Annotated in this window: 59 protein-coding genes and 1 pseudogene; 23 read left to right on the top strand and 37 right to left on the bottom strand. The window is 62.1% G+C overall.

Going from position 1 to position 47,137, the window contains the following annotated elements:
* The first annotated feature begins 221 nt into the window (after nucleotides 1-221).
* From NTZ26_02265 to NTZ26_02255, 3 genes are all read left to right on the top strand, one after another.
* A complete protein-coding gene (locus NTZ26_02265) occupies nucleotides 222-935 on the top strand; it encodes a lysophospholipid acyltransferase family protein (GenBank protein MCX6559317.1) in 714 nt (237 codons plus the stop codon).
* Nucleotides 932-1,495, top strand: coding sequence for an SIS domain-containing protein (locus tag NTZ26_02260; GenBank protein MCX6559316.1), 564 nt, complete (start codon nucleotides 932-934; stop codon nucleotides 1,493-1,495). The genes NTZ26_02265 and NTZ26_02260 overlap by 4 nt, the downstream gene beginning before the upstream one ends.
* A 265-nt stretch (nucleotides 1,496-1,760) precedes the next feature.
* Nucleotides 1,761-2,288, top strand: a complete 528-nt coding sequence (locus tag NTZ26_02255; protein MCX6559315.1) for a prepilin-type N-terminal cleavage/methylation domain-containing protein — start codon at nucleotides 1,761-1,763, stop codon at nucleotides 2,286-2,288.
* 1,157 nt (nucleotides 2,289-3,445) lie between these two features.
* On the opposite strand, the pseudogene NTZ26_02250 reads toward NTZ26_02255, so the two are convergent.
* From NTZ26_02250 to lpxK, 7 genes and pseudogenes are all read right to left on the bottom strand, one after another.
* Nucleotides 3,446-4,612, bottom strand: a pseudogene (locus NTZ26_02250) (pyridoxal phosphate-dependent aminotransferase).
* Nucleotides 4,613-4,636: 24 nt separating this feature from the next.
* On the bottom strand, nucleotides 4,637-6,040 hold the full coding sequence (locus NTZ26_02245; protein ID MCX6559314.1) for an SPFH domain-containing protein: 1,404 nt from the start codon (nucleotides 6,038-6,040) through the stop codon (nucleotides 4,637-4,639).
* Nucleotides 6,041-6,179: 139 nt separating this feature from the next.
* Nucleotides 6,180-6,530: an SPASM domain-containing protein gene (locus tag NTZ26_02240; protein ID MCX6559313.1), complete on the bottom strand. Its 351-nt coding sequence runs from the start codon at nucleotides 6,528-6,530 to the stop codon at nucleotides 6,180-6,182.
* Entirely contained in the window at nucleotides 6,527-8,191 is a 1,665-nt protein-coding gene (locus NTZ26_02235; protein MCX6559312.1) for a radical SAM protein, read from the bottom strand. Before NTZ26_02235 ends, NTZ26_02240 begins: the two co-directional genes overlap by 4 nt.
* A gap of 24 nt (nucleotides 8,192-8,215) precedes the next feature.
* Entirely contained in the window at nucleotides 8,216-8,965 is a 750-nt protein-coding gene (gene rph / locus NTZ26_02230; GenBank protein ID MCX6559311.1) for a ribonuclease PH, read from the bottom strand.
* Nucleotides 8,962-9,864 carry a lysophospholipid acyltransferase family protein gene (locus NTZ26_02225; GenBank protein MCX6559310.1) on the bottom strand — a complete coding sequence of 301 codons (903 nt, stop codon included), beginning with the start codon at nucleotides 9,862-9,864 and terminating at the stop codon, nucleotides 8,962-8,964. Before NTZ26_02225 ends, rph begins: the two co-directional genes overlap by 4 nt.
* Nucleotides 9,861-10,859: a tetraacyldisaccharide 4'-kinase gene (lpxK, locus tag NTZ26_02220; protein ID MCX6559309.1), complete on the bottom strand. Its 999-nt coding sequence runs from the start codon at nucleotides 10,857-10,859 to the stop codon at nucleotides 9,861-9,863. The genes NTZ26_02225 and lpxK overlap by 4 nt, the downstream gene beginning before the upstream one ends.
* 122 nt (nucleotides 10,860-10,981) lie before the next feature.
* Between lpxK and NTZ26_02215 the strand changes: the two genes are divergently transcribed.
* The gene (locus NTZ26_02215) at nucleotides 10,982-11,848 is read left to right on the top strand and encodes a hypothetical protein (GenBank protein MCX6559308.1); all 867 of its coding nucleotides are present in this window, start codon (nucleotides 10,982-10,984) and stop codon (nucleotides 11,846-11,848) included.
* Here NTZ26_02215 and NTZ26_02210 read toward each other — a convergent pair.
* From NTZ26_02210 to NTZ26_02200, 3 genes are all read right to left on the bottom strand, one after another.
* Nucleotides 11,845-12,450 carry a hypothetical protein gene (locus tag NTZ26_02210; protein MCX6559307.1) on the bottom strand — a complete coding sequence of 202 codons (606 nt, stop codon included), beginning with the start codon at nucleotides 12,448-12,450 and terminating at the stop codon, nucleotides 11,845-11,847. The two genes, NTZ26_02215 and NTZ26_02210, sit on opposite strands and share 4 nt — an antisense overlap.
* A 193-nt stretch (nucleotides 12,451-12,643) precedes the next feature.
* The gene (locus NTZ26_02205; protein MCX6559306.1) at nucleotides 12,644-15,022 is read right to left on the bottom strand and encodes a DNA internalization-related competence protein ComEC/Rec2; all 2,379 of its coding nucleotides are present in this window, start codon (nucleotides 15,020-15,022) and stop codon (nucleotides 12,644-12,646) included.
* A 19-nt stretch (nucleotides 15,023-15,041) separates the two neighbouring features.
* A complete protein-coding gene (locus tag NTZ26_02200) occupies nucleotides 15,042-16,268 on the bottom strand; it encodes a M20 family metallopeptidase (GenBank protein ID MCX6559305.1) in 1,227 nt (408 codons plus the stop codon).
* A gap of 215 nt (nucleotides 16,269-16,483) precedes the next feature.
* Here NTZ26_02200 and NTZ26_02195 point away from each other — a divergent pair, with 215 nt between their 5' ends.
* Nucleotides 16,484-16,963 carry a methylated-DNA--[protein]-cysteine S-methyltransferase gene (locus NTZ26_02195; GenBank protein ID MCX6559304.1) on the top strand — a complete coding sequence of 160 codons (480 nt, stop codon included), beginning with the start codon at nucleotides 16,484-16,486 and terminating at the stop codon, nucleotides 16,961-16,963.
* A gap of 521 nt (nucleotides 16,964-17,484) precedes the next feature.
* Here the strand turns inward: NTZ26_02195 and eno are convergent.
* From eno to NTZ26_02150, 9 genes are all read right to left on the bottom strand, one after another.
* Complete coding sequence (eno, locus tag NTZ26_02190) at nucleotides 17,485-18,780, bottom strand: phosphopyruvate hydratase (GenBank protein ID MCX6559303.1); 1,296 nt, start codon at nucleotides 18,778-18,780, stop codon at nucleotides 17,485-17,487.
* 48 nt (nucleotides 18,781-18,828) lie between these two features.
* Nucleotides 18,829-19,155 (bottom strand): YtxH domain-containing protein, encoded by a 327-nt coding sequence (locus NTZ26_02185; protein ID MCX6559302.1) that lies wholly within the window; start codon nucleotides 19,153-19,155, stop codon nucleotides 18,829-18,831.
* On the bottom strand, nucleotides 19,145-19,516 hold the full coding sequence (locus NTZ26_02180; GenBank protein MCX6559301.1) for a hypothetical protein: 372 nt from the start codon (nucleotides 19,514-19,516) through the stop codon (nucleotides 19,145-19,147). The genes NTZ26_02185 and NTZ26_02180 overlap by 11 nt, the downstream gene beginning before the upstream one ends.
* Before the next feature lie 58 nt (nucleotides 19,517-19,574).
* The gene (locus NTZ26_02175; GenBank protein ID MCX6559300.1) at nucleotides 19,575-20,009 is read right to left on the bottom strand and encodes a PIN domain-containing protein; all 435 of its coding nucleotides are present in this window, start codon (nucleotides 20,007-20,009) and stop codon (nucleotides 19,575-19,577) included.
* Nucleotides 20,009-20,224 carry a ribbon-helix-helix domain-containing protein gene (locus NTZ26_02170; GenBank protein MCX6559299.1) on the bottom strand — a complete coding sequence of 72 codons (216 nt, stop codon included), beginning with the start codon at nucleotides 20,222-20,224 and terminating at the stop codon, nucleotides 20,009-20,011. The genes NTZ26_02175 and NTZ26_02170 overlap by 1 nt, the downstream gene beginning before the upstream one ends.
* A 65-nt stretch (nucleotides 20,225-20,289) precedes the next feature.
* Nucleotides 20,290-20,583 (bottom strand): hypothetical protein, encoded by a 294-nt coding sequence (locus NTZ26_02165; protein ID MCX6559298.1) that lies wholly within the window; start codon nucleotides 20,581-20,583, stop codon nucleotides 20,290-20,292.
* 116 nt (nucleotides 20,584-20,699) lie between these two features.
* Complete coding sequence (locus NTZ26_02160; protein ID MCX6559297.1) at nucleotides 20,700-20,915, bottom strand: hypothetical protein; 216 nt, start codon at nucleotides 20,913-20,915, stop codon at nucleotides 20,700-20,702.
* 5 nt (nucleotides 20,916-20,920) lie between these two features.
* Complete coding sequence (locus NTZ26_02155) at nucleotides 20,921-21,772, bottom strand: permease (protein ID MCX6559296.1); 852 nt, start codon at nucleotides 21,770-21,772, stop codon at nucleotides 20,921-20,923.
* Nucleotides 21,773-21,826: 54 nt separating this feature from the next.
* Nucleotides 21,827-22,255, bottom strand: coding sequence for a MarR family transcriptional regulator (locus NTZ26_02150; protein ID MCX6559295.1), 429 nt, complete (start codon nucleotides 22,253-22,255; stop codon nucleotides 21,827-21,829).
* Between the two features lie 322 nt (nucleotides 22,256-22,577).
* Here NTZ26_02150 and NTZ26_02145 point away from each other — a divergent pair, with 322 nt between their 5' ends.
* From NTZ26_02145 to NTZ26_02115, 7 genes are all read left to right on the top strand, one after another.
* A complete protein-coding gene (locus NTZ26_02145; protein MCX6559294.1) occupies nucleotides 22,578-22,874 on the top strand; it encodes a metalloregulator ArsR/SmtB family transcription factor in 297 nt (98 codons plus the stop codon).
* A gap of 397 nt (nucleotides 22,875-23,271) precedes the next feature.
* Entirely contained in the window at nucleotides 23,272-23,661 is a 390-nt protein-coding gene (locus NTZ26_02140; GenBank protein ID MCX6559293.1) for a DUF169 domain-containing protein, read from the top strand.
* On the top strand, nucleotides 23,654-24,448 hold the full coding sequence (locus tag NTZ26_02135) for a hypothetical protein (GenBank protein MCX6559292.1): 795 nt from the start codon (nucleotides 23,654-23,656) through the stop codon (nucleotides 24,446-24,448). The genes NTZ26_02140 and NTZ26_02135 overlap by 8 nt, the downstream gene beginning before the upstream one ends.
* Nucleotides 24,449-24,482: 34 nt before the next feature.
* The gene (locus tag NTZ26_02130) at nucleotides 24,483-25,097 is read left to right on the top strand and encodes an FmdE family protein (GenBank protein MCX6559291.1); all 615 of its coding nucleotides are present in this window, start codon (nucleotides 24,483-24,485) and stop codon (nucleotides 25,095-25,097) included.
* A 63-nt stretch (nucleotides 25,098-25,160) separates the two neighbouring features.
* Complete coding sequence (locus NTZ26_02125; GenBank protein MCX6559290.1) at nucleotides 25,161-25,781, top strand: FmdE family protein; 621 nt, start codon at nucleotides 25,161-25,163, stop codon at nucleotides 25,779-25,781.
* A 52-nt stretch (nucleotides 25,782-25,833) separates the two neighbouring features.
* A complete protein-coding gene (locus NTZ26_02120; protein ID MCX6559289.1) occupies nucleotides 25,834-26,598 on the top strand; it encodes a sulfite exporter TauE/SafE family protein in 765 nt (254 codons plus the stop codon).
* A gap of 190 nt (nucleotides 26,599-26,788) precedes the next feature.
* A complete protein-coding gene (locus NTZ26_02115) occupies nucleotides 26,789-28,012 on the top strand; it encodes an alginate export family protein (GenBank protein MCX6559288.1) in 1,224 nt (407 codons plus the stop codon).
* 32 nt (nucleotides 28,013-28,044) lie between these two features.
* Here NTZ26_02115 and NTZ26_02110 read toward each other — a convergent pair whose 3' ends face one another.
* The 15 genes from NTZ26_02110 to NTZ26_02040 all read right to left on the bottom strand — a co-directional run bounded on the left by NTZ26_02110 (nucleotide 28,045) and on the right by NTZ26_02040 (nucleotide 38,009).
* Nucleotides 28,045-28,977 (bottom strand): cation diffusion facilitator family transporter, encoded by a 933-nt coding sequence (locus NTZ26_02110; GenBank protein ID MCX6559287.1) that lies wholly within the window; start codon nucleotides 28,975-28,977, stop codon nucleotides 28,045-28,047.
* 77 nt (nucleotides 28,978-29,054) lie between these two features.
* Nucleotides 29,055-29,684 (bottom strand): ferredoxin family protein, encoded by a 630-nt coding sequence (locus NTZ26_02105; protein ID MCX6559286.1) that lies wholly within the window; start codon nucleotides 29,682-29,684, stop codon nucleotides 29,055-29,057.
* A gap of 1 nt (nucleotide 29,685) precedes the next feature.
* Nucleotides 29,686-30,021, bottom strand: coding sequence for a carboxymuconolactone decarboxylase family protein (locus tag NTZ26_02100; GenBank protein MCX6559285.1), 336 nt, complete (start codon nucleotides 30,019-30,021; stop codon nucleotides 29,686-29,688).
* Nucleotides 30,008-30,772 carry a DUF169 domain-containing protein gene (locus NTZ26_02095; GenBank protein ID MCX6559284.1) on the bottom strand — a complete coding sequence of 255 codons (765 nt, stop codon included), beginning with the start codon at nucleotides 30,770-30,772 and terminating at the stop codon, nucleotides 30,008-30,010. Before NTZ26_02095 ends, NTZ26_02100 begins: the two co-directional genes overlap by 14 nt.
* Nucleotides 30,765-31,214, bottom strand: a complete 450-nt coding sequence (locus NTZ26_02090) for an OsmC family protein (GenBank protein ID MCX6559283.1) — start codon at nucleotides 31,212-31,214, stop codon at nucleotides 30,765-30,767. Before NTZ26_02090 ends, NTZ26_02095 begins: the two co-directional genes overlap by 8 nt.
* Nucleotides 31,211-31,924 (bottom strand): putative zinc-binding protein, encoded by a 714-nt coding sequence (locus NTZ26_02085; GenBank protein MCX6559282.1) that lies wholly within the window; start codon nucleotides 31,922-31,924, stop codon nucleotides 31,211-31,213. The genes NTZ26_02090 and NTZ26_02085 overlap by 4 nt, the downstream gene beginning before the upstream one ends.
* A complete protein-coding gene (locus tag NTZ26_02080; protein MCX6559281.1) occupies nucleotides 31,917-32,348 on the bottom strand; it encodes a hypothetical protein in 432 nt (143 codons plus the stop codon). The genes NTZ26_02085 and NTZ26_02080 overlap by 8 nt, the downstream gene beginning before the upstream one ends.
* Entirely contained in the window at nucleotides 32,345-32,803 is a 459-nt protein-coding gene (locus NTZ26_02075) for a glycine cleavage system protein H (protein ID MCX6559280.1), read from the bottom strand. The genes NTZ26_02080 and NTZ26_02075 overlap by 4 nt, the downstream gene beginning before the upstream one ends.
* An 81-nt stretch (nucleotides 32,804-32,884) precedes the next feature.
* Nucleotides 32,885-34,192: an SPASM domain-containing protein gene (locus NTZ26_02070; protein MCX6559279.1), complete on the bottom strand. Its 1,308-nt coding sequence runs from the start codon at nucleotides 34,190-34,192 to the stop codon at nucleotides 32,885-32,887.
* 48 nt (nucleotides 34,193-34,240) lie between these two features.
* Nucleotides 34,241-35,059 carry a class I SAM-dependent methyltransferase gene (locus tag NTZ26_02065; GenBank protein ID MCX6559278.1) on the bottom strand — a complete coding sequence of 273 codons (819 nt, stop codon included), beginning with the start codon at nucleotides 35,057-35,059 and terminating at the stop codon, nucleotides 34,241-34,243.
* The gene (gene arsB / locus NTZ26_02060; GenBank protein MCX6559277.1) at nucleotides 35,056-36,126 is read right to left on the bottom strand and encodes an ACR3 family arsenite efflux transporter; all 1,071 of its coding nucleotides are present in this window, start codon (nucleotides 36,124-36,126) and stop codon (nucleotides 35,056-35,058) included. Before arsB ends, NTZ26_02065 begins: the two co-directional genes overlap by 4 nt.
* A gap of 37 nt (nucleotides 36,127-36,163) precedes the next feature.
* A complete protein-coding gene (locus NTZ26_02055) occupies nucleotides 36,164-36,853 on the bottom strand; it encodes a sulfite exporter TauE/SafE family protein (GenBank protein ID MCX6559276.1) in 690 nt (229 codons plus the stop codon).
* Nucleotides 36,854-36,868: 15 nt separating this feature from the next.
* The gene (locus NTZ26_02050; protein MCX6559275.1) at nucleotides 36,869-37,357 is read right to left on the bottom strand and encodes a thioredoxin family protein; all 489 of its coding nucleotides are present in this window, start codon (nucleotides 37,355-37,357) and stop codon (nucleotides 36,869-36,871) included.
* Nucleotides 37,357-37,599 (bottom strand): thioredoxin family protein, encoded by a 243-nt coding sequence (locus NTZ26_02045; GenBank protein ID MCX6559274.1) that lies wholly within the window; start codon nucleotides 37,597-37,599, stop codon nucleotides 37,357-37,359. Before NTZ26_02045 ends, NTZ26_02050 begins: the two co-directional genes overlap by 1 nt.
* 14 nt (nucleotides 37,600-37,613) lie before the next feature.
* A complete protein-coding gene (locus NTZ26_02040; protein MCX6559273.1) occupies nucleotides 37,614-38,009 on the bottom strand; it encodes a metalloregulator ArsR/SmtB family transcription factor in 396 nt (131 codons plus the stop codon).
* A gap of 65 nt (nucleotides 38,010-38,074) precedes the next feature.
* On the opposite strand from NTZ26_02040, the gene NTZ26_02035 reads away from it, so the two are divergent.
* From NTZ26_02035 to NTZ26_01985, 11 genes are all read left to right on the top strand, one after another.
* Complete coding sequence (locus tag NTZ26_02035) at nucleotides 38,075-39,100, top strand: permease (protein MCX6559272.1); 1,026 nt, start codon at nucleotides 38,075-38,077, stop codon at nucleotides 39,098-39,100.
* 51 nt (nucleotides 39,101-39,151) lie between these two features.
* On the top strand, nucleotides 39,152-40,357 hold the full coding sequence (locus NTZ26_02030; protein MCX6559271.1) for a YeeE/YedE family protein: 1,206 nt from the start codon (nucleotides 39,152-39,154) through the stop codon (nucleotides 40,355-40,357).
* Nucleotides 40,354-40,686 carry a hypothetical protein gene (locus NTZ26_02025; GenBank protein ID MCX6559270.1) on the top strand — a complete coding sequence of 111 codons (333 nt, stop codon included), beginning with the start codon at nucleotides 40,354-40,356 and terminating at the stop codon, nucleotides 40,684-40,686. The genes NTZ26_02030 and NTZ26_02025 overlap by 4 nt, the downstream gene beginning before the upstream one ends.
* A complete protein-coding gene (locus NTZ26_02020) occupies nucleotides 40,683-41,153 on the top strand; it encodes a permease (protein ID MCX6559269.1) in 471 nt (156 codons plus the stop codon). The genes NTZ26_02025 and NTZ26_02020 overlap by 4 nt, the downstream gene beginning before the upstream one ends.
* A complete protein-coding gene (locus NTZ26_02015) occupies nucleotides 41,150-41,764 on the top strand; it encodes a permease (protein ID MCX6559268.1) in 615 nt (204 codons plus the stop codon). Before NTZ26_02020 ends, NTZ26_02015 begins: the two co-directional genes overlap by 4 nt.
* Nucleotides 41,761-42,198 carry an arsenate reductase ArsC gene (locus NTZ26_02010; GenBank protein ID MCX6559267.1) on the top strand — a complete coding sequence of 146 codons (438 nt, stop codon included), beginning with the start codon at nucleotides 41,761-41,763 and terminating at the stop codon, nucleotides 42,196-42,198. Before NTZ26_02015 ends, NTZ26_02010 begins: the two co-directional genes overlap by 4 nt.
* A gap of 14 nt (nucleotides 42,199-42,212) precedes the next feature.
* The gene (locus NTZ26_02005; protein MCX6559266.1) at nucleotides 42,213-42,482 is read left to right on the top strand and encodes a 4Fe-4S binding protein; all 270 of its coding nucleotides are present in this window, start codon (nucleotides 42,213-42,215) and stop codon (nucleotides 42,480-42,482) included.
* 226 nt (nucleotides 42,483-42,708) lie between these two features.
* A complete protein-coding gene (locus NTZ26_02000) occupies nucleotides 42,709-43,296 on the top strand; it encodes a sigma-70 family RNA polymerase sigma factor (protein MCX6559265.1) in 588 nt (195 codons plus the stop codon).
* Between the two features lie 33 nt (nucleotides 43,297-43,329).
* The gene (locus tag NTZ26_01995) at nucleotides 43,330-43,827 is read left to right on the top strand and encodes a hypothetical protein (GenBank protein ID MCX6559264.1); all 498 of its coding nucleotides are present in this window, start codon (nucleotides 43,330-43,332) and stop codon (nucleotides 43,825-43,827) included.
* Nucleotides 43,824-44,336, top strand: a complete 513-nt coding sequence (locus NTZ26_01990) for a periplasmic heavy metal sensor (GenBank protein ID MCX6559263.1) — start codon at nucleotides 43,824-43,826, stop codon at nucleotides 44,334-44,336. Before NTZ26_01995 ends, NTZ26_01990 begins: the two co-directional genes overlap by 4 nt.
* A gap of 23 nt (nucleotides 44,337-44,359) precedes the next feature.
* Nucleotides 44,360-44,914 carry a hypothetical protein gene (locus NTZ26_01985; protein ID MCX6559262.1) on the top strand — a complete coding sequence of 185 codons (555 nt, stop codon included), beginning with the start codon at nucleotides 44,360-44,362 and terminating at the stop codon, nucleotides 44,912-44,914.
* 60 nt (nucleotides 44,915-44,974) lie between these two features.
* Here the strand turns inward: NTZ26_01985 and NTZ26_01980 are convergent, their stop codons facing one another.
* From NTZ26_01980 to NTZ26_01970, 3 genes are all read right to left on the bottom strand, one after another.
* Nucleotides 44,975-45,562 carry a hypothetical protein gene (locus NTZ26_01980; GenBank protein MCX6559261.1) on the bottom strand — a complete coding sequence of 196 codons (588 nt, stop codon included), beginning with the start codon at nucleotides 45,560-45,562 and terminating at the stop codon, nucleotides 44,975-44,977.
* A 44-nt stretch (nucleotides 45,563-45,606) separates the two neighbouring features.
* Nucleotides 45,607-46,500 carry a helical backbone metal receptor gene (locus tag NTZ26_01975; GenBank protein ID MCX6559260.1) on the bottom strand — a complete coding sequence of 298 codons (894 nt, stop codon included), beginning with the start codon at nucleotides 46,498-46,500 and terminating at the stop codon, nucleotides 45,607-45,609.
* A 315-nt stretch (nucleotides 46,501-46,815) separates the two neighbouring features.
* On the bottom strand, nucleotides 46,816-47,137 hold a 322-nt coding region (locus NTZ26_01970), incomplete at its 5' end, for a hypothetical protein (GenBank protein ID MCX6559259.1).

The following is a 47,137-nucleotide window of genomic DNA, read 5'->3' as shown; positions in this document are numbered from 1 at the left end:
TGGAGAGCTTCACCTACACGACGACCACCCCCGAAGCGGGCCTGTACACGATCTCGTCCACGGCCGACTTCGACAAGGACTTGATCTGTTTGAACGGCTCGTTCATCCGTGGTCCCCGGGCCGGCGTTTCCGGAACCTGATTCAGCCTGAGCTGAACAACACCGATCTACCGAGGGCCGGCTCGAAAGAGCCGGTCCTTTTTTTATTGTATAATGGGGCCGATGATCGCCAGGACGTTCGTCGTCGGCCTGCTCTTCTTCCTTTATGTCCTGTCGCTGATTCCTCTGATCATCATTTGCGCGCTGATCCGGGCCCGGGAGCCCCTGCTCGCTTTCAGCCGCTTCCTAATGCGTCTTAACCGCGCGGTTCTTGGCCTGAAGGTCATCGTCGAAGGCCTGCCGGAAGTCGACGCCTCGCACCCCGTCGTCTATATGGCCGATCATCAAAGCTTCCTGGACGGCCCTCTGCTCTTCCTGCTCGTTCCGAGCTCCCCCAGGATCATCATCAAGGCTTCGGTGTTCCGCATCCCGATCTTCGGCCTGGGGATGCGCTATGTCGGGTTTGTCCCCGTTGATCGCCGGGGGGCGCGCGGCGGTCGGGCCGGCATCGAAAAGGCCGCCGCCCTTATGCGGGACCGGAAATACTCGTTTCTGATATTTCCGGAAGGGACGCGAAGCCGCGATAGCCGGATCCAGCCATTCCGCCGGGGGGGGTTCTTTCTGGCCATAGCCGCGGGCGCCCCGATCGTCCCCGTGACCGTCGAGGGAACTTTCCGGCTGATGCCCCGGGGCCGCTGGGTGCCCCGGCGGGGGACGATCCGAGTGGCCTTCCATCCCGCGGTGGAGACGGCGGGGACTACGCAGGACTTGATGGCCGGGCTGATGAATCAAGTCCGGGGCACGATTGTCTCGGGCTTTAAAGGAGATGTGCCATGACCGAAGCTTCGATCGGCAGCGAGCTGGGGCGCCTGACGGATGAGTTCTATGCGACTCGGGCCGAAGCCTACCAGGCTGCGGTCGCGGCCTGTGTTGCGGCGCTTCGCGGCGGCGGCAAGATCCTAGTCATGGGCAACGGCGGCAGTGCGGCCGAAGCCCAGCATTTCACGGCCGAGCTGATCAATAAGTTTTCGCGTCCCCGGCCCGGTTTGCGCGCCGTCACCCTGTCCGCCGACACCTCTGTTCTGACCTCGATCGCCAACGATATGTCCTACGATGCCGTTTTTAGCCGGCAAGTGGAGGCTTTGGGCGATCCGGGCGATGTGGCGCTGGCCTTGACGACCAGCGGCAATTCGCCCAATATCCTGCGAGCCCTGCGGGCGGCCCGAGAGAAGGGCATGAAATCAATCGCTTTGACCGGAATGGGCGGAGGCCAGATCTCGGGCCTGCCCGATATCCTCCTGGATGTCGCTTCCAGGGAGACGCCCAGGGTCCAGGAAATCCACCTCGTGATTATTCATACGCTAGTGGCCGATATTGAAGCCGGCTTAGGATTTTGATTGGATCATCAATACACGGCGACAAACCGCAACCCCACCGCAATGAGGGTGCTCCGGGGCGGCAGCCGAACGCAAGACGCGACCCCTAATTGCTTGGCGAAAAGTGGCAAGTTATGGACAAATTGCGGCTTTTTTAACGAATCTGGATTCGCTCGTAAAAAATAGCTTATTAAATACAACAAGATACGCCCCGCCTTGAATGGCACGCGGCTTGCATCCTATTTGCCGGGAATTCAGCCGCGAAAAACGCGGCAAGGAGCGAGCCATGCCCAATCGGAAGAGCGGCTTCACCCTGATCGAGCTTCTGGTCGTCGTGGCGATTATCGGCATTCTGGCTGCGCTGCTGGTTCCCAACGCCATGTCCGCCCTGCAGAGGGCGAAGATACGCGGCACCCAGAAGGACATCAGCACCATCGCCACGACCCTGATCAACTACATCGGCGACAAGTCCGTCCCGCCGGTCAACAGCGGCGACATCAGCACCACGCTGAAGAGCGCCCTGTCGCCGATGTACATCAAGGTCCTCCCGCTGAACGATCAGTGGGGCAACGGCTTCAAAGTCTACTGCGGAACGGCGGTAGATGGGAATTACGGCCTGACAGGCTCGGGGCCGGATGACTTTCTAATCGCATCCTATGGCCGCAGCGGCACGCTGGAGGGCTTCACCTATGTCGCGGCGACGCCGGAGGCCGGGCTGTACACGATCTCATCGTCGGCGGACTTCTTCAAGGATCTGATCTCGTTGAACGGCCAGTTCATCCGAGGTCCCCGGGCCGGCACCTCGGGGACCTAGAGTTCTTTGAGAGCTTCGACCCCTGCGGCTCCGCTATTAAACAACCAGGCCCGAGCGCTCTGCAGAAGCCTCTGAAAAGCCGCCCGTTGCAGCTCCAGGCGTTCTGCCCCGGCGACCAGGAGATGGGGGTTGAAAAACGGCGCCGGCTTGGCGGTCAGGCCTGCTTTCATCCCCGGGCATTCGCCCGCGGCGAGAATGTGCAGGGCCTCCTCGGGCGACAGCTCGACGACCGCCGGAGAAACGCTGTCGTTGCGCAGGATGATGATCTTTTTCAGAGTTGTTCGCCTAACGACGGCTTGGGCGCCGGCGATCCAATTGGGATCGATCAGGCCGTGCGCGTCCTTGGCGGCCTTGTAGCAGAACGGGGCGCCCCGGTCCAGCCGGCAGTCCTCGCCCCGCAAGCAGACGGCGTCTTTGCAATCGTCCTTGTGAAGGACGACGTTCTCGCACTTGCTGCCGTCGAATAAAGGCGCCAGGCGGCCGAAAACCTCGACCGCGGAGGTGGGCAGAAAGGCCTTGCGCTCCACTGCGTCCGCCAGGGCGGCTTTGCCCGCGTAACGGACGAAGAAAATCTCGCCGGCATGGAACCGGTAGCGCGGATCGCGCAGCAGCCCGAAGAAAAGATCGGTTTTTTTCGTTCCCGGAGGGCCGATCAGGGCCAAACCTTCTCCCGCCGCGTCGACCGACATCCCTCGGACCGGGTGGACGCCGAACGATCGCTCGCCGACGTCGGCCGCCAACCCCAGGGCCAGGCTCCGCAGGGGGCCGTAGGCGTCGCAGTTGACCAGGACGCCGGTCTTGGTCTCGGTGTTGTAAAGGGCCCGCGGCTCGCGCCCTGGGATGCCGTCCACGGCGTAGATGATCCCGTGCGGCTCCAGGCCGGCCTCGAGCTGGGCCGGATACCAGTTATCGACCCAGAAGTCGTTCAGGTGGGCGACGTTGGTCCGAAGCTGGACGACGACCCCGTTAATGACCGCGTTCCATTCGAAGGCGTTTTCCAGGCCGAGGCGCGATTCGGCCTCGGCCACCAGGCCGTCGCGGACGGCGACCGTCAGCCCGGCGTCGACGGGAACCGGCCTGCGGACCCGGGCCGCGTAGTTGGATAGAGCGATGCGCTTGGCCTGGCGGGCCGGCTGCAGCCGGGCCAGGGCTCGCCCGATGCGGTCCAACCCCTTCTCCAAGTTCTCCATGGAGGTGGCGTAAGACAGCCGGATGTAGTCGTCGGCGCCGAAGGAATCCCCCGGGACGACGGCGACGCCGGCTTCGCGCAGCAGGTAATAGGCCATCCCGTTGGAATTCCGGATCGGCGTGCCGTTGAATTCCTTGTCGTAATGGGTCTTGACGTTTGGGAAGAGGTAGAAGGCCCCCTGCGGCTTAAAGCAGGAGACGCCGGGCATGGCCTGCATTTTCATCAGGGCGTAGTTGCGGCGGCGGCCGAACTCTTGAACCATCTTGGCTACTTCGAACTGCGGCCCGGCGACGGCCTCCTGGGTGGCCCGCTGGGACATCGAGGCCGCGTTGGATGTAGTGTGGCTCTGGATCTTGGCCATGCCGGCGATGATGTCGGCCGGGCCCAGGGTGTATCCGATGCGCCAGCCGGTCATAGAATACGACTTGGAGGGGCCGTTGACGATAACCGTCTTCTTCTTGATGTCTTCGCCCAGGGCGGCGAAGCTGGTGAACGGAAAATCGTCGTAGACGAGCGAGGCATAGATCTCATCGGCCACAACATAGAGATCCTCGCCGCGGACGACGTCGGCCAGCGCCTGGAGCTGGGCTTTGGTGTAAGCCGCTCCCGTCGGGTTGGAGGGCGAGTTCAGGATGACGGCCTTGGTGGCGGGCGTGATGTGGGCCTTGAGAGCTTCGGCGGTCAGGACGAAGCCCTCCTCCTCCCGGGTCTCCACATAGACGGACTTGCCCTTGGCCAGCTTGACCTGGTGGGGGTAGGTGACCCAGTAGGGAACCGGGATGATGACTTCGTCGCCGGGGTCGAGCAAGGCCAGCATCAAATGGTACAGCGAGCTCTTGGCGCCCGAGGAGACGATGATTTCGTTGGGCGCGTAGGTCAGCCCGAAGTCCTCCTTGAAGCGGGCCAGGACGGCCTTCTTCAAGGCCGGCGTGCCGTCGTTCTCGGTGTACTTGGTGAAGTTGTCCTGGATGGCCTTGATCCCGGCCGCCTTGATGTTGGCCGGGGTCGGAAAGTCCGGCTCCCCGATGCTCAGGTCGACGACATCGATGCCCTCGGCCTTGAGCGCCTTGGCCTTGGCCGCGATGCGCAGCGTCGGGGAGGCGCCGATTTGCTTGACTCGTTCGGAAACCATGATCGCGTTGCCCTTTCCGAACCGGGCTTACTTGACGGGCTTGCCTTCGGAGGTAAGCTTGTCCTTCAGGAATTTCTTGATGTCCGCGCCGGTCAGCGATTGGAGCACGTCCGGCACCTGGGCCAGAATCTCGGCCATCTGGGCCGTTATCTTGGTCGTGCCCAGGGATTTGTCGCCGCCGACGACGACGATCTTGTCCACCTTGGACAGCGGCTCCGACATCCCCCGGACGACCTCGGGCAGGACCTTCATATACATTTCCAGGATGGCGGCGTCGCCGTACTTGTCCATCGACTGGGCCTTCTTGAGCATGGCCTCGGCCTCGGCAGTACCCTTCTCCTTGATCCGGGAAGCCTCGGCCAAGCCCTCCATCTTGACGGCCTCGGCCTTGCCGTGGGCTTCGGCTTGGATCCGGTATTCTTCCGCTTCGGCTTCGGACTTGATCTGGTATTTGCGGGCGTCGGACGGCTTGATGACGTTGGCCTCCAGCTCCTTCTCCCGCCGCAGGATTTCCAGCTCCTCGATCTTAATGGCCTGCTCCTTCTCCACCTGGCGGACCTTGGCTTCCTCGCGCTTGATATCCTGATTGAGGCGATGGCGCTCCAACTCGTAGGCGAAGTCGGCCTGGGCCTTCTTCTGGTTGACCAGGGTCAGCGAGTCGGATTTCTTGGTCTCATTCTCCCACTGGGCCTTGGCGATCTGGGCATCGGCCTGGAGCCGGGCGACTTCGGCTTCCTTGCGGGCCTGGGAAGACTTGATGACGGCTTCTTTCTCGCCCTCGGCCTCGGAAATGGCGGCGTCGCGCTTGGCGGCCATGATCAGCGGTTTGCTGAGGGAGTTGATGTAGCCTTGGGGGTCGGAGAACTCCTTGAGGGCGAAGGCCAGCAGGACCAGCCCCATCTTGGAGAGATCGGCCTTGGCCGCGGCCACGACCTTCTCGTTGAACTCGGCCCGGCCGCGGTAGATCTCTTCCACGGTCATCGTGCCGATGACCTCGCGCATCCGGCCTTCCAGGACGTTGACGGCGACTTCGCGGATGCCGTCCTTGCCGATGCCCAGGAACTGCTCCGCGGCGACCATGATGGCGCTCTCGCTCGAATCGATCTTGACCTGGGCCGTGGCGTCGGCCAGGATCGGCACGCCGCCGTGGGTCAGGACCTCCGGCGTCCGGATCGACAGGGACACGACCTCCATGGGAAGAGTGTCGACGGTTTCCAGGAAGGGCATGACGAAAGTTCCGCCGCCCAGCCGGTAGCGGTATCCGACCTTGACCTTGGCGCCGTCGGGGCCGGTCACCGTCTTCTTGCGCCCGGAGATGATCAGGGCTTCGTTGGGCCCGACCTTCTTGTATTGCTTGGCGACGAGAAGGGCGAACAGGGCCAGTATGACGAGGATGATACCGGCAGTGATCAGGATGCTGGGAAGAGTCATGAGGGCCTCCTTGGCGGATGATCGGTCATCGGGGGCTCCGCGGACCTAGGGCGTTGAAAAGCCAATTATTATTGTCCAGGCGGGCCAAGTCAAGCCAGACGCGATTCCGGGAAAAGCGGTTGGGCATACCGGCCCGGCGCTAGCGGCCGGTTTTTCGGGGAAAAAGGCGCCGGAGAGACGCGCCGAGCCCGCGGGCGGGTGAGGAGGCCGGCGGAGCGCTCTCCGTAGCCTGCGCCCCTTGTGCCAGGACCCGCTGGACGATGGGGCAGCCCGGGTTTTCCAGGCAGTACGGAGCCAGCTTGCCTTGGCTCAGATAGCGCCTGATCTCCTGGATTTCGGGCGAGTTCCAGACCTCGGCGTAATCCTCCATCTCGCCGATGACGGCGCCCCCGTAACAGCAGGGCAGGATGCCGCGCCTCAGAATATAGAAATTCTCCCAAGGCTCGCGGCAGAGAGGGAGTCCGGGAGGGGCCGCGTTTTCCGCGCTCATGAGGCGGCCTCCTTACCGGATGGAGAGGGGGCCGGCTTGCCGAAGTCGAACTGGCTGGCCAGGGGGACGCCATACTGCTGAGCGAACCGCTGGGCGTCCCGGAAGAGCGCTTCGAGCTCCTTGCGGCCGAGCGGCTCCCGGGCGAAGTCGAAGCGATACCCGCCCCGATCGATCGGCGCCTTCGGCTTGGCCGGGTGAAGCAGCGGCCGCAGGACGAGCTTGTCGGCCTCGATCCGCCGGGCCAGGCGGAAATACTCCTCGAGGTCGCCGGCGTTGACCCGCATCGGGATGAAAACCAGATAAATGCGCGGGAGACGGCCGGCCTTTTGCCGCTCTTCGTTCAGCCGGACAAGCGAGGGGACGATGTCGTCCCAGCGGTCGTTGCGGATCTTGGCGTAGGTCTCCCGCGTCGCTGCGTCCAGCGAGATATAGAGATTGACCGGCTTGCCGACCAGGGCCTTGATCGTCCGGTCGGTGAAGGCCTGCCCGTTGGACGACAGCTCGATGATCTTCTTCCGCTCGGCGCAGGCGTTCAGGATTTCGGCCAGCCGGGGATGGAGCAAGGGCTCGCCGAAAGAACAGTTGACCAGGTATCGGGCCGACCGGAAGAAGGGGCCGTAGCCTTTCAGTGTCGCGTCGTCGACGATCGCGTCGACGCGGTCGCCCTCCATCTCCTTCATCCCGTCCCAGAGGCAGTAGACGCAGGGCGGACTGATGTTGCAGCGACCGAAGAGATCGACGCCCAGGCTCAGGGGGTACGAGCTCAACACGGTCTTCCCGGCCTTCATCTCTTCATAGTTCTTGCGGGCGTTCTCCCGGAAAAAGGCGGAATCGGCGTGCCAGGCGTCGTCGTCGTGGAATTCCAGGGGGCCGATTCGAACGCCCAGCTCGCGTCCGTCTCCGGCATGGCGCTGAACCGGGTGAAGCCTGTCGACACTCAGCTCGATGACGGGAGGGATATCGGATTCGCCCCGATCCTGCTGCCGCAGCAAGGCCAGATCGTAGCTGCCATAGCCCCAGCCTTGGATGACCGGCCATTCCGCCGCGGGACTGCCCCGGTATGACAAAGTCAGCTTCTGATCGATGTCGGGAAAGTCCAGAAACACGGGGATGGTCAGATAGTGGTGCGCTCGAACCTGTTTCCAAGGCAGCAGGATTTCGCCGCGGCGGCCCATCCAGCGGAACGTCGAATAGCCCTCCGTCTCCCAGCCGTGCCATCCGGCGCCGTAGACCGGATCGTCCTGCGTCCCGGCCGCGATCACGGCGGCGGCCTGGACCATGATGCCCAGGATCCTCCCGTCGCCGGGCACGGAATGGGTCCGGTCCAGCCGGAGGGTGAAGGGGATCTCCCCGCCGGCCGGAAACGAGAAAGGGAAGAACAGCGTCGTGAATTGCGTCGGGACGACGGCTTGCCCGAGGGATCGGCCGTCGAGAAAGACTTCCAGCCTAGGCGCCTGCTGATCGGCGAATAGATGCTTGACGGCCAGGGTCAGGCAGCGGGTGTCGGGCGAGCCGGGGCCGGCGACGAAAATCTCCGCTTCGCGGCTCATCCAGCGGAAAGGGATGATGTCCTGATTTTCCCAGCCATAGAAACCGCGGCCGTATCGAACCGTCGGCGTCGCGACGGGCTTGTCGTCCGGCCGATCGTCGGGAAGAGTCAACGGCGTCCCGCTCCGAATGACGCCTTAACGCTCGCCGTAGGCCATAAAGAGAAGGCTCTTGTGCTTGAGGGCGTCCTTCTGGGCCTGGATGATCTCCCGGATGCCCTTGTCGGCCAGCTTGAGGAGCTCGCCGAGCTGGTGGCGCGAGAAGGGGCTGCGCTCGGCCGTGGCCTGGACTTCCAAGAGCTGGCCGCGGTCGGTTTGGACTACGTTCATGTCGACCTCGGCCGTGGAGTCTTCAGGGTAATCGAGGTCGAGCAGCGGCGTCTCCTTGACCAGGCCCACGCTGACGGCTCCGACGAGGCTGCGCAGGGGCATCTGATCCAGGTCCCTCTCATCCATCAGCTTTTTGAGGGCCAAGGCCAGGGCGACGCAGGCGGCGTTGATCGAGGCCACCCGCGTGCCGCCGTCCGCCTGCAGGACGTCGCAGTCCAGGATGATCTGCCGCTCGCCCAAAGCCCGCAGGTCGGTCACGGCCCGCAGGGCCCGTCCGATCAGGCGCTGGATCTCCTGGCTGCGGCCGGAGGGGCAGCCCTGGACGCGCTCGCGAACCGTTCGCTTTTCGGTGGCCCGGGGCAGCATGGCGTACTCCGCCGTCACCCAGCCCGAGCCAGTCCCCTTGATGAACGGCGGCACCTTCTCCTCGATCGTGGCGGTGGCTAGGACCCGGGTCCTGCCGCACTCGATGAGGGCCGAGCCGTCGGCGAAATCGAGGTAGTCGAGCTGGAAGCGGATCGGGCGGGTCTCGTCGTTCGGGCGGTCGTTGGCTCTCATGCGTCCTTCGTTTCATCCGCGGGCCTGGTGTTCCAGCGCTTGTGGATCCAGAGCCAGAAACCGGGCTCGCGGCGGATTTCCTGCTCGATCATCTTAGTGTAGATTTGGGTTGTTTTCAACACGTCCGCGTCCCGGCGGTCCGAGCGCGGAACGGTGAGCGGCGGCAGGATGCGCAGGAGATAGCGGCGGCCGCGCGGGACGCAGAAGAAGGGCACCATCGGGGCCCCGGTCTTGAGATGGAACGCGGCCAGGCCGGGTGTCGTGGCCGCAGTCTTGCCGAAGAAATCGACGAACACGGCTTGGCTGCGCAGGACGTTCTGGTCGACGACAAGGGCCACGATCCCGCCTTTGGCCAGGGCCTTCAGGATGGGGCGCCCGGCCCCCATCTTGTCGATGACCGCGGCCCCCATCCGGCGGCGCAGGCGGAGGAGGTCGCGGTCGATCAGGCGGTTGTCGAGAGTCCGGGCGATGGCGTGAAATGCCCCGAACTCGGACAATCGGGACGGCGACGCCTCCCAGTTGCCGAAATGGGCCGTGAAGACCAGCACGCCCCGGCCCGTAGCCAGGGCCGTTCGCAGGTGGTCGCCGCCTTCGACGTCGACCAGACGGCGGATCCGGTCCGCGGAATAGCCGGTGAACTTGATCGTGTCCAGGGCCGTGCGTCCCGCGTTGGCGAAGGCGGTGCGGGCGATCGCTTCCCGTTCGGCCGGGCTCTTCTCGCTCCCGAAGGCGACCGCCAGGTTGGCGAGGGCGATCTCCCGATGCCGTTTATCAAGCCGGTAGGCCAGGCGTCCCAGGCCGCGGCCGAGAGCCAGGGTGAAGGGGCGGGGCAGGAGCCGGACGAGGAGAGCGAAGGACTTGTAGGCGGCGAATCCGGCCGCATCCCCGGCCCGGCTCATCGGGCCGCACTCCGGGCCTGGCCGAGCCTCGCCCGGACGGCGTCGTAAAAGGCCGTCGGCAGGTCCAAGCCGATTTTTAGGTAGAAGGCCGGAAGGCTTGTCGCTGCCTCAAGCCGGCCCCGCAGCTTGGCCGCGTCCTTCTCCGTCGTGATCAGCCGTCGACAACCCGCGGCCCCGGCTTCGGAGGCGATCCGGGCCAGGGCCCGGTCGGGATAGGCGTAATGGTCGGGGAAGCTGATCCGGGCCGCCGGGGGCAGGCCCAGGGCTTCGAGAAGATCGAAAAATCTCTCCGGCCGGGCGATCCCGCTGAAAGCGAGAAACCGCTCTCCGGCGGCCGAGGACGGGACGGCCGGCGTTCCACCGCCCAGCGGCACCAACCCCTTGGCCGAGGTCGCGCAGGGGAAAAGCAGGGGTGTCGCCGCTCCCCGGACGGTCCGCAGGCGGGGAGGCGCCCCGGCATGGAGCACGATATCGGCCCGGCGGAGCGCGGAGGACCCTTCCCGGAGAATTCGGCCCCGGCTTGCATCCTGCAGGACGATGTCGAAGTCGCGGGCCAGCCGTAGATGCTGGAACCCGTCGTCGAGAACGGCGACGTTAAAGCCGGCCGCCGCCGCCCGGCGGCAGGAGGCCAAGCGGTCGCGGCCCACATAGACCCCGGCCCGCGGCGTATTCAGGGCGGCCATGAAGGGCTCGTCCCCGGCTTCCTCGAGACCGGCCAGGAGCGATTTCCCGTCGGAAACGACCCCGCCTATCTTCTCCCATCCGCCTTTGTAGCCGCGGCTGACCAGCGCGGGGCGGAAGCCTTCTTCGAGTAAAAAGCGCAGCAGATCCAGGACCAGAGGGGTTTTCCCCGATCCGCCCAGGGCGATGTTGCCGACGCTGATGACGGGGAGCGGGGCCGCGGCGGCCCGCCGGATGCCTCCGGCGTAGAGCGAGCGCTTAGCCCGACAGACCAGGCGGGAGCCCATGGAATAGAGGAAAAGAAGCGCTCTCATCAGGCTTCATGATATAACACGAGCAGGCGTTTTTTAACAGGTTTTCCTCCGGCCGGGGCCCGCTTTACTCCCTCCCCGGGTTCCCATATAATTCGGCTTGTTCCAGCCCAGGAGGTACGAAAATGAAGCGTCATCTGCGCCTATTCGTCGCGGTCGGCCTCGTCGCCCTGGCCGCGTTCGCCTGCCAGAAGAAGACTCAAGTCCAGGGGGTCGGGCTCGGCGTCTCCTTCGGCGAGGCGAAGCTCTCCGACAACCTGATCACCGACGTGGTCTACACCTGGAAGACTTCGGGCGATTTCAAGCCCCTGGATAGGGATTACAGCGTCTTCGTCCATTTCTGGCACAACGCCAATCTCATCGTCCAGGACGATTACGTCCCCGACGTGCCCACTTCGAAATGGGAGAAGGGCAAGGAATACATCATCCGTCGGCGGGTCTTCCTGCCCAAGTTCATCGACGAGTTCGATCCCTCCTTCAAAGGCGAGGAGACCCTCCGCCTGTCGGTCGGGTTCTATAACCCCTTCGATCGGACCGGGAACGCCCAGCGCGAAGTCCTGTCCAAGAAGCTCAAGGTCACCCCGCCGCCCCTCGGGACGCCGGAAGTCATCTATGAGAGCGGCTGGTACGACCTGGAATCCGATCAGAACTCCCCCCTGAAGCAATGGCGCTGGACGGCCAAGGAAGCGGCTTGCGTCGTCGACAACCCCAAGCGGGACGCTTTGCTGGTGATCCGAGGCGGGACCAACAAGGAGATCGTCAAGGACCAGAAGATCTCCTTCCGGATCAACGGCCTGCCGTTCGACGAGTTCATCCCCCAGGAAGCGATCTTCGAGAAGACCTATACCATCAAGAAGGAGATGGTCGGGGACAAGGACGAGTTCATCCTGACGATCGCCGTCGATAAGCCGTTCGTTCCGGCCAAGGTTATCCCCAATTCCAAGGACGGCCGCGAATTGGGAGTTATGGTTGGGCTGATCTATTATCGCTAGGGCTTCTTGATCCAGATCGGAGCCTGTTTGGCCGAGGCGGCCTGGTTGAGGAACTGTTCCAGCGCCGCCTTGGCCTTGGTCGCCTCGGCCTGGGCGTCCTGCAGCTTCTGATAGGTTTCCGCGATCGCCTTCTGGATCTGGTCTTTGCTGGCCATGCTGTTGAAGGTGAAAAACTGCTGATTGAGCGCCCTCATCTTGAGGTCCAGCAGCTCGGCCCGCTCCTGGGCCTTATCATTGGCCGTCTGCAATTCCGATTTTTTTTGGTTGAAATCGACGGCGGCCTCCGATAGGACTTCGGCCCCGGCCTTGGGGTCCGGGACGGCGCTCGGCGCGGCGACTGCCGACGGGCGGGGCTTGTCCCCCGGCGCGATTCTTTCTTCCGCGTCGGCGGCGGGCGCCCCTTCCCGGACCACGACCATGGCCGCCTTCTTTTTGGTCCGGCCGAGGTCGGCGTTGGTGACGACGGTCGTCGTGCCCTTTTTGGCGGCTTCCCGCCGTTCTTTTTCCTTCTTCGCGGTCTCGACCATGCTTTGCCCGAAAACGCTTCCCGCGGCCAATAGGACCGCCAGAAGCCAGGTCGTCGCCTTGCGGGTCGGGAGCATAAATCGAGGATAGTCCCCGCAGGTTGGCTTGTCAATCCTCGCGACGACCGGCGCGGCGCTAGTCGTTACGAGGACTGCAAGGCTCTGTCCTCGCGGTGACCGTCGAAGCGAAGTCACGTCGAGGACTGCGAAGCGCTGTCACCTCGCGACGATAGGCGAAGCGCCGTCATTCGCGATAACAAGGGTCGTGCTTCTATGGCGGCCGCGCCGTTTTAACCGAGATCGTCTCGCCATTTAAGCTAAATTCCACGGCTCCCTGAAAGTCGGTCCGAAGGAGTCGGGCCCCCGTCCGCCCCAGCCGGCCCAAGGCGTCGGGGTGCGGCAGCCCGTAGCGGTTGCCCCGGCCGGCCGTGACGACGGCGAGGCGGGGCGAAACCGCGGCCAGGAATTCCTCCGAGCTCGAGGTGCGGCTGCCGTGGTGGGGAACCTTGAGCACATCCGAGCGGAGGCTTTTTCCCGTGCGGACCAGGCGGGATTCGACACCGGAGCCGATGTCCCCCGGCAGCAGGAACGAAGTTTTGCCGTAAGTCAGGCGGATGACGAGCGAACGGTCGTTCTCGTCGCCGCGGGGCGGCGCCGGGCCTCCCTCGGGCGAGAGGACTTCGATCTCGGCTCTCCCGAACCGGCGGATCGTCCCGGCCGCGAGCTTCCACCGGGCGGCGCCGGCCAACGCAGCGTCGAGCGTCTCCGCCTCCTCGTCGCGGGCTCCGCCCGGCGGCTCCCAGAATTCGCGGACCTTGAAATTGCGGGCCACCGTCAGGAGCCCCCGACGATGATCGGGGTGGTCGTGCGTGAGCACGACTAGGCCGAGGCGGCGGATATGTCGATCCCAGAGAGCCGGCGAGACGACGTTTTCCCCGATATCGAAGGTTCCGAAGGCCGAGCCGCCGCCGTCGATGAGCATCGGTTCGGTCCCGGGCGCCTCGATCAGGATTGAGTCGCCTTGCCCGACGTCGAGAATCGTGACTCGAAATCCGGACGAGCGGATCGGGAACGGGACGAGCACGACGAGGGCCGTCGCGCAGGCGGCGGCGGCCGCGACAATGCGGCGGTGGAAGCGGGAGCGCGCCGGCACCAACAAGGCCAAAAACGCCGCCGCGTAGGCGGCCATGAACCAGCCGGAAAGCGTCGGGACCCGATAGGACAAGAATGGGACGCCGTCCAAAAGGCCGAGGGACCGAATGAAAGCGGCCACGAGGGGCTTCAGTACGGCCGCACCGAGCCTGGCGACACCCGCTCCCAGAAGACCGAGAGGCAGAAAGACATAGCCTGCGGCCATGATGACGCTGACGAGCGGGACGGCGATGAAGTTGAGCGGGATCCCGGAGAGCGCCACCCGATGAAACGCGGCGACCGTCAGGGGGAGGACGCCGATCTGGGCGGAAAAAGAGAGGGCCGCGGCTTCGGAGAGCTTGAGCGGCAGCCGGGGCAGGCGTTTCAGGATCGGCCCGTAAAAGAGCAGGATGGCCAAGGTCGCGGCGTAGGTCAGGGTGAAGCCTTGATCGAAGAGCTGGAACGGATCCGCGATCAGGATGAGCAGGGCGCTCAGCGCCAAGGTGTTGAGCAGGCTGACGTCCTTCCATAGTAGGCGGCCGCCCAGATAGAGAACGGCCATGACGACGGCCCGCACAACCGAGGCCCGGCCTTCGACCAGGAAGGCATAAAAGACGAGCAACCCGATCAGGACCATGGACGCGGCCCGGTCGGATACCCGACAGGCCCGCAGAACGGCGAAGAGGAAGACGGCGATGATGCCGATGTGGGCGCCCGAGATGGCGATCAGATGGAACAGGCCGGTTTTCTGAAGGGATCGCGTCAGCTCCTCGCTCATGCGGCCGCGTTCGCCCAGCAGCAGGGCCTCAAGGACCGCGCCTTCCGGACGAATGCCGCCCGGCAACGCCGGGTCGGAGAAGCCGGTTCCGATGACGTCCAGGAAGGCTCGCCGCAGGGAGGAGATCAGCCGGCGCGGCGACCAGCCCGGAGCCGAGGACGTTCTTTCGATGAGCAGCCCGCTCTTGACGGCGGCCAACAGATTGAGACCTTGGGTCCTTAGATACCGCTCCGAGAACGGCGGGCTGAAGTTCGCGAACTCCCGCGGCGGCAGGACGGTCGCCGCGAGACGCAGGCGGTCGCCGACGCGATAGATGCGGAGGCGGCCCGAGAACGGAGTCCGCGGCACCGAAATGCGGGCCAGGCCGACAACGGACACGACCCGGCCGGCGGAGACGGCCCGCTCCGCGCGCAAGATGAGCTGGTCGCGATCGATCCCGAGCGAAGGGGTCTCGGCGAGGACGCCGGTCAGCTCAATGGCCGACCCGGCCGGGAGTGCCCGCAAAGGGTGGCCGGCGAAGCGGGCTTCCGTCTCTGCCAGGATGGCCGCGCCAAGCGTGGTGCAAACCACAAGCGCCCAGACTGCGGCCCGGATCTCGCGCCGCCTTCGGTATTCCCGCCACGCGAGCCCCAGGGCTGCGACCGCGAGGGCGAGGAAGATGACGGCCGGGCCATGAGTCGCCTCCCCGATCCAGACGCCCGCCAAAAAGGCGGAGGCCATCGGCAGGAAGGGGGAGGACATGGTGACGGCGGGCCGCCGGTCAGCGCGGAACGGCGGCGTTCTGCCCCTGCCGTTCCAGGCAGTCGAGCAGCATATGGACCATCAGCTTGATGCCGATCGTGATGGTTCGTTCGTCCGGGTTGAAGCCCGGAGAATGGAGCGGAGCCAAAGGCCCCAAGCGGGGATTGCGGCTCCCCAGCAGGAAATAGAGGGAAGAAGCGCGTTGGGCATAGCGGCCGAAATCGTCCGAGGCCATCTGGGGCTTGATCTCGACCAGCTTATTCTCGCCCAGGGCCTCGTCGAAGGTCGGACGCATCATGGCCAGGAGCTCGGGGTGGTTGTAAACGGCAGGGATCTCCGGTTCGAAGGAAAACGTTGCGTCGCCGCCGAGCGCCTGGGCGATGCCCTTGGCCAGGGTCTCCATCGCCCGCGGCAGACGCTTGCGGCTGCTTTCGTTCAAAGTCCGCAGGACGCCGTCGAAGGCCACCCGATCGGCCACCGTGTCGGGGCGATTTCCGCCCTCGATGCGGCCGATCGAGACCAGGGCCGGATCGGCCGGGTCGGTTATCCGATCGACAAGGGTCTGCAGGGCGGTGATGATATGGGCGGCCAAGACCACCGCGTCGGCGCCTTCGGGGGATGAAGACGCCGCCGGGCGGCCGCGGACCAGGACATGGAACGAGTCCGAGGAGGCCAGGAAAGGGCCCGGCGCCAGGAAGGCCTGTCCCTGGACGTCGGTGGACAGCCCCAGGCCGAAGACGGCCACGACGGGCGGGTTGTCGAGGACGCCTTCCTTGATCATTAGCGCGGCCCCGCCCTCATCGGTCCCGGCGGACTCGGGCGTGCCCGGCTGGAAGATGAACTTCACGCCGCCGCGGAGCTGATCCTTGAAGGACGAAAGGACGAGGGCGGCGCCTAAGGCGATGGTCGCTTGGATGTCGCGGCCGGAGGCGTGCATGATGCCAGGATTGAGAGATTTGAAGGGAACGTCGGCTGTCTCCTGGACCGGATCGGCTTCCAGTCCCGCCCGCAGGGCGATCCAGGCGCCGGGAAGGTTGCCGCGCAGGAGGCCGACCACACCGGCCCGGCCCGAGCCGTTGCGGACTTCCAGGCCCAGCGATTGCAGCCGGCCGCTGATCAGCTTGGCGGTCTCGCTTTCGTCGCCGGGGAGTCGGGGATTCATGTGGATGAACCGCCGGATCTTGATCAGATCGGCCCGGATCTTCTCGATTTCCCTGTCAATGTCGCCGGCCGTTTTCTTGTCCACGGGAAGACCGGGACGATATAGAAAACAGACTGATAACAGTAGGAATATCAGTTGTTTGCCCTTGATGCTCATGACCGCATATATTAAAGTCTGGCGGCGTTTTTGTCAAATTCGTCCCCCGTCGCGCAAACCCTGGCAAACAAGCTGCCGCTGGTGTAACCTTGGACCCTCTTCCCGGGCCGGAAGCCCGGGAGCGGGATGCGAGGACTACTGGGATGGACGCTCCGAAACAGGCTTTTTATCATTCGCCCATCGGGCTGATCCGGATCGAGGCCGTAGACGAAGCCGTGACTGGACTTGATTTCATGGATCAGGAATCGCCGACCTCCGCTCGCCTGCCCGGCGTCCTGCGCGACGCGTTACGCCAGATAGAAGAGTACTTCCTGGGCCGAAGGACCAAGTTCACGCTGGCCCTGCGGCCCGCGGGCACGCCATTCCAGCGGGACGTCTGGAAAGCCTTGGTCCGGATTCCCTATGGCCAAACCGCATCTTACAAAGATATTGCTGCGGCCGTCGGCCGGCCCGCGGCCGCGCGGGCCGTCGGAGCGGCCAACGGCGCCAACCCCATCTCTCTCCTCATCCCCTGCCATCGCGTGCTCGGCGCAGACGGCCGCCTGACCGGTTACGGCGGCGGCCTGTGGCGCAAAGAGTGGTTGCTGCGCCATGAGCGAGGCGGCCGGCCGCTGTTCGGGTAAAAAGGGATCTTTGCCCAATTCCGGGGAGGACCGTTCGGGGTGTCGTCCCGGCAACGCTTTGGTCGTCCTCGTTACGACCGGCGCTTCGCTCGTCGTCGCGAGGGCGGCTCGGGTTTTTCACGCTTTTTTACGTTACTCTTCTCGGCGCCTCCAGCGCTTCGCAGTCCTCGTAGGGACGTCGCTTCGACAATCCCCGCGAGGGCGGAACTCCGCATTCGAGATCTCCCGGTCTTGGAGATCACCCTCTCCGTTTCGATTCCGTCAGATGGTCGCGTGCTCAAACAGCCCTCGGCACATGCAGCCGAAGGCGCTATCCAATCCCCGCCTTCGAAGGCGGGGTAGGGGTGGTGATATCAATGAGAATAAAAGTGTTGTGCGCCTTCGGAATAAATAGCTTTATCCTCGCGATTTCGCCGTCGGCCGACACCCCGAACCGTCTAATCTCCCCGGAATTTGGCGAAGAGCCAAAAAAAGCCCCGGCCGCGGGGCCGGGGCTTTTTAAATTACTCGGGTTCGCGAAATCAGCGCAGGTACTTGGCGAAGGGCTTGGTGCCGGCGTAGACGGCCTTGGCGCCAAGCTCGTCCTCGATTTCGAGGAGGCGATTATACTTGGCCACCCGCTCGCTGCGGCAGACCGAGCCGGTCTTGATCTGGCCCGTGCTCAGCGCGACGACCAGGTCGGCGATGAAGGTATCCTCGGTCTCGCCCGAACGATGGGAGATCACCGCAGTGTAATCGTTGGCGTGGGCGTAATCGACCGCCTCGATCGTCTCACTGAGGCTGCCGATCTGGTTAAGCTTGATCAGGATGGAGTTGGCGATGCCGCGCGCGACGCCGTCCCGGAAGCGGGTCATGTTGGTGACATAGATGTCGTCGCCGACGATCTGGATCTTGCGGCCGAGGGCCTCGGTCATGGCCTTCCAGCCGTCCCAGTCGTCCTCGGCCAAGCCGTCTTCAATGGAGACGATCGGATATTTCTCGATCAACCCGGCGTAGAAGGCGATCATCTCGGCCGAGGTCCGGACGGATTTGTCGGACCTTTTGAAGATGTACTTGCCGTCGGCGAACAATTCCGAAGCGGCGGTGTCGAGCGCCAAGAAGATGTGCTTGCCGGGCGTGTAGCCTGCTTTCTGGATGCTCTCGACGATGCAGTCGAGCGCTTCCTCGTTCGACTTCAGGTTGGGAGCAAAGCCGCCCTCGTCGCCGACCGACGTGCCGTAGCCCTTCTTTTTTAGAATCTTCTTGAGATTGTGGAAAACCTCGGTCGCGGCCCGGATGGCCTCGGCGAAGGTGGGCATACCGGCCGGTGCGATCATGAATTCCTGGATGTCGACGCTGTTGTCCGCGTGGGCTCCGCCGTTGAGGATGTTGATCAGAGGGACGGGCAGGGTGTAGACCGGCTGCTCCCGCAGGGAGGCGTAGAGGGGCTTGCCGGCCGCTTTGGCGGCGGCATCGGCCGCGGCCATCGATACGGATAGGATCGCGTTGGCGCCCAGCTTCGTCTTGAGCGGGGTCCCGTCCAGGGCCAGCAGGAGGGCATCGATCTCGCCCTGCTTGGCGGCGTCCATCCCGCGGAGCTTGGGGGCGATGATGTCGTTGACGTGGCCGACGGCCTTGCGCACGCCTTTGCCCATGTAGCGAGCCGGGTCTTCGTCGCGAAGCTCGAGAGCCTCGTGGGTGCCGGTCGAAGCCCCGGAGGGAACCAGGGCCTTGCCCACGGCCCCGCCCTTGAGGACGACCTTGGCGGCGACGGTCGGGTTGCCGCGGGAATCGAGGATCTCGCGGGCTTTGACGTCCAGAACAGTCGTGTCAGTCATGGCTTTACACCTTTCTTGGAAATGAGTCGACGAGAAGCAGGGAGCGGGTCAGACTTTGTCGGCCCCGTCGTCGGTCAGGTTCTCGGGCCCGCGCTTGAGATACTCTTCTTTCTTCTTATCGATGAATTCGCGGATGGCGTCCAGGCCTTCCTGGGTCTTCTCCCGGACAACCTTGATGCCCTTCTCGGCTTCTTTGGCGATCTTTTCGAAATTATCCTTGGCCTTGTCGCCCGTCTTCCCGACTTCGCCATGAATCTTCAGGCGGGTTTCCTTCCCGCTGGCCGGGGCCATCAGGATGCCCGCCAGATACCCGGCGGCGGCGCCGACGACGAACGCGAACAGGACTTCGAGTCCGGATCCTTTGTCATGCGACATCAGTAGTCTCCTTGCTCTTCTTTAATGATTTGATGATGAAGCGGGCCGCGGGGAAGATGAACGGTAAGTACTTGCCCGGAAACGGCAACATCTTGGAGGTGAGCCGCAGGGAAGCCTCGGACAGGCCCAAGGCGGCCTTGCGGGCGACCTTGATCGTGTCGCCCATCTCGTCGACCCGGTTCTTGACGACGAGCTCCAGCTCGCTCAGGTTCTTGGTCAAAGCCCGGACTTCGACCATGGTTTTCTCGGCCTCGACGGCGGTCCGACGAAGCTGGATGAAAAGCTGGACGAGGAATACGACGGCCACCACGGCGGCGATCGTCAGGATAATGAACAAGATCTGGTTCAAAGTGAGGGACATAGTACATTAAATTTAGTGGAAAACGGGGGATTTGTCAATTCGGCCCGGAGCGGCCGGTTCAGGCGGTCGGATCGACGGGCTCGAGGAAGGCGAAGCGGTGGAAGTCCGTATCGCGGGTGTAAATACGGCGGATCCCATGCTCGCGCATAAGGACGGCTGTATGCGCGTCGTGAATAATATTTCCGCTTAAGAGCGGCGCTTGAGCCAGAACCTGAGCCAAGACCGTGGCGTGCCTATCCGTCGGCGTGAGCAGCCCGAGAGAGGGGGTGACCAGGAGCGCTTCGATAAAACTCCAAGCCTGGTCTGCCGAAAAAGGATGCCGTAAAATCCTTGGATGGGTCACGACCCGGAGAAATTCGTAGACAACCCCCCATGTCAGATACCAAACCGAGGCCTGCGTTCTCCATTCCGCGATCCGCTCCTTGCAGGCCCCGTGAAACGGCGAATCCGTATCGGAGGCGTAAACGAGGATGTTCGTGTCGACGACGAACATCAGAGGTCTTCCATGGCGTCATAGAGGGCGTTGCGGTCGGCGATATCCACGAGTGCGTCGCCGCCTTGAAAAGTCGGGAGTGGAGGGAGCTCGATTCGAGCGGGTTGTCTGCGCAATAGGAGTCGAATGGCGGATTCCACCATTTCGGACATCGTCGTCCCCCGGCGTGCAGCTTCTTGTTTCAAGCGTTTCATGACGGAGTCGTCGATGTTCAAAGTGGTTCTCATGCATATAAGCATATGCGCGATATGTTAATATGTCAAGAGCTTTGGCGCCGCACCTACCACCAATCGATCACCGATCCGCCGCTCTCGAAATAGTAAGGGCTTACCAGCATATTCATGCTGCCTTCGCGAACAACCATGAAATCCTTGATCTTGAATTTCTTCTCGGCGTGAATATCCTCCACGGTCCTGTTCAAGGGTGGGATCGGTCGGAACGGGTAGAGCTTCTTGAACACGGCCTCTCTCTGGTCGTCGGGGATGATGTAGACTTCCACTGAGCCGTCCGGCACGGCGACCTTACGGGTGGGGAAGGGCAGGCGCGGATCGCCCATCAGGCGCGGATCTGGCATGGAAAACCTCCTTGCTTTAAGGCATCACTTGATAGACGTCCAATAGCCGGAGTTTTCTCAGTGAACAGAAAAAAGAGAGTTAATCCGCGCGGCCGTGTCGAGGAAGAATCCCGATCTTACCCGCAGCAGCAGGGCTTTTTGTCTTTCGGGGCCTGCTCGTTATTCTTATCTTCTTTTTTCTCCTCGGGCACTTCTTCGATCACCATGCCGCCGCAGCACGGGCTTTTCTTGGGCTTTGAGCGGCCGGTCAAACGAGCCAGCAGGCCATTCTTCTTGTCGGAATTTCTCACGATCTTGTTGCTCCTTCTCGGAAAAATCTCTATCGTTGCCATCGACTTTATATCAGTATATTGAAAGCCAAGCCCGAAAGCACGGCCATGATGAACACGCTGACTATGAAAGCGATAATGATTTTCTTTTTGAATATGCTTCCCAGCATCGTCAGCTCGGGAATGGCGATCCCCGCTCCGCTGATGATCAAGGCGATGACGGCGCCGATACTCGCGCCTTTATCCATCATGGCGAGTCCGATGGGGATGGCTGATTCGACACGGATGTATAGCGGCATGCCGATCAAGGCCACGATGATTACGGCAAACGGCTTATCGGCCCCGGCGACTTTGGCCAGAAGAGCTTCAGGGAGATACCCGTATATGGCCGCCCCGACCCCGACGCCAACGATCATGAAGATCAAGACCGACTTAAAATCGCGCCAGGCTTTGAGGAAGGCGATTTTTAGGCGGATCGTAAATCGCCTAGGGGCATCCTCGTTTTGTTCCCGGCCGACCTTCTTCAATCGAACGTTTTTGATTTGATCGGACCACCCCAATTTATCAACGACGACGCCAAAAACGATCGCAAAAACGGATGTCAAGATAAGGAATCCGACGGCGACTTTCCAGCCCATAAAAGTGATTAGCAACGCGAAAACGAGGGGATCCATCAGCGGCGAAGAAATGACGAAAGACATCACCGTGCCGAAAGGGACTCCGGCCTGGATGAAACCGAGGGTCATCGGGACGGTTGAACAGGCGCAGAAAGGCGTCACGGCCCCAAAAAGCACACCCAAAATATTTCCCCAAAGGCCTTTGCCGGACATCCATTTTTTGAGCTTGTTCTGCGAGATGTACGAGAATAACAAAGCGATGAGCGTGCTGATGCCGATGAACAGAACTACAAGCTCGCCCATGATGGTCAGAAAGTATTTGATCGTTGAAATCAACGTGTTCAAGAATTCTCCCCTTTACCTCTTTCGGACGGCCAAGGCCAGCGTCTTCAATGCCCGTCGGATCTGCTCCACTTGTTCGGACTCCATCTCTTGGAGGATGGCTTTAAAAAATCGCGTGTACTTCGCGGCCGCTTTCGATATCGCTTTCGTCCCTCGGGCCGAGCATGTGACGCAGCAGACGCGCCCATCGCGAGGAGACGTTTGGCGAGTGACATACCCCCTGTCTTCCAAACGGTCGATGATCCGTGTCGCTCCGCTTTTCGTGAATTTTAAAGCCCTCCCAATTTCTTGAATGGTGAAAGTGCGGTGCTCGTGGATTTTTTTTAAAGCCATAAACTCAACGAACGAAAGATCGTCGCAGCACGCTCCGTTGATCTCGCGGCTGCCGAAAAGCAAGGCGATTTCCTGCGCGGCGTCGTAAATATCGGCTATTTTATGGTGCATCGTCCCGCGCTCCCGGCCGCCACAATAGTTGACATTAGCAACTATATTATATGAGGAAACATCCGTGAGTCAATCGGCCCCAAGTCAGGAGACGCTCTTTCGCGCATTTCTTCTCAGCGAACCGTATAAGCCTTCGGTCTTCGGCGAGACATCTCGGAGGGCCTCGCTTCGAGTGAAGATCCGCAGCATGGGGCCGCTCGTCGTCGTTGGCAGCCAAGGCCATTCCCTCGCCTTCGGGAAAGCTTGCCCAACGATTGATTCCTGACAGTTGACAATATGGCCATAATGCCATATATTATCTCCAGGCAAATTAGAGGAGCCCATGAGAGAAAACACCATCTTCCGCATTCAGGCCCAACTGCTGAGAGCCCTAGCCAATGAGGCGCGGCTGAAGATCGTGGATCGCCTGGCCCGTGGCGAGTGCTCCGCGGGACAACTCACAGAAATTGTCGCCTTGGACCAGTCGACTGTTTCCAAGCATCTGGCGCTGCTCAAGGCCCACGGAATCGTGCGTGATCGGCGGGACGGAAATGTCGTTTATTATAGACTGCTCACGCCTTGCGTTTTAAACTTCTTCGCCTGCGCCACCCGTGTCTTAGAGGAACGTGCGGAGCTGTGAGGGCTTTGAGGGAGGTCGCTCGAACGCTCGCGGAGAATCCTCATGGATAACCCAGCCGCGGCGAAGCGCTTGGGGGAGATTCTGAGAATCGACACCAAACCCGTCGCTGTTTTTCTGCTGGGCCCTGCAGGGCCGCTCCCGGCCGCTTCGTTCAAGAGTCTCACGGGCCTTCGCTATTGCCAGCTTCTTATGCGTGCCCGGCATGGCGAATCCGTCTTTCTCGTCCCGGACGAACTCGCTTGTCCGGCGGCTGCCGCGGCTTTCGGTTTTCGACCGCTCCCGGAGGGGCTCGCTACCGGCAAGGGGCTCGTCGGATTCGGCATCGTTGATGATCCGGGCACGGGCAAGAAGATGTTCGAAGGCATGCCGCGTCTTGAGGCCGGGCGCGTGAGGCTGATTGCGGCGGCGCCCCCTCAGCGCGGTCCAAATCATCCCCGACGTGATTGTAGTCGAAGGTCCGCCGGAAGCTCTCATGTGGCTCACGCTCGCCGACCTTAACGTGGCGTGTGGCGAGCGCCGCCGCGGCGACACCGCAGTTCTCCAGGCGACCTGCGTGGATGCGACCATCATCCCCTTTCTTGAACAACGTCTCAATTTTTCTTTGGGATGCTACGGCTGCCGCGAAGCGACCGACCTCGGGCTTCACGAATCCGTTCTTGGCTTTCCGGGGGCGCGGCTCGGCCTGCTGCTTGCCGCACTCGAGTGTCTAGCGAACAAGGCCGTCGGGCGCTCCCGAGCGAAAGCGGTTTTCCAGAATTTTAATAAAAAGGAGAATCCGCATGGATAACGCCGTGAAACCGACCCCCAGGGAATGGCTGAAGGCCGTTTTTCCGTCTGGGGCCAAGATCTATTTGAAACGACGGGCGGCAATCATTCTTGCCGTAGCTTTTGTTTTGACCAGCACCGTGGTCGCCTCCGGCCTATCATTTGACCAGCGTGTGTCAGAGGCTCGGCGGCACATGCGGGCGGCTTGCCAAGCGGTCCAGAAGATCGCCAAAGCGGACGCGGCCGAGCGGTCCGGGATCAAGGAAACCGCGGCCGGGGAGGCATCCGAAGCCGAAAGGTTATGGGCTGAGCTGGCCAAGGAATATGCTGCGTCCGTGCCTGAAGGCTACACCGGGGACCCGGCCTGGGTCCAGCGGCTGGATGACATTCGGCTTAACATCGCCCGGATGGGAAAAGAAATCTCAACGGCCCAATGGCGGCCCGCCTTCCTTTCCTGCGCCCATGCTTGTAGCCTGCTGGCGACCATGCATGAAGCCAACGGGGTGACCCTGGCCATTGATGCCATGTCCATCCTGCGCAAGGAGGTCGGCTTGGCCCGAAGTTTCATGGCCGTGGGACAGCCACAGAAAGCCCTTGCTTTGGTTAAAGACATCCTTGCCGCCAGGGACGGCGTTCTGCTGGCGCCCCCGCTGGTCACGTCAGGCCGGGATGCCTACCGAGAAGCGTTGCCGCAACTGTCTCTCGCCGTCGATGCCCTGGCCGAAGCCGCCCGCGACGGCGCGGAGATCAGGTCAAGCCTCGACCGTCTGGCTCCGCTCGTGGAGCGTCTCTATGAAATGGCGATCTAAGCGGTCACTAATCAGATGAAAGGAGAAACCACGCATGTCGACTGAAATCCATCAGCTCTATGGGCCGCCCGATTGGGCCTTCACCTTCCATGGGCATCGCTGCCCATTTATGCCGCTCGGTTATCGGATGGGCCTTCTGGCTTTGAGGGCCCTCGGAACGGCCCGCGAGAGGGACCACACCCTCCATGTGATTTGCGAGCTCGGAGAGGGCCATCCCCAAACCTGCCTGATGGACGGCATCCAAGCCGCCACCGGGGCCACCTTCGGCAAAACGCTCATCGAAAAGACCTCTTGGGGCAAGCTGGCGGCGACTTTCTGGTACCCCGGTAAAACTTCCGAGAGATACGCGCTTAAGGCCGGATTCATCGACGAATTCGGGAAACACGAGTTCTTTGCCTATCGCAAGCGCGGCGTCGAGCCGTCCGGTATTCCCGCCTCCGTGACCCAGGAAGCCATCGATTGGACGCTGTCCCTGGCCGACGAAACGATCTTCTCGGTCGAGCAACGCCCCGATTTTCGCTACCAGCCCCCCAAGGGTTCCTTCAACAAGTCTCTCTGCTCAAAATGTGGGGAGTATGTCTTCGAGCGCTATGTCCGCTACCTGGACGGGAAGCCCGTCTGCATCCCCTGCTCGGGCTATCTGCGTTGAATCGAGGGGGCTGCGGACGAATCCATCCGTGGAGATTTTCGAAATAGATCAAGGAGAATAACCATGATCAATCCAAAAGATTACTACGAACAAGGGCTCATGCTTCACGGCCATAAGTGCCCGGCCATGCCTATGGGCTTGCGCGTCGGCGCCGCCGCTATGAATGCTCTGGAAGTTGAGCGCGCCCAAGACGGCCAACTTCTTGCCCTCATCGAGCTCGGCGAGGACCATTGCGCCACCTGTTTTGCCGACGGGGTTCAGACGATTACGGGGTGTACGTTCGGCAAGGGCAACATCAAGAAGCTCCACTTCGGCAAATGGGGCGTCACGTTGGTCGAGACGTCGACCGGACGCGCCGTCCGCGTCACGCCGAAGGCCGAGGCCATGCTGGCCAACAAGCAAACGGATTTCTTCAAGGAATATCGGGAGAAAGGCATCCCGGCCTCCAAAGTTCCGCCCGAGGTTGTCGAACCGCTCGTCCAGCGGGTCCTGGCCGCTTCAGATGCGGCCCTTCTCTCCGTGGGGCCGGTCTTTAAATACATCATTCCGCATCGGCCGCACTCCTTCTCGAGCTTGGTCTGCGACGGGTGCGGCGAAATGGTTGTGGAAGGCTATGCCCGCATCATTGGCGGCAAACAAGTCTGCATTCCCTGTCAGGAAAGACTGACCGGAGCCAGGGACTGATGGTCGCGTTGGCCGTGGCATCAGTCGGGGCGCACAGTCTTTGGGGTTTGCCGTGACGACAGCTCATCTCGTCGCATTCTTTGCGGTGCTGGCCGTATCGGTCGTGTTTTCCATGTTCGGCAAGGGCGGCGGTTCGCTCTACACGCCGGTTCTTGTCCTGCTCGGCTACGGGGTTGGCTCGGCCATCTCCACGAGCCTCTTTTTAAATCTCGTGACCGCCTTGGTCGCCACCATCGTCTTTGCGCGGAACAAGCTCGTGGACTTCAAATTCTCCTCGGTCTTCCTCCCCGGCACCGTCGCGGGTTCCGTCCTGGGGGCGCTGCTCAGCAGCCGGGCTCCCAAGAACCTCCTGCTCGGCATTTTCTCCGTCTTCCTCTTCGGCGTGGGCGCCCTGATGATCTTTTCGACCAAGCGCGAAACCCAACAGCCCGTGAGGCGCCTGTCGTTGCGCTTGGGGGGGACGATCATCCTCTTCTCCTTCGCGGTCGGAGTTTTGTCCAGTCTGATCGGGGTCGGCGGCGGCCTCATCATCTTTCCTTTCCTCGTTCTTTACATCAGATACTCCGCCCAGAAGGCGGCCGGCGCGAATGCCTTCATTGTCACCATTAGTTCCATTGTCGGAAGCGCGGGCCATTTGGCCGTCGGTCACATCGAATACGTGCTGATCGGCGTAACGGCGATCGCGGCCGCCCTTGGATCCGCCGTCGGTTCTCACGTGACCGTCAAGGCGAGTCCGTCGTTCGTGAAGGTGGCATTTGCTTTCATCATGTGGTTCTTCGCGGTCGAAATCATCCTCCACTTGCTGAAAGTCATATAGGCGTTTCATGACCGCTCGAAGACGCGAGCCGAAGTCGCCGTCGGCGCGCCTGCGGGCGCTGCTGTGGGCCGTCGGGTTCGTTTTATTCATCCAGCCGATGCTCGCTCGGGCCGAGGAGGAGCGGCCGGCGAAGCCACTCCCCAGCCCGGCTCAGTTCTGGTCTCATCTGAAAAATATGCGAGTTGGGCCCTTGATTTTTGATTTCGGCGGGCAGGCGAGGATAAGATACGAATCCGACGACGGGTTCACTCTTAAGGGCTACGAGCCGGGAGGGCACGATCGGCTTCTGCTCGAACGGGTCCGGCTGGACTTGGCCGCCCGGTTCAAAGAGGGACCTCGTCTTTTCCTCCAGCTCCAAGATGCCCACGCGTTCCTCACCCGGTTCACCGATGATGATTTCCCCCAGAGCAATCCGATCACTGACACGCTGGACATCCGCCAATTTTATGTTGAGTGGTTGCGCATAGGCGGAAGTTCGATCGGATTTCGTGTCGGACGGCAGCAGATCTCATACGGCGACCAGCGGGTCTTTGGGCCTGGCAATTGGGGGAATACCGGCCGCTTCGCCTGGGACGCGGCGATGCTGAAGATCGACGCCCCGGGGGTATGGATCGACGCCTGGATAGGCAAGTATCTGACGTACAAAGCCGATGTCTGGCCGAACCATAGCATCGACCACTTCCTGACGTTCGTCGGCTATGGGCACGTCAAGGAGCTGCCGTTCCGCCTCGATTTCTACTATGTCTTCAAGCGCGACAGCAGCGGAAAGGTGGCGGGGGAATCGGGCCCCGGCAACCTCCTTTCGCACTCGATCGGGCTTCAAGCCGAGGGTCAGGCATTCGGCTTTCTGGACGCGAGCGCAACCTTCACCGCGCAGCTTGGACGATATGGGAAAGACACCCTCCGCGCGTTCGGCGCGAGCGGGAAGCTCGGCGTTACGCTGCCGGTCGCGGGGAAGCCCAGGCTTGGAGGGCAATACACTTGGGGCTCGGGCGACTCGAACCCTGCGGATGGCGTACACGGGACTTTCGACGGAGTGTATGGAGGGCGCGACATTTATTTCTACGGGTATTTGAATCTTTTTTTCTGGGCGAATTTGCGAGACGCCGAGCTTGATTTAAGCCTCGAGCTGGAGCGCCATCTCTTGTTCAATGTCGAGTACCATCATTTCAACCTCGATCAGGCGTCCGATGCTTGGTATACGACGGGACTTAAAGTGCAGCGGCGGGATCCCTCCGGTCGCTCGGGAACGACACTCGGCGACGAGCTCGACTTTCGCGCGACCTGGACGCTTGGCGGCCACCTCGAATTGATGGGCGGTTATGGCCGATTCTTCCCCGGCCGCTTTGTGAGAAACACGGGACCTGCGTCACCGGCCCATTGGCCCTTCATTCAAGCCGCCTATTCCTGGTGAAAGCGGCCCCTTCCCTTGACGATGGAATGTGTTTACGGCTGCGGGCCGGATGCCCCGCCCTGGCCGCAGTCGCCGCATTCAAACTGAATCGTGACATGCCGGATGTTGAATTCTTTATCCAGACTTTTTTTAAGCGCGTCCATGATCACGGCGGTTCGGCTGAGGAACTGGTCGTCGATCACGACATGGGCGCTGAGGGCGATGTAGCCGGGCGCGACCCTCCAAACGTGCAAGTCGTGGACTGCGATAACGCCCGCCATTCGCCGCAGGACATCAGTGATGCCGGACGCGGTCATGCCTTCGGGCATGCCCTCGGCCAAGACGTGGACGGATTGCTTGAGTATGCGCCCCGAGCTGAGCAAGATGAGCAGTCCGATCAGCACGCTGACCAGCGGGTCCAGCCAGAAAGCCCCCGTGATCAGGATGGCCAGGCCGGCCCCGATGACCCCGATGGATGCGACGGCGTCGCCGATTACGTGCAAGAAGGCCGAGCGGGTGTTCAAATCGTTCCGGTCGTGTTTGTGCAGGGCCAAGGCGACAACGAGGTTGACGGCGAGTCCCAGGACGGCGATCACCAGCATCGGACCCGCCGATATGGGGGCCGGGTGGCGAAAGCGGCTCCAGGCTTCCCGCAGGATCTCCACGGCGATGAGGAGCAGCGTCGCTCCATTGGCCAGGGCCGCCAGCACTTGCAAACGGTGGTACCCGTACGTGTGGCGGTCGTTGGGGGGCAGGGCCGCGGCGCGAATGGCGAGGTAGCTCAAGCCGAGGGCAAAAGCATCCAGGAAGACATGGGCCGAATCCGAAAGCAGGGCCAGGCTGCCCGTCCAAAATCCGCCGATGAATTCGATCAGGAAAATCAGCCCGGTGAGAACAAGGGAAAAGACAAAACGTCTCTCTTTGAACCAGGAGGCATGCCTCTGGGTTTCAGAAGGGGGAAAGGACTCACCGTTCGGTAGATTCATTATATTTTATCCCGGCGGATTTTAGTTCGGGCGCCTATTCTAACGTATGGCAGTCCGGTCGGATGCCGGCCCGGCTCCTAAAGCTTATTCTCGCTGACCAGAGTTAATCCGTTGCGGCGGATCAAGTCGCGCACCGCCGGTAAGAAGTCCTGGATATCTTCTTGTTCGGTCGAAGTGGCATCGAAGGACATGAACGAGGGCGTTTTCTGTCTCGCGCCTTGCACAGTAGGCACGTCCATGCGTACGTTGATGAAGTCGACGGGCTTTTCCTTAATCATTTCCTCTAGTTGAATCAAGAAGCGCTTGTCGCCAAACTCCCCAGCCACTTCGAAGCGCACGCGCGTCGTCAGTTTGGCCACGGCGTCTTCCGCGGCCGCTCGGGCTTTGGCCGCATCTTGCTTCGCCTTCTTCTCTTTGGCTTCTTGGTGCACGACCTTGAATATCTTGTGTTCGCGTTCCAGCTTCCAAATCATGTCGTGGCCCGGGAAGCCGATGGCCTGCACCGGGCATACCGTACCGCAGGTGCTGCAGCCGACCATGCAATTCATGGCCTTGACGGGTACGGCTTTGTTATCCCTCATTTCATAGACGCTCCGTCCACAAGTCATGTAGCACAACGAACAACCGATGCAGGCGTCGGCGTCCACGGTTGGAAACCAGGGGATGTCCTTACGGGGAATACCATGCCACGTTTCGTCTTTTGCCATTTCAAACCTCCTTCCGCTGATCAAGCAGCCATTGCATGGCCTCGGCTGCGGTGTCGTTGACCGTGGCGGATTTCATGAGGCGGGCGGTCATCAAGGCTTCGGCGATCTCCGCTTCGCTGGCTCCTGCGTGACGGGCCTGCTTGACCCACATGAGGGTGCACGTGCTCGATTGGAGAGCCGAAGCGACTCCGATACCGATCAGCAACTTGGTTTTTGCCAAGAGGGCTTCTGCCTCCGGGTTATCCATCACCGCAGCCCGTTGGTCCATGTAGGTTTTAGCCGCGATGGGCGAAACCTCGGCCAGGATTTCGATCGGGGACTTGTCATTTTCCTTCATGAGAATTCTCCTTTTCTTGATGATGTTGATAGACGGCTTTAGCCCGGGATCTGGGGATCGCCTTCTCCTGAAGAGCGCGGAGAGCGGCGACGATGGCCGGCAAACGATCGCCCGGGAATCCCAGGACCGCTTCCCCGGGCCTCAGGTCTGTCGCCTCGCGGCAGCCATAACAGCCGAGGGAAAAGTTCAGCCTGCGCTCGAGGTATGGTATGACAACAACGTCGACGCATGTAGCTTGCAGGACAGCCGTGTCCGTGCGCCGTCGAGCGCCGCCCTCTAGATCGAGATCGGCGAGGGCTACCCACATCAGCGATTCCGGGGGGCCTTCCAAAACAATAACGTCGGGCGGTGACGGCGCGTCCGACAACGGGCATGCTTCCAAGGCCTGGAAGGCACCGGAGGGCAGATGCGGCATGCCCAGGAACATATTCCGGCCCGTCGCCGCAGATCGAACGATCCCGAAACCGACGAGCCCGGTCCCGTCGGCCAAGCCTTCCGGAAGGGGCTTGAATCCGAAGGCAGCCGCGGCCGCCGGACAGGTGCAATCTCGGCCCTCGAGCCGGACGGACTTGCCGTGTCGGGCATGCATCAAGGCTTGGCACCAACGGTGCGATTCGAGTTGCCGGAATCCGGCCTTTTCCGGTTGCTCGGTTTGGGAGGGAATGAGATAAACGGCGACCGGTTTGGTCGGCAAGGCCGTGAGGATGCGAAGCTCATTTCCGAGGGCGGCCGACCAGGGGGCGTCACTCATAGAGGAATTCGGTTTCGATGATGACCTCGGACTTCACGGAATTGGCGATCAGGCTGTACTTGCGGGCCGCGGCCAGAGCCTTCTCCGCGCGGGCGGAAACGATGTCGAGGCGCTCGCCCTTAAGGCCGATCCGGATGCGGGGCTTAAGCCGCAGGGTTGTGAAGGTCTCCGTGCGGTCCAGCTCAATGAGCTTGGTCCCTTCCGCCCGGCACTCAAAGGACAGGAGGTCAAGCCGGAACCTTTCGCAGGCCCATAGGAACATCATCATGACGCAAGTATTCGCGGCGGCGACGAAAGCGTCCTCGGGGGTGAGGACGCCGGGGTGGCCCTGCGCGTCCGGCGGAGCCGAAAACGGCATCTCCGGCCCGTTGCCCAGGCGGAGATGCCCCCAGTGCTCACCCGTCCACTTTACGTCGGCATGATAGACGGCCGTCAGACTCATGGCTTCTCCTTGCGGGTTCGGGCTTCGACTTCCAGGCTAAGGGCATCCCGCCAGGCCGCCTCTTCCCCGGCCGGGATCTCGTTATAGACGGCCACGCGTGCTAAAAGGTCTCGGAGCCCGGTTTCATCATCCTGGCCGCCGGATCCGAAAAACTCTTCGAAGATTGCGGGCAGGGCCAAGACTTCGACCCGGCGGCCGGCGATCTGCAAAGGTAGGACGGACAGGCCGGATCCGCAGGAGCAAACGACTGGAGGCGTGCCGGCGGCCGGCTTTTGATCGGCCCGGCGGGGACCGCGCCGAGAAGGGCCCAAAACTCGATCCACTTCGGCTTGCAGGATTTCGGCGACGGCTTCCACCGCCTTTTCCCCGGCTTCGTTCAATCGCCGGCGGCCGGCGATCCCGGTGATGCCCTTGGCTTCAGCGATCTCCGTTACGACGAGGCTTGAGGCAGGCTTGGCCGAATATCGCTCGGTGGCCTTGGCCGCGCATCGCAGTCCGCAGCCGTCCACGGTGATGGTGGGATAGAACCGGGCGAAGGTCCTCTCTCCTTGGCCGCCCGCCAGAAAGAGAGGGAGGCACAACGTGACCGTCTCGCTGGGGCGCGTCTCGTCCAGCACTTTAAGGGCCGCCAGCCGGGTGACCGTCCCTTCGGCCAGCTCTTCGCCCGAACAGGCGATAATGCCCGCCTTTTTTTCGGGAAGCTTAGGCATGGGGTTTCTCCGAGGCATCCGCCGCCGTTATGGCGTCCACGACGGGAACAAGCTCATCTGCCAGGGCTCGGGCCAGGGCGCAACCCGCCGGATTGAGCGCGGCGACGCCCTCGGGCTTAAGGGCTTTGTGCCGCCTGTAAACCTCCTGAACCGCGACTTCCTTGACGACTTGACCGCCGTTCTCACGCACCGTCTTGGCGGCGCAATTCAGCTTGCAGCCGTCGATGGTTACGGCCGGGCAAGCCGCGACGGCCTTTCGGGCATCCTCATCGCCCATGACCAACTTAGCTAGGGCGACCAGGAGAGTCTTTTCGGGGCGAAGATCCTCGACCAGGTCATATCCTGCCTCACGGGCGACCGACCCGAACGACTTGCCGATGCCGCTGCAAGGCACGACGACCACTTTCTTGCCGGCGCCGCTCATCGGGATCGGACCTCCGCCTCGGCCAGGCCCTTCATGTGATCGAAGTAAGCGGCGGGCGACATGAGCCGGGAAGCGAGAGGGTCGTCCGCGGCGACTTCGATCATGGCCAGCCAGCCTTTCTCATAAGGGTCCTGATTGATAAGCTCAGGCGTCAATTCGAGATCGAGATTGACGGTGACGATGGTTCCGGCGACCGGAGATGTCAGGCTGAGATTGGCCTTGACCGTCTCAATGGTCCCGATCTCGGCGCCGATCGTCAGCAGCGTCCCTTCCGGGCGGATCAGGGCAAACGTCAGGTCCCCGCTGTGTTGTTGAAGGAAATCCGTTAAGCCGATGCGCCAGCGGTTCGGCTGGACTTCGGTTGTCGCTTGAAACCAGATCCCCTCCGGGGTGAAGATGCGGTCGGTCGGAACCCGAAAAGTGAACTTGTCGACCGTTGTTGCCAGGAATTCCATGTGTTCCTCCTTGTCGGAATCAGGAGCCCGACCGGACATTACCGCGAAGGCGGCTCCCATTCGGCTCAGCGGTTCTCTGCTCTAGGGGCACTGAATGATGCCTTGTGCCCAGAGGCAGCCGCCGCAGGTGGGAAAGACGTTCCCCAAGCAGTCCTCCTCGTTGTTTTCGAGCATATTGCACCCCCCGCAGATATGGCAGGGCGCGAAGTCAAATTCGCGAACCCTCTCCCGGAAGCTTTGATAAGATGAAGATCTCCAGACGGAGCTCAGAGTATTACGGTCGATATTCCCAAAACCATGGGGTTTGACATTCCTTTCGTATCCGTAAAGAAACGTCTTGTATCCGTGCAGCAGGCCCATGCAGGGCGCCACGGCGCCGTCCCAGCGGATGAACGAAGTCCGGTCTTCGACGAAGCGGCAGTAGTTCGTCTCGGCGAAGATCGGGTTGCCCATCAGATTTAAGTTTTCGTACCCGCGTAGAAGGCGCAGGATCGTCTCGCGTGTAGCGGGCGTGATGTCCAGGCGCGGCAGGCGGACTTCCGTCTTGGCCGCGGCGGCGGCGAACGACTCCGTGGTCAGGGTCAGGGCGCAGAGCATCTCCTTTTCCATCTCGGCCGAGTAAGGGAGGATGTTGCTGACCAGCACCCTGTCCGCGCCGACCCTGCGCGCCAGCTCGTCCAGGGCCTCGAGATCGGCCACGTTGCGGCGCATGACGACGAAGGACAGCCCGACCTTAATCGGGTGCTCGCTCTTGATGTTCCCCGCTTGCAGCGCTTGCAGAGCGGCGACGACCGGCCCGAACTTCGCTCCTCTCCGGATATCCTCAAATCCAGCCTCGCCCGCCGAGTCGAAAGAGGCCCAGAGCATATCCAGGCCCGCCCGACGCAGACCGTCGATCATCGGGCCGTCGAGTAAAGTGCCGTTGGTGGTAATCTCCGCCCGTAGGCCGCGGCTCTTGACGGCCCGGATCATGCGCAGGATGTCCGGGTGAGCGGTCGGCTCGCCGAAGCCCGCGAACATGACCGATTCCAGGTGGGGCAAATCGGCAAGCTGCGCCGTGAGGCGCTGGAAGAGCGGCCAGGGCATGTCGCCCAGCGGCTCCCTCCAGGTATTCCGGATGCAGGTGCGGCAGGCCAGGTTGCAGCGGGACGTCGGCTCGACATAGAGACGGGAAAGGCTATGGATGTTGGGCCGGATTTCGAGTCGGCCGTCTCGCTCTCGAACTTCCAGGCGGGCGCCGAGCGAGGTGCCGAGCTTCTTGACCAAGTCGGCCGGTAGGACGATCCGGCCGCCGCCGGCTCTCAAGAAACGGCGGGGCGTGGGATGATCCGCGCCGGCCGCGGCCGGCCGGGGCGCGGGCTCCTCTCGATTACGTCCGCCCTCACCCATAGATCCTCCCGATTGGGACCGGCGTCGCCGGATTCGTCGGGAGCGCTTTCAAAGTCCCTCCGTATCCTTCCGAACGGCGTCAGTGGAAGCGGCAATTTTGTCGCCCCGGCCGGAATCGATCGATTTCGTCGGCTTGCGAAACTCCACCCATAGACCGCAAAGACAGCTTTCATCGGTCGCCAGCCGGAAGAGGTTGATGCCCGCGGCCCGAAGGATTTTGCCCATCTCCTCGAACCCGACTTCCAGCTCGGGCGGGGGGCCGATATTCTCCTTGGCCATGACGTCACGGATGTGCTCGCGATCCGCCGGGGGAAGCATGTTTCCCAGCCCGCCCCCGATGTAGGCGAGGCCGCCCGGTTTAAGCACGCGTCGAATTTCAGCGAAGGCTTTGACCTTGTCCTTCCAGAACATATAGGACCCGCGGCTGACGACTATGTCCGCGTAATCGTCGGGGAAGGGCATTTTTGCGACATCCGCTTCGAGGGCTTCGACCTTGGCGGAAACACCGGCCCGGCGGATGTTTTTGCGGGCCAGCTTGACGGCCGCGGGATCGATATCGACCGCGGTCACTTTTAGATCCGAAGATTTGGCGATCTCGATGGCCCAGGACGCGGAGCCCGACCCTGCTTCGATACAGACGCCGCTTTTGATTTGATAATCACGCTGGATTTGCTGGGCGAGATGAACGTAGATGGGCTTAAAGAGCGTCTGGGAGATGCGATCCATCTCCTCAGCCGTATACTTCATGCCGTTGGACGCGGGGGGAGCCTTGTCGGCTTGGCAGGACGACATGGCGCCGCACAAAGCGAGGAAAACGAGAGTGATTCCGATCCGATGACTTGGGAGCGCGGACCGAAGGGAGATCATGCCGGCGTCCTTTCTGTCCCGGCCCGGGCGGCGAAATAGCGTTTCCGAAGTCGCAAGGCCACGTTGACCAGCCCGATCATCACCGGCACCTCGATGAGCGGGCCGATGACGGCGGCGAAGGCCTCGCCCGAGTTGATGCCGAAGACGGCCACGGCCACGGCGATGGCCAGCTCGAAGTTGTTGCTGGCCGCGGTAAAGGACAGGGTCGCCGTGACCGGATACCCGGCTCCGATCTTCCGGCTCATAAAGAACGAGACCATGAACATGATGACGAAGTAGAGGACGAGCGGCACGGCGATCCGCAGGACGTCGAGCGGAATCTTGACGATGAACTCGCCCTTGAGCGAGAACATGACCACGATGGTGAACAGCAGGGCGATCAGGGTGATGGGGCTGATGCGGGGGATGAACTTGGTTTCGTACCAGACTTTGCCCTTGAGCTTGAGCATCGTGAACCGGGTAATGATACCGGCCAGGAAGGGAATGCCCAGGTATATGAAAACGCTTTTGGCGATCGCACCGATGGTGATGGCTACGGCCGTGCCTTTCAATCCGAACCAGCCCGGCAGGACCGTGATGAAGACGTAGGCGTAGACCGAGAAGAACAGGACCTGGAAGATCGAGTTGAAGGCGACCAGGCCGGCCGCGTATTCCGTGTCGCCGTGGGCCAATTCGTTCCAGACGATGACCATGGCGATGCATCGGGCCAGGCCGATCATGATCAGCCCGTACATGTAATGGGGGTAGCCGCGCAGGAAGATCACGGCCAGGGCGAACATGAGGATTGGGCCGATGACCCAGTTCTGGACAAGCGACAGGGCCAGAACTTTGCCGTTGCGGAAAACGTCGCCGAGCTCTTCGTACTTCACTTTGGCCAAGGGCGGATACATCATCAGGATCAGGCCTATGGCGATAGGGATGTTGGTCGTCCCCGATTGGAATTTGTTGATGAACCCGACGACGGCCGGGACGAAATAGCCCAGGGCGACGCCGGCGGCCATGGCCGCGAATATCCAAAGAGTCAAGTAGCGGTCCAGCAGCTTGAGTCGTGCGTTTCCGGGAGTCATCACGAGCCTCCTTGCAAATCTATTTCTCTGATATCCGTCATCTGCCGAAGAGGAAGTATAGCCCCATGCCGATGATCAAAATGCCGGCGATCTTCTGGATGATGCCGTGCGCTTTCCGCAGCCCTTTCGATTCCAAGAGAGCTTTGGCCGCGCCGACCGACGTCCCGGCGACGAGGATGAGGGCCGAATGGCCCAGGGCATAGACGAAAAGTAGAAAGCCACCGTAGGCGACGTTGCCTTTCTCGGCCACGAAGGTCAATAAGACGGCCAGAATGGGAACGGCGCAAGGGGTCGAAACGACGCCGAACAGCAGGCCCAACAGGAAGGCGCCCAGAAAGCCTCGCTTTTGAACCCGGACGCCGGTCGAAAAGCCGAGTTTCCATTTGAAAAGGCCCAGCAAATGAAGCCCCATGACCAGGCAGACTCCGGCGACAACGTACTTCCAGAAGGCGCCGATGTCCCCGAACATGCGGCCCAGAAGAGCCGAGATGAGACCCAAGGCCGTGAATGTCGCCGCCAGGCCCAGAACAAAGAATAGGGAAAAAAGAAGCGAACGCTTCACGGTCGTCGTTTCGCGGTTGCCCGCCACGACGCCCATCAGAAGCGGGATCATGGCCAGGACGCAGGGATTCAGCGCCGTCGTCACCCCGCCGACGAAAACGGCGACGACCGCCAGCCAGGGGTTGTTCTGGAGCAGCAGGGCGACGTCGCCGAAGAGGGTGCTCATGTTATTGAGGACTCCTCAATGAACCCCTTGCTTCTTCAGGAACGCGACCAGCTCCGGCTTGGGGAAAAGCCCTGTGTGCCGAAAAAGCTCCTTTCCATTCTTATCCATAAAGACCTGGGTCGGGATGAGCTGGATGCCGTATTTGCGGCCCGGCTCGGGGTTCTTCCAGACGTCGTAGAAGACGACCTGAACTTGGCCCTTATACTCCGCGGCGATTTCCTTCATGATCGGCTGCATGGCCTTGCAGGGGATGCATTTGTCGGCGCCCAGCTCGATGAACGTGACCAGGTGTTTCGAAAAATCGATATGAAGATTATCGGTGACGAGGACGGTCCCCTCGGCCGCCGATTGGGCCGTGGCGACGGGAGGCGTAGACACCGGGGCCGTCGAGGGAGGAGGGGCCGGCTCGCCGGAGGATTTCGAGGGTGCGCAAGCGGGGCCGGACAAAAGGACGGCAAGGGCGGCGGTCGCGGCCAGAAGCGAAGTCGACGTCTTTCTGTTCATTAGCCTTTCTTCTCCTGAATCCATGTTTTGATTTCTTCGACCGAGGGCAGCCGGCCCGCCGATTTCACCGCGCCGTCGATGACCAGCCCGGGGGTGGCCATGATGTGGTAGGTCATGATCTTCTGGATATCCTCGATCTTCTCGATCTCGGCCGCGATGCCGGCCTCGGCCACTGCCGTGCGTACCCGCTTCTCGAGATCGTGGCAGCGGGCGCAGCCCGGGCCCAATACTTTGATGTCCATGTTCATGCTCCTGTTCAGATTGAGATGCCGGCCGTCGCCGCTTTGCCTATGCCGTCGCCGGTCTTTTTCTTGCGGAAATCTTTTTCAAGGCAAGCCTTCAGCTTCTTCCGATCCTTGAGGTCGTCTTCGATATCCTTGGCCGTCGCTCTCGGGAAGAGCGCGAAAAGCCGGGTAATGGTGGCCTGCATCCCGGGGGCGATACGGTAAATGATCCACTGTCCGTCCCGCATGTCTTCGACGAGTCCGGCCGCCCGGAGGATCCGGAGCTGGTGGGAGAGGCGCGATTGGGCCAGGCCCAGGACGAACATGATCTCGCAGACGCACAGATCCTGCTCCATGAGGAGCCGTATGATCCGCAAACGGGTCCGCTCGGAAAGGGCTTTCAGGACGGGCAGCATGTCGTTCGCCATTCTTGACCTCTCGTGGCATATTAGTATATGATAATTTCTTCATATAATCAAGAAGGCTCTTCACCATGCGAATACAGTCTCCTCTTCGACTCCTTATCCCCATCCTCTCGGTCGGCGCCTGGGCCGCCCTCTACGCCAACTTGGGCCGGATCTCCGACGCTCTGACGTTCGGCCTTTTCGGACTGACGCCCGGCGGCCATTTGGCCGAGACGGTCCGCTTCTTTCTGTTCGATGTCCCCAAGGTCATGCTGCTTCTGGTCCTGATCGTCTTCGTGGTCGGAATCATCCGGACTTTTTTCGCTCCGGAAAAAACGCGCCGTTTGCTCGAAGGGCGGTCGCTTCTTCTAGGCAACGTCATGGCTGCGGCCCTCGGCATCGTCACCCCGTTCTGTTCCTGTTCGGCGGTGCCGCTGTTCCTCGGCTTTGTCGAGGCCGGCATCCCGCTCGGCGTCACCTTTTCCTTCCTCATCGCCGCCCCGATGATCAACGAAGTCGCGGTCGTGCTTCTGTTCGGCCTGTTCGGCTGGAAAACAGCCGCGCTGTATATGGCCACCGGCCTCGCGATCGCGATCACGGCCGGCTGGATCATCGGCCGCCTCCGGCTGGAGCGCTGGGTCGAACCCTGGGTCTATGAAATGAAAGGCGGCCCGTCCGCCTTGGAAGAGGGTCGGGTTTCTTTTGCCGCGCGCGTCGCCGCCGGGCGAGCCGCGGTCAAGGAGATCGTCGGCAAAGTCTGGCCTTATGTCGTCGCCGGGATCGCCGTCGGCGCCTTCGTCCACGGCTATGTGCCGCAAAACTTCATGGCCTCGATCATGGGCAAGTCGGCCTGGTGGTCGGTGCCGGTTTCGGTCCTGATCGGCGTGCCCCTTTATTCCAATGCCGCCGGGATCATCCCCATCGTCCAGGCCCTGCTGGAAAAGGGCGCTTCGCTCGGCACGGCCCTGGCCTTCATGATGTCGGTCATCGGGCTGTCGTTCCCGGAGGCCGTCATCCTGCGCAAAGTCCTGCGGCCCAAGCTGCTGGCCGTCTTCTTCGGCGTCGTGGCCGTCGGGATCATGATCGTCGGGTTCATATTCAACATGGTTTTTTAAAGCGACCGCGCGAGCGGGCGGTACGGACAATTCGATGACGGGAGGTCTCCAATGGTTTCATCCGGGAAAAATGACGACGGCCGTCCGCGTTGGCTCCTCTTCTGGCTGAACATTCTGGCCGCGTTGGCCTTCCTTCTGGCCGCAGCCTTAACCCGGCATTGGGTTTGGACCGCCGTTCCGATCGGCCAATTGTTCGGCTTCTTCCTGGCCAAGGGAGATCTCTGCGGGGCATCGGCCTTCAGCGAGATCCTGCTTATGCGCGACGGCCGGAAAGCATTCGGCATATGGACGGCGATCGTCACGGCCATGATCTTCTTCGCCGTGATGCAGGCCGCCGGCCTGGCGACCCTGGCGCCCAAGCCTCTGCTGTGGGCGAATGCCATCCTGGGGGGGCTTATATTCGGCGCCGGGACGGTGCTGGCCGGGGGATGCATCAGCGGATGCCTTTATAAGGCGGCGGGCGGCAACCTGAATTCGATCGTCGCGCTTCTCACAATCCCCTCCGGGATCGCTTTCGTCGAACACGGCCCTCTCGCCAAGCTCAACGGCACTCTCAAGTCGATCAAATCGGTTGCTTCGAACGGCGGACCCGTGACGCTGCCGTCGTTGACCGGGCTGCCTTTCTGGGCCTGGGCCTTAATACTCTTCGTCGTGACTCTGCTGATCGCCGGGCTGCTTCGCCGCCGCGCCGCGTCCCCTACGGCCAGCCGCCCTGATGCGGGCATAAAAAGCTCTTGGCTGACGAAGCCGTGGCGGCCTTGGCAGGCGGGCTTGGCCGTCGGCGTCGTGGTGGCTTTCTCCCTGATTTCTTCGGCGGCTTCGGGCCGCAATTATCCGATCGGCGTTACCCACGGCGTCCTCAATATCCAGGAGCTCATCACCGACAACCATCTTGCCCATGTCTTCGGCCCGCCGGCCTCGACCGTCGCGTCATCGGCAGCCGCGGCCTCGGCGAGGGCCGCGGCCTCCCTGACGGGTCGCATCCGGCTGGCTCCGAAGCCTCCCGGACAGGTCGTAACGGCGGCCGCGGGCGGCTTTCTGGTCGGTGCGGGGGCTTCCCTGGCCACCGGATGCGTAGTCGGCAACATCCTCTCGGGCTGGGCCCTGATGAGCGCCGGGATGTTCCTCTTCGGCCTCGCCGTTGTTCTGGCGAATTGGGCGGTGACGTATTTCTACCTCATGAACGGCACCCTGGGGGAATTGCCGGGGACGCTTCGCTTGATCTTCAAGCGGCATCGTTCGGGCGGACCGTCGTGAAGACGCTTCGCCTGGATGCCCCATTCGCGCCCGGCCCCGCCGGTCCGGGAGTCGAAATCCTCCTGGATGAGGGCCGGACCAAAGTTCGTCGCATCGATCTGGCCGCGGGTGGTTCGATTCCTCCCTGCCGAATGCAGGAGGATGTCGTCTTCATCGTCCTGTCGGGCCGGGTAACTTTCGCCGACGAAAAAAGCGCTTCGGCTATCGAAGCCCCCGGCGCCGTTTATATACCAGGCCGCGGAGCCGTCCGAAGCATGACGGCCGAATCCCCGGCCCGTGTGCTGGCCGTTCTTTGCCGGGAAAATAATGCGACGGAGCCGGCGGGATGAAGGGATTGCTCTTGTTCACCGCGGGAGCGCTCCTGCTGTCGCTGGCGATCGACCGCCGCCGGACTTGGGCGGGCATCCGTTTCGGCGTTCGGATGCTGATCAAGCTTGTTCCGACGCTCGTCACCATGGTCGCCGCCGTGGGATTGATCCTGTCGGCCTTAAATCCGGGGGCTCTCGAATCCCTTTTCGGAGGACAGGGGCCGCTTCCATTCCTCGCCGGATTGGTGGTCGGGTCGATCGCGCTTATCCCCGGATTTATCGCCTTCCCCATGGCCGGAATCCTTCGGATGCACGGCGTTTCCACGGCCGTCTTGGCCGCATTCGTCACCAGCCTTCTCATGGTGGGCGTCGTCACGCTTCCCATGGAGGTCCGGTTCTTCGGCCGGAAGGCCGCGCTCTGGCGCAATCTCCTGTCCTTCATGGCCGCGGCGGCCGTGGCCCTGGGTATGGCCGTGGTGCTGAAATGACGGCGCGAAAGATCGGCCGAAGAATAAAGGCGATACTGCCTTGGGCGGCCGCCGGCACGGTGGCTCTCCTGTGGATCGCATCGCGGCTCCGGCCGGACTTTTCCTTCGGCGAACGGGTCGGGCGCTCCAGCCTGGGCTTTCTTGCCGAAATAGCCGGCATCCTCCCGGCCATGTTCATTCTGGTCGGGCTTTTTGAAGTCTGGGTGCCTCGCGCCTCCATCGAACGTTTTCTCGGCCGGGAGGCCGGCTGGAAGGCCGTTCCTTGGCTGGTCGTCTTGGCCGCGCTGCAAGCCGGCCCGCTATACGGCGCGTTTCCCGTCGCTGTCGGTCTGGCCCGCAAAGGATGTTCGACCCGAAACGTCTTCATCTACTTGGGGGCGTTCTCGACCCTGAAAATCCCGTTGCTGACATTCGAGGTGGGATTCCTGGGCTGGCCCTTCTCCTTGGCGCGCGTCCTGATTTCGCTGCCTGCGTTCATCCTCGTCGGCATCCTCATGGATCGCCTCGTTCCGGGATGGGCGCCGCCGGATCTCCAGGCAGGAAGCGCCCCTCGAGGGCTTGAAAAAGCGCGGCTTATCAATCAGACTCGGGAACGCGAGGAAAAGCAATGAACCGAAAAAGAGTCCTTTTCGTTTGCACCGCCAACAGCGCCCGGTCGCAGTTGGCCGAAGCCCTCGTTAATCACGACCTGGGGGATCGATTCGAGGTCTTCTCCGCCGGAACGGCCCCCACAGCGCCCCGTCCGGAGGCGCTCGCCGTCCTGGCCGAGCTGGGCATCAATCACTCGCGGGCCCGGAGCAAATCGATCGACGAGTTTGCCGATCAGGCTTTCGACTTTGTCATCACCCTCTGCGACGGAGCCAACGAGACTTGCCCGCTGTTTTTCGGCGGCGTCCGCCGGGAGCATCTCGGATTCCCCGACCCGGCCCGGGCGGCCGGGACGCCCGAAGAGATTCTGGATGTCTTCCGCCGCGTCCGCGATGAAATTCGTCAAACCGTGGAAGGATATCTGCTTGGGGCGGACATTGAGGCTCCGAATTCATAACCGGGAAAATAATCATGAAAACGAAAAACGTTCCCCGCGAAAAAATCCCCTGGTTTCCCGCCGTTGACGCCGACAAATGCACGGGTTGCGACATATGCGCGGACTTCTGCCCGCACGGCGTTTACGAAAAAGGCGTCGATTCTCCCGTCGTCATTGTCCGGAACCCCTATGCCTGCGTGGTCGGCTGCAACAACTGCGAGAACCGCTGTCCCGAGAAGGCGATTTCGTTCCCCGATCTTGAGGTCATATCGGAAGTCATACGCAGGCTTCGCGAAGACGCCTAAACGGATTCGTGAGAACGACAAGTCTTAATGTGAAACGGGCTCCGATCCGGGGGGGGCGGATTTGTCGCGCAAGTTTTGGGCGGTCGCCGTGTCTAATAGTGAGGCGGTGTTTTGTCGCCTGATATCTTCGCGGCGCCAGACCCGGATTTTCTAATCTGGGTTATAAGCGCCGCTCAGTTTGAACAGGGTTCATCCAGAGGAGTGCCAAATCCAAGCCTTGGAATCGATGGACGCCGAGGGACTGCTGCGGCGGACCGCCGCCAAGGATCTCGAAGCGTTCAAAATTCTCGTCAACCGCTTTCAGAGCCAAGTCCTCGGCCTTTGCTCCCGCTTGCTGAGCCACCCTCAGAACGCCGAAGACGTCGCTCAGGACGTTTTCTTTCAGCTGTTTAAGTCGGCCGGGACATTCCGGGGCGACTGTCGCGTCTCCACCTGGCTCTATCGAATCGCCGTCAACCGCTGCCGTAACTTCAACCGCGACAACAAGAAAACCGGGCCCTTGGGCGCGTTCAGTCGGGGGCTCAAGGACGGGGATGTGAACGGGCCGGGCTTCCTGGCGCCCGTGGCCGATGATCCCGCATCCGCCTGGTCGGCCGGCGAGGCGCGAGGACTTATCCGGAAGGCGATTGCCTCTCTGCCCGAGAAACAAAAGACCATGCTCATCCTTCACAAGTTCGACGGCCGCTCCTATCAGGAGATCGCCGACATCATGGGGGTTTCCCTGGCCTCCGTGGAGTCCTGCCTTCACCGGGCCAAGCGCAATCTCCAAAAAAAGCTCGCTCCCATGTTTCCGGAACTCCGCCCGGGCCGCTAGTTTTGACCATATTCCGTGTCTAGAGGTATGAAGATGAAAAAAGAAAAGCCGATCCGGAACGGCGCTTGCGCCTTCATCCGAAGCCATCTGATCTCCGTCGTCGGAGGCGAAGCACCCGGGGCGGCGTTCTCCCGGATAAAAGATCATCTGGATGCCTGCCCGGAGTGCGCTTCGATCGTCCGACGGTTTTCGGAAGCTTGGAAGGACCCGGTCTGCCCCCCGGAGGCTTGGCCTTCCCCGGCGTTCCTGCCCGGGCTTATCGAGAGGATCGAGGCCGGAGAGGTATCCCGGCTGGGTCGGCCCGGCGTGTTCGCGATTGCCCGGCGAGTCCTCAGGCCGGCGGCCGTCGCGGCGATCTTCCTGGCGGGGATATTCGCCGGCCATGAGATGGGGCGGGGGAACAATACAAGCCCGCCTCCCGAAGCCTCTTATGCCGAGGGGCTCTTCGATAGCTTCCAAAGCATCCCTTCCGGTTCGGTTGCCGGCTTTTATGTCAACTTACAGAAGTCGACGAAAGAAGACCCCAAATGAAAAAGAAATTCGGCAAGCTGGCTCTCCTCCTGCTCGTTGTCATCAACGTCACGGCTTTGCTGACCTTTGCCTACAACCGCTGGGTTCGGGAGACCGTCGCACCGGCGCAAGCGAATCCCGTTCTGGCGGACGACCTCACGCGGCAGCTCTGCTTGAGCGGAAAGCAGGAGAAATGCGTTAAGGATTTCCGGCTGGCTTTTAATTCCGAGATCGGCGACATCCGGGCGCGGCTGCAGGAAAAGCGATCGGCGATGGTCGAAGAGCTGAAAAAGGAGCCGCCTGACCGGGCGGCGCTCGATAAGCTCATCGACGACATCAGCCGACTCCAGGCGGAGATCCAGAAGAAAGCGATCGTGAATATTCTCAAAGAGAAGGAAATCCTGACGGACGAGCAGAAAGCGACGTTCTTCCGGCTCTTCGAAGATCATCTCTGCCCTCGCGCGGGCGAGGCGAAGCGCAGCGGCGCGTCAGCCGGCCAAGCGGATTGTCCCAAGGAAACCGGTCGATAAACTCTTTCTAGGAGGAATGTGATATGAAACGGACAAGATTGACGGTGGCACTGATCGCGGGACTGGCACTCGTCCTGACGATCCCCTTGCTGGCTCAGACGGCCAAACAAGGGGCCTGCGAAAAAGGGTGCGCCCTGCCCAACTTGACGCCCGACCAAACGGCCAAGATCGCGAAGCTGAAAGTCGAACACGAGAAAGCCCAGATTCAGCTGCAGGCGGCCCTCAAGACCCGGCAGATCGAGCTTCGTCAACTGATGCTCGAAAAGGCCGACCAGAAGAAGCTCGACGCCAAGATCGACGAGATCGCCAAAGCGGGGGCGGACATCCAGAAAAGCTGCCTGGCCCACAAGATCGCGGTCGGTGGGCTGCTTACGGACGAGCAGAAGAAAGCCCAGGAACAGAAATGCGGCGGCATGAGCTGCGCCTCGGGCAAGGGCCACGGAGCCAAAATGGGCCATCAGGGCGGCTGCGGCGGCCAATGCGGCGGCCACATGAAGGCCAAGGCGGAGAAGGGCGGGGAAAAGAGCAAGGAATGCAGCGCCGAGGGATGCGGATCCAAAGCGGACTGCAAAAAGTAAAGAATTTCCGAGACAGGGGCGGGAGGATCCTCGGCGATTCTCCCGCCTTTGTCGTCCGGGCTACTTCCAGAGCACTTTGCGCAAGCCGGCCAGCCCGTGCTCCTTCTCGATGGCCTCGAGGAGAGCGGGATAATCTTCTTCGCGCTTTTCCTCCACCGCCGCTTCCCAGGCCTCGATGACCGGCGAAGCCTCGTAGACGAGCTCCTTCTTCAGCAGGTGCCGGATGCCGCGGAAAGACTGCCAGTGGGTGATGATCAGCAGGGCCAGGGCGTAGAAAGCGACGTTGGGGCCGGGCAGCAGAGCGGCCACTCCGGCGATAGGGACGAGGAGCAGCTCGCCGATGAGAATCAGCAGGCGCCGGCCCCGCTGGCGGTTCAGGAAGAACTTGAACTTGAGGTTCAGGTGCTTGGCGTCCGCGGCGCCGTGCAGGATGCGCACGGAAGGCTCGGTCATCCGCAGGGCTCTGTCGAAGGCCTGCTCTTGGCGCATGGTGCGCTGGGGCAGGAGCATCAGCTTGCGCTTGGCTAAATCCCAAGCAGCTCTAGCCTTGGTTGGCTTGACCGGCACGGCGGGCGGTTCGCTCGAGAACAGCCGGTGCTCGTGCCGGAAATCCTTGACGTAAAAGAGGTTGACCATCGGTGCGCTCATTGTAGCATGCCCATCCGTGAGTACGAAAACGAGGGGCGGCGGGTTCAGCGCCGGGTGGGCGGGGGAAAGGCCTCGGGGTGGAGCCGTCTGGCCAGAGCGGCCAGAGCGTCATAAAGCCGCGGGCCGAAGCGACTGGCGGCGTTCTGGTCGAGGTGGAGAAATCGCTTTTCCCTGACGGCGCGTAGGCGGTTCAATCCGGCCTGGCCTTCGAACCAGCGGACGGCAGCCCGGAATTGGTCTCCCGTCTGGGCCAGGACGACAATGGCATCCGGATCGTCCTTGATGAGGGCCTCCCGGCTATATTCAAGCCAGGCTTTGCCGAGCCCGGCCGTGACACTGACGGCTTTAGCCCGGCTCAGGAGGTCGTTGAAGTAGCTCTCGCGCCCGAATGTCCAGAGACCGGATCCCTGCAGGCTGAGAAAAACACGGGGGATCGTCCGGACCGAAGCCAGAGCCGTGGCGACAGCCCGCTCCTTAGCCGCCAAGCCGTCCCGGATGGCGTCCGCTTGGGCCGTGCGCCCTGTGACGGCACCGATCTTGGCCACCATCCCCGGCACGGCGTCGATCCCGCCGTGGATGTCCAGGGTAAAGACGGGCAGGCCCAGCTCGCGCAGCTTGGCCAGCGCGTTCAGGGGATTGCCGCGGAAGGCGACGATTAAATCCGGCGAAAGAGCCTTGATCCGCTCAATGTCGGGGTCGAGCATGCCGCCGATATGGCCTTTGGCCTGGGCCGCCTCGGGGTAGTCGCAGTAGCGGGTGACCGCGATGATGCGATCGCCCAGGCCGAGGGCGAACAGGACTTCGGTGATGTTGGGGGCCAGCGAGATGATACGGCTCGGCGGCGCCGGGAATGTGAAGACGGTGCCGATATCGTCGGTAACCTTGATGGCTTGGGCTTGCGCTACCGCCGTCGCTGCGAGGATAAGCGCGAAGAACAACAACGAACGTGAGGCTACTCGAATGGACCGAGAATGAACGGCCGGCGGGCGTTTCGATGGCTGGGAAGAGGACTGAATCGGAGACGGGGTTGGTCCCTGGAGTAAAGGCGTTGAGGAATACAGCGACCAGGGAAATAGCCGCTTATAAAGAACGAATTTTGTCGATAGGGGCGAGGGGTATGGGGAGCCAAACCCATCGACGAAGGAGCGGGCACGGTCTCCCGCCGTTTGGCGGGAGGAGCGACTGAGTCGGCGGAGCGAACGCCCTCGCTGGGGGCGTGAGCGTGTTTGGCTCCGCATACTCCGAGCCCCCTCCTACATGATCAATAGCGTCTTGGGATCCAGCTTCAGCTTCAGCACCCCCGGCGCGGGGTGATCGCCGTCTTTAACCACCCGCAGCTCGACGTGGTCGCCCACGGCGTGCAGGGTGATCAGGACGTCGATCGAGCCGGCGGCGTCCTTGAGCAGGCCGGGCATGCCTTCCTCGCCGTACATGGGGACGCCGTTTTCCTTGAGCGAGGCGCTGAACCAGACTTCCAAACCCAGCTTCTGCGCGAAGACCTTGAACTTGTCCAGGTCCTCTGTCGCCGGCTTGGTGAAGTCGTAGCCGTCGACAATGACGGCGTCAGCCGGGAAC

The sequence above is a fragment of the Candidatus Aminicenantes bacterium genome, from assembly GCA_026393855.1.
GTDB lineage: Bacteria > Acidobacteriota > Aminicenantia > Aminicenantales > UBA4085 > UBA4085.
This window is presented reverse-complemented; position numbering and strand designations above follow the sequence as displayed.

Bases quoted from the DNA above. Each gene is read 5' to 3' on its own strand.
- NTZ26_02265 (MCX6559317.1), top strand. From the start codon at position 222: ATGATCGCCAGGACGTTCGTCGTCGGCCTGCTCTTCTTCCTTTATGTC.
- NTZ26_02260 (MCX6559316.1), top strand. From the start codon at position 932: ATGACCGAAGCTTCGATCGGCAGCGAGCTGGGGCGCCTGACGGATGAG.
- NTZ26_02255 (MCX6559315.1), top strand. From the start codon at position 1,761: ATGCCCAATCGGAAGAGCGGCTTCACCCTGATCGAGCTTCTGGTCGTC.
- NTZ26_02245 (MCX6559314.1), bottom strand. From the start codon at position 6,040: ATGACTCTTCCCAGCATCCTGATCACTGCCGGTATCATCCTCGTCATA.
- NTZ26_02240 (MCX6559313.1), bottom strand. From the start codon at position 6,530: ATGAGCGCGGAAAACGCGGCCCCTCCCGGACTCCCTCTCTGCCGCGAG.
- rph (MCX6559311.1), bottom strand. From the start codon at position 8,965: ATGAGAGCCAACGACCGCCCGAACGACGAGACCCGCCCGATCCGCTTC.
- NTZ26_02225 (MCX6559310.1), bottom strand. From the start codon at position 9,864: ATGAGCCGGGCCGGGGATGCGGCCGGATTCGCCGCCTACAAGTCCTTC.
- lpxK (MCX6559309.1), bottom strand. From the start codon at position 10,859: ATGAGAGCGCTTCTTTTCCTCTATTCCATGGGCTCCCGCCTGGTCTGT.
- NTZ26_02215 (MCX6559308.1), top strand. From the start codon at position 10,982: ATGAAGCGTCATCTGCGCCTATTCGTCGCGGTCGGCCTCGTCGCCCTG.
- NTZ26_02210 (MCX6559307.1), bottom strand. From the start codon at position 12,450: ATGCTCCCGACCCGCAAGGCGACGACCTGGCTTCTGGCGGTCCTATTG.
- NTZ26_02205 (MCX6559306.1), bottom strand. From the start codon at position 15,022: ATGTCCTCCCCCTTCCTGCCGATGGCCTCCGCCTTTTTGGCGGGCGTC.
- NTZ26_02195 (MCX6559304.1), top strand. From the start codon at position 16,484: ATGGACGCTCCGAAACAGGCTTTTTATCATTCGCCCATCGGGCTGATC.
- eno (MCX6559303.1), bottom strand. From the start codon at position 18,780: ATGACTGACACGACTGTTCTGGACGTCAAAGCCCGCGAGATCCTCGAT.
- NTZ26_02185 (MCX6559302.1), bottom strand. From the start codon at position 19,155: ATGTCGCATGACAAAGGATCCGGACTCGAAGTCCTGTTCGCGTTCGTC.
- NTZ26_02180 (MCX6559301.1), bottom strand. From the start codon at position 19,516: ATGTCCCTCACTTTGAACCAGATCTTGTTCATTATCCTGACGATCGCC.
- NTZ26_02175 (MCX6559300.1), bottom strand. From the start codon at position 20,009: ATGTTCGTCGTCGACACGAACATCCTCGTTTACGCCTCCGATACGGAT.
- NTZ26_02165 (MCX6559298.1), bottom strand. From the start codon at position 20,583: ATGCCAGATCCGCGCCTGATGGGCGATCCGCGCCTGCCCTTCCCCACC.
- NTZ26_02160 (MCX6559297.1), bottom strand. From the start codon at position 20,915: ATGGCAACGATAGAGATTTTTCCGAGAAGGAGCAACAAGATCGTGAGA.
- NTZ26_02155 (MCX6559296.1), bottom strand. From the start codon at position 21,772: ATGGGCGAGCTTGTAGTTCTGTTCATCGGCATCAGCACGCTCATCGCT.
- NTZ26_02150 (MCX6559295.1), bottom strand. From the start codon at position 22,255: ATGCACCATAAAATAGCCGATATTTACGACGCCGCGCAGGAAATCGCC.
- NTZ26_02145 (MCX6559294.1), top strand. From the start codon at position 22,578: ATGAGAGAAAACACCATCTTCCGCATTCAGGCCCAACTGCTGAGAGCC.
- NTZ26_02135 (MCX6559292.1), top strand. From the start codon at position 23,654: ATGGATAACGCCGTGAAACCGACCCCCAGGGAATGGCTGAAGGCCGTT.
- NTZ26_02130 (MCX6559291.1), top strand. From the start codon at position 24,483: ATGTCGACTGAAATCCATCAGCTCTATGGGCCGCCCGATTGGGCCTTC.
- NTZ26_02125 (MCX6559290.1), top strand. From the start codon at position 25,161: ATGATCAATCCAAAAGATTACTACGAACAAGGGCTCATGCTTCACGGC.
- NTZ26_02110 (MCX6559287.1), bottom strand. From the start codon at position 28,977: ATGAATCTACCGAACGGTGAGTCCTTTCCCCCTTCTGAAACCCAGAGG.
- NTZ26_02105 (MCX6559286.1), bottom strand. From the start codon at position 29,684: ATGGCAAAAGACGAAACGTGGCATGGTATTCCCCGTAAGGACATCCCC.
- NTZ26_02100 (MCX6559285.1), bottom strand. From the start codon at position 30,021: ATGAAGGAAAATGACAAGTCCCCGATCGAAATCCTGGCCGAGGTTTCG.
- NTZ26_02095 (MCX6559284.1), bottom strand. From the start codon at position 30,772: ATGAGTGACGCCCCCTGGTCGGCCGCCCTCGGAAATGAGCTTCGCATC.
- NTZ26_02090 (MCX6559283.1), bottom strand. From the start codon at position 31,214: ATGAGTCTGACGGCCGTCTATCATGCCGACGTAAAGTGGACGGGTGAG.
- NTZ26_02085 (MCX6559282.1), bottom strand. From the start codon at position 31,924: ATGCCTAAGCTTCCCGAAAAAAAGGCGGGCATTATCGCCTGTTCGGGC.
- NTZ26_02080 (MCX6559281.1), bottom strand. From the start codon at position 32,348: ATGAGCGGCGCCGGCAAGAAAGTGGTCGTCGTGCCTTGCAGCGGCATC.
- NTZ26_02075 (MCX6559280.1), bottom strand. From the start codon at position 32,803: ATGGAATTCCTGGCAACAACGGTCGACAAGTTCACTTTTCGGGTTCCG.
- NTZ26_02070 (MCX6559279.1), bottom strand. From the start codon at position 34,192: ATGGGTGAGGGCGGACGTAATCGAGAGGAGCCCGCGCCCCGGCCGGCC.
- NTZ26_02065 (MCX6559278.1), bottom strand. From the start codon at position 35,059: ATGATCTCCCTTCGGTCCGCGCTCCCAAGTCATCGGATCGGAATCACT.
- arsB (MCX6559277.1), bottom strand. From the start codon at position 36,126: ATGACTCCCGGAAACGCACGACTCAAGCTGCTGGACCGCTACTTGACT.
- NTZ26_02055 (MCX6559276.1), bottom strand. From the start codon at position 36,853: ATGAGCACCCTCTTCGGCGACGTCGCCCTGCTGCTCCAGAACAACCCC.
- NTZ26_02050 (MCX6559275.1), bottom strand. From the start codon at position 37,357: ATGAACAGAAAGACGTCGACTTCGCTTCTGGCCGCGACCGCCGCCCTT.
- NTZ26_02045 (MCX6559274.1), bottom strand. From the start codon at position 37,599: ATGGACATCAAAGTATTGGGCCCGGGCTGCGCCCGCTGCCACGATCTC.
- NTZ26_02040 (MCX6559273.1), bottom strand. From the start codon at position 38,009: ATGGCGAACGACATGCTGCCCGTCCTGAAAGCCCTTTCCGAGCGGACC.
- NTZ26_02035 (MCX6559272.1), top strand. From the start codon at position 38,075: ATGCGAATACAGTCTCCTCTTCGACTCCTTATCCCCATCCTCTCGGTC.
- NTZ26_02030 (MCX6559271.1), top strand. From the start codon at position 39,152: ATGGTTTCATCCGGGAAAAATGACGACGGCCGTCCGCGTTGGCTCCTC.
- NTZ26_02020 (MCX6559269.1), top strand. From the start codon at position 40,683: ATGAAGGGATTGCTCTTGTTCACCGCGGGAGCGCTCCTGCTGTCGCTG.
- NTZ26_02015 (MCX6559268.1), top strand. From the start codon at position 41,150: ATGACGGCGCGAAAGATCGGCCGAAGAATAAAGGCGATACTGCCTTGG.
- NTZ26_02010 (MCX6559267.1), top strand. From the start codon at position 41,761: ATGAACCGAAAAAGAGTCCTTTTCGTTTGCACCGCCAACAGCGCCCGG.
- NTZ26_02005 (MCX6559266.1), top strand. From the start codon at position 42,213: ATGAAAACGAAAAACGTTCCCCGCGAAAAAATCCCCTGGTTTCCCGCC.
- NTZ26_02000 (MCX6559265.1), top strand. From the start codon at position 42,709: ATGGACGCCGAGGGACTGCTGCGGCGGACCGCCGCCAAGGATCTCGAA.
- NTZ26_01995 (MCX6559264.1), top strand. From the start codon at position 43,330: ATGAAAAAAGAAAAGCCGATCCGGAACGGCGCTTGCGCCTTCATCCGA.
- NTZ26_01990 (MCX6559263.1), top strand. From the start codon at position 43,824: ATGAAAAAGAAATTCGGCAAGCTGGCTCTCCTCCTGCTCGTTGTCATC.
- NTZ26_01985 (MCX6559262.1), top strand. From the start codon at position 44,360: ATGAAACGGACAAGATTGACGGTGGCACTGATCGCGGGACTGGCACTC.
- NTZ26_01980 (MCX6559261.1), bottom strand. From the start codon at position 45,562: ATGAGCGCACCGATGGTCAACCTCTTTTACGTCAAGGATTTCCGGCAC.